Annotated in this window: 63 protein-coding genes and 2 pseudogenes (1 of these 65 running past the window's edge); 40 read left to right on the top strand and 25 right to left on the bottom strand. The window is 62.7% G+C overall.

The window, feature by feature from the left end; translation table 11 throughout:
* From CQ12_RS15875 to CQ12_RS15865, 3 genes are all read right to left on the bottom strand, one after another.
* Positions 1-240, bottom strand: partial view of a VOC family protein gene (locus tag CQ12_RS15875; protein WP_057836232.1) — the 5' portion only. The gene continues 234 nt to the left of window position 1, outside the view; only the first 240 of its 474 coding nucleotides appear in the window; it begins with the start codon at positions 238-240; its stop codon lies off the left edge, out of view.
* Positions 241-391: 151 nt separating this feature from the next.
* Positions 392-1093, bottom strand: coding sequence for a class I SAM-dependent methyltransferase (locus tag CQ12_RS15870; protein ID WP_057836231.1), 702 nt, complete (start codon positions 1091-1093; stop codon positions 392-394).
* Positions 1083-1547, bottom strand: coding sequence for an Rrf2 family transcriptional regulator (locus CQ12_RS15865; RefSeq protein ID WP_057836230.1), 465 nt, complete (start codon positions 1545-1547; stop codon positions 1083-1085). The genes CQ12_RS15870 and CQ12_RS15865 overlap by 11 nt, the downstream gene beginning before the upstream one ends.
* Positions 1548-1726: 179 nt before the next feature.
* Between CQ12_RS15865 and CQ12_RS15860 the strand changes: the two genes are divergently transcribed.
* The 3 genes and pseudogenes from CQ12_RS15860 to CQ12_RS46340 all read left to right on the top strand — a co-directional run.
* Positions 1727-2374: a glutathione S-transferase family protein gene (locus CQ12_RS15860; RefSeq protein ID WP_057836241.1), complete on the top strand. Its 648-nt coding sequence runs from the start codon at positions 1727-1729 to the stop codon at positions 2372-2374.
* 641 nt (positions 2375-3015) lie between these two features.
* Positions 3016-3651 carry a class I SAM-dependent methyltransferase gene (locus CQ12_RS15855; protein ID WP_057836240.1) on the top strand — a complete coding sequence of 212 codons (636 nt, stop codon included), beginning with the start codon at positions 3016-3018 and terminating at the stop codon, positions 3649-3651.
* Between the two features lie 121 nt (positions 3652-3772).
* A pseudogene (locus CQ12_RS46340) lies at positions 3773-3886 on the top strand (methyltransferase); the annotation flags it as partial.
* A 51-nt stretch (positions 3887-3937) separates the two neighbouring features.
* On the opposite strand, the gene CQ12_RS15850 reads toward CQ12_RS46340, so the two are convergent.
* Positions 3938-6937, bottom strand: a complete 3000-nt coding sequence (locus CQ12_RS15850; RefSeq protein WP_057836229.1) for an autotransporter outer membrane beta-barrel domain-containing protein — start codon at positions 6935-6937, stop codon at positions 3938-3940.
* A gap of 182 nt (positions 6938-7119) precedes the next feature.
* Entirely contained in the window at positions 7120-7470 is a 351-nt protein-coding gene (locus tag CQ12_RS15845) for a helix-turn-helix domain-containing protein (protein ID WP_057836228.1), read from the bottom strand.
* A 149-nt stretch (positions 7471-7619) separates the two neighbouring features.
* Here CQ12_RS15845 and CQ12_RS15840 point away from each other — a divergent pair, with 149 nt between their 5' ends.
* A complete protein-coding gene (locus CQ12_RS15840) occupies positions 7620-8492 on the top strand; it encodes an MBL fold metallo-hydrolase (protein WP_083519306.1) in 873 nt (290 codons plus the stop codon).
* Positions 8493-8775: 283 nt separating this feature from the next.
* On the opposite strand, the gene CQ12_RS15835 is transcribed toward CQ12_RS15840, so the two are convergent.
* Positions 8776-9126, bottom strand: coding sequence for a hypothetical protein (locus CQ12_RS15835; protein ID WP_057836227.1), 351 nt, complete (start codon positions 9124-9126; stop codon positions 8776-8778).
* Between the two features lie 170 nt (positions 9127-9296).
* Here CQ12_RS15835 and CQ12_RS15830 point away from each other — a divergent pair, with 170 nt between their 5' ends.
* From CQ12_RS15830 to CQ12_RS15820, 3 genes are read left to right on the top strand one after another with little or no spacing between them, the layout of a single operon-like run.
* Positions 9297-9836: a DUF1993 domain-containing protein gene (locus tag CQ12_RS15830; RefSeq protein ID WP_057836226.1), complete on the top strand. Its 540-nt coding sequence runs from the start codon at positions 9297-9299 to the stop codon at positions 9834-9836.
* A gap of 29 nt (positions 9837-9865) precedes the next feature.
* Positions 9866-10609 (top strand): class I SAM-dependent methyltransferase, encoded by a 744-nt coding sequence (locus CQ12_RS15825; RefSeq protein ID WP_057836225.1) that lies wholly within the window; start codon positions 9866-9868, stop codon positions 10607-10609.
* Positions 10610-10618: 9 nt separating this feature from the next.
* On the top strand, positions 10619-11116 hold the full coding sequence (locus CQ12_RS15820) for a GNAT family N-acetyltransferase (RefSeq protein ID WP_245309936.1): 498 nt from the start codon (positions 10619-10621) through the stop codon (positions 11114-11116).
* Between the two features lie 28 nt (positions 11117-11144).
* On the opposite strand, the gene CQ12_RS15815 is transcribed toward CQ12_RS15820, so the two are convergent.
* Positions 11145-11645, bottom strand: a complete 501-nt coding sequence (locus tag CQ12_RS15815) for a peptide deformylase (protein WP_057836238.1) — start codon at positions 11643-11645, stop codon at positions 11145-11147.
* Between the two features lie 193 nt (positions 11646-11838).
* Here CQ12_RS15815 and CQ12_RS15810 point away from each other — a divergent pair, with 193 nt between their 5' ends.
* Entirely contained in the window at positions 11839-13050 is a 1212-nt protein-coding gene (locus tag CQ12_RS15810) for an MFS transporter (protein ID WP_057836224.1), read from the top strand.
* Between the two features lie 44 nt (positions 13051-13094).
* Here the strand turns inward: CQ12_RS15810 and CQ12_RS15805 are convergent, their stop codons facing one another.
* The 4 genes from CQ12_RS15805 to CQ12_RS15790 form a co-directional block, all read right to left on the bottom strand.
* On the bottom strand, positions 13095-14075 hold the full coding sequence (locus CQ12_RS15805; RefSeq protein ID WP_198164165.1) for a thioredoxin family protein: 981 nt from the start codon (positions 14073-14075) through the stop codon (positions 13095-13097).
* Positions 14076-14077: 2 nt separating this feature from the next.
* Positions 14078-14779, bottom strand: coding sequence for a cytochrome c biogenesis CcdA family protein (locus tag CQ12_RS15800; RefSeq protein WP_057836222.1), 702 nt, complete (start codon positions 14777-14779; stop codon positions 14078-14080).
* Between the two features lie 26 nt (positions 14780-14805).
* Positions 14806-15207 carry a cupin domain-containing protein gene (locus tag CQ12_RS15795; RefSeq protein WP_057836237.1) on the bottom strand — a complete coding sequence of 134 codons (402 nt, stop codon included), beginning with the start codon at positions 15205-15207 and terminating at the stop codon, positions 14806-14808.
* Positions 15208-15285: 78 nt separating this feature from the next.
* Positions 15286-15960: a VOC family protein gene (locus CQ12_RS15790; RefSeq protein WP_057836221.1), complete on the bottom strand. Its 675-nt coding sequence runs from the start codon at positions 15958-15960 to the stop codon at positions 15286-15288.
* 149 nt (positions 15961-16109) lie between these two features.
* On the opposite strand from CQ12_RS15790, the gene CQ12_RS15785 reads away from it, so the two are divergent.
* The 3 genes from CQ12_RS15785 (at position 16110) to CQ12_RS15775 (ending at position 18418) form a co-directional block, all read left to right on the top strand.
* Positions 16110-16637 carry a MarR family winged helix-turn-helix transcriptional regulator gene (locus CQ12_RS15785; protein WP_083519305.1) on the top strand — a complete coding sequence of 176 codons (528 nt, stop codon included), beginning with the start codon at positions 16110-16112 and terminating at the stop codon, positions 16635-16637.
* 68 nt (positions 16638-16705) lie between these two features.
* Entirely contained in the window at positions 16706-17683 is a 978-nt protein-coding gene (locus CQ12_RS15780) for an SDR family oxidoreductase (RefSeq protein ID WP_057836220.1), read from the top strand.
* 33 nt (positions 17684-17716) lie between these two features.
* Positions 17717-18418, top strand: coding sequence for a GNAT family N-acetyltransferase (locus CQ12_RS15775; protein WP_057836219.1), 702 nt, complete (start codon positions 17717-17719; stop codon positions 18416-18418).
* Positions 18419-18441: 23 nt separating this feature from the next.
* Here the strand turns inward: CQ12_RS15775 and CQ12_RS15770 are convergent, their stop codons facing one another.
* Positions 18442-18891: an SRPBCC family protein gene (locus CQ12_RS15770; protein WP_057836218.1), complete on the bottom strand. Its 450-nt coding sequence runs from the start codon at positions 18889-18891 to the stop codon at positions 18442-18444.
* Positions 18892-19024: 133 nt separating this feature from the next.
* Between CQ12_RS15770 and CQ12_RS15765 the strand changes: the two genes are divergently transcribed.
* From CQ12_RS15765 to CQ12_RS15740, 6 genes are all read left to right on the top strand, one after another.
* The gene (locus CQ12_RS15765) at positions 19025-20110 is read left to right on the top strand and encodes an adenylate/guanylate cyclase domain-containing protein (protein WP_057836217.1); all 1086 of its coding nucleotides are present in this window, start codon (positions 19025-19027) and stop codon (positions 20108-20110) included.
* A gap of 26 nt (positions 20111-20136) precedes the next feature.
* Positions 20137-20514, top strand: a complete 378-nt coding sequence (locus CQ12_RS15760; RefSeq protein WP_245309935.1) for an ArsR/SmtB family transcription factor — start codon at positions 20137-20139, stop codon at positions 20512-20514.
* A gap of 14 nt (positions 20515-20528) precedes the next feature.
* Positions 20529-21065, top strand: a complete 537-nt coding sequence (locus CQ12_RS15755) for an SRPBCC family protein (protein WP_057836215.1) — start codon at positions 20529-20531, stop codon at positions 21063-21065.
* 55 nt (positions 21066-21120) lie between these two features.
* On the top strand, positions 21121-21870 hold the full coding sequence (locus CQ12_RS15750) for a DUF899 domain-containing protein (RefSeq protein WP_057836214.1): 750 nt from the start codon (positions 21121-21123) through the stop codon (positions 21868-21870).
* Entirely contained in the window at positions 21867-22133 is a 267-nt protein-coding gene (locus CQ12_RS15745) for a hypothetical protein (protein WP_057836213.1), read from the top strand. The genes CQ12_RS15750 and CQ12_RS15745 overlap by 4 nt, the downstream gene beginning before the upstream one ends.
* 153 nt (positions 22134-22286) lie before the next feature.
* The gene (locus CQ12_RS15740) at positions 22287-23213 is read left to right on the top strand and encodes a DUF2167 domain-containing protein (protein ID WP_057836212.1); all 927 of its coding nucleotides are present in this window, start codon (positions 22287-22289) and stop codon (positions 23211-23213) included.
* 87 nt (positions 23214-23300) lie between these two features.
* On the opposite strand, the gene CQ12_RS15735 is transcribed toward CQ12_RS15740, so the two are convergent.
* A complete protein-coding gene (locus CQ12_RS15735) occupies positions 23301-24626 on the bottom strand; it encodes a TROVE domain-containing protein (protein ID WP_057836211.1) in 1326 nt (441 codons plus the stop codon).
* A gap of 1373 nt (positions 24627-25999) precedes the next feature.
* Here CQ12_RS15735 and CQ12_RS15730 point away from each other — a divergent pair.
* Positions 26000-27178, top strand: coding sequence for an alpha-hydroxy acid oxidase (locus CQ12_RS15730; protein WP_057836210.1), 1179 nt, complete (start codon positions 26000-26002; stop codon positions 27176-27178).
* A 36-nt stretch (positions 27179-27214) separates the two neighbouring features.
* Here the strand turns inward: CQ12_RS15730 and CQ12_RS15725 are convergent, their stop codons facing one another.
* Positions 27215-27781, bottom strand: coding sequence for a putative glycolipid-binding domain-containing protein (locus CQ12_RS15725; RefSeq protein ID WP_057836209.1), 567 nt, complete (start codon positions 27779-27781; stop codon positions 27215-27217).
* A gap of 171 nt (positions 27782-27952) precedes the next feature.
* On the opposite strand from CQ12_RS15725, the gene CQ12_RS15720 reads away from it, so the two are divergent.
* From CQ12_RS15720 to CQ12_RS47695, 3 genes are all read left to right on the top strand, one after another.
* On the top strand, positions 27953-28303 hold the full coding sequence (locus CQ12_RS15720; protein WP_057836208.1) for a Lin0512 family protein: 351 nt from the start codon (positions 27953-27955) through the stop codon (positions 28301-28303).
* Positions 28304-28366: 63 nt separating this feature from the next.
* On the top strand, positions 28367-29947 hold the full coding sequence (locus CQ12_RS15715) for a dihydroxy-acid dehydratase domain-containing protein (protein ID WP_057836207.1): 1581 nt from the start codon (positions 28367-28369) through the stop codon (positions 29945-29947).
* The gene (locus CQ12_RS47695) at positions 29844-30089 is read left to right on the top strand and encodes a dihydroxy-acid dehydratase domain-containing protein (protein WP_430642215.1); all 246 of its coding nucleotides are present in this window, start codon (positions 29844-29846) and stop codon (positions 30087-30089) included. The genes CQ12_RS15715 and CQ12_RS47695 overlap by 104 nt, the downstream gene beginning before the upstream one ends.
* Positions 30090-30119: 30 nt before the next feature.
* Here CQ12_RS47695 and CQ12_RS15705 read toward each other — a convergent pair whose 3' ends face one another.
* Positions 30120-30626 carry a GNAT family N-acetyltransferase gene (locus tag CQ12_RS15705; RefSeq protein WP_057836205.1) on the bottom strand — a complete coding sequence of 169 codons (507 nt, stop codon included), beginning with the start codon at positions 30624-30626 and terminating at the stop codon, positions 30120-30122.
* 3 nt (positions 30627-30629) lie between these two features.
* Positions 30630-30893 carry a type II toxin-antitoxin system TacA family antitoxin gene (locus CQ12_RS15700; protein ID WP_430642213.1) on the bottom strand — a complete coding sequence of 88 codons (264 nt, stop codon included), beginning with the start codon at positions 30891-30893 and terminating at the stop codon, positions 30630-30632.
* A gap of 139 nt (positions 30894-31032) precedes the next feature.
* On the opposite strand from CQ12_RS15700, the gene CQ12_RS15695 reads away from it, so the two are divergent.
* On the top strand, positions 31033-31578 hold the full coding sequence (locus tag CQ12_RS15695) for a 2'-5' RNA ligase family protein (protein WP_057836203.1): 546 nt from the start codon (positions 31033-31035) through the stop codon (positions 31576-31578).
* Between the two features lie 60 nt (positions 31579-31638).
* Here the strand turns inward: CQ12_RS15695 and CQ12_RS15690 are convergent, their stop codons facing one another.
* On the bottom strand, positions 31639-32274 hold the full coding sequence (locus CQ12_RS15690) for an HAD-IA family hydrolase (protein WP_057836202.1): 636 nt from the start codon (positions 32272-32274) through the stop codon (positions 31639-31641).
* Between the two features lie 21 nt (positions 32275-32295).
* Positions 32296-33165 carry an SDR family oxidoreductase gene (locus CQ12_RS15685; RefSeq protein WP_057836201.1) on the bottom strand — a complete coding sequence of 290 codons (870 nt, stop codon included), beginning with the start codon at positions 33163-33165 and terminating at the stop codon, positions 32296-32298.
* A 79-nt stretch (positions 33166-33244) separates the two neighbouring features.
* Between CQ12_RS15685 and CQ12_RS15680 the strand changes: the two genes are divergently transcribed.
* Positions 33245-33952: a glutathione S-transferase family protein gene (locus tag CQ12_RS15680; protein WP_057836235.1), complete on the top strand. Its 708-nt coding sequence runs from the start codon at positions 33245-33247 to the stop codon at positions 33950-33952.
* On the opposite strand, the gene CQ12_RS15675 is transcribed toward CQ12_RS15680, so the two are convergent.
* Positions 33945-34493: a disulfide bond formation protein B gene (locus CQ12_RS15675; RefSeq protein WP_057836200.1), complete on the bottom strand. Its 549-nt coding sequence runs from the start codon at positions 34491-34493 to the stop codon at positions 33945-33947. The genes CQ12_RS15680 and CQ12_RS15675 overlap by 8 nt on opposite strands.
* Before the next feature lie 7 nt (positions 34494-34500).
* The gene (locus CQ12_RS45050; protein ID WP_198164164.1) at positions 34501-34659 is read right to left on the bottom strand and encodes a DUF5993 family protein; all 159 of its coding nucleotides are present in this window, start codon (positions 34657-34659) and stop codon (positions 34501-34503) included.
* Positions 34660-34764: 105 nt separating this feature from the next.
* On the opposite strand from CQ12_RS45050, the gene CQ12_RS15670 reads away from it, so the two are divergent.
* Positions 34765-35136, top strand: coding sequence for an ArsC family reductase (locus CQ12_RS15670; RefSeq protein ID WP_057836199.1), 372 nt, complete (start codon positions 34765-34767; stop codon positions 35134-35136).
* Here the strand turns inward: CQ12_RS15670 and CQ12_RS15665 are convergent.
* A complete protein-coding gene (locus CQ12_RS15665; RefSeq protein WP_057836198.1) occupies positions 35133-35735 on the bottom strand; it encodes a PAS domain-containing protein in 603 nt (200 codons plus the stop codon). The genes CQ12_RS15670 and CQ12_RS15665 overlap by 4 nt on opposite strands.
* A gap of 375 nt (positions 35736-36110) precedes the next feature.
* Here CQ12_RS15665 and CQ12_RS15660 point away from each other — a divergent pair, with 375 nt between their 5' ends.
* The 7 genes from CQ12_RS15660 to CQ12_RS15630 all read left to right on the top strand — a co-directional run bounded on the left by CQ12_RS15660 (position 36111) and on the right by CQ12_RS15630 (position 42695).
* Positions 36111-36866 (top strand): ABC transporter ATP-binding protein, encoded by a 756-nt coding sequence (locus CQ12_RS15660; RefSeq protein ID WP_057836197.1) that lies wholly within the window; start codon positions 36111-36113, stop codon positions 36864-36866.
* A gap of 7 nt (positions 36867-36873) precedes the next feature.
* A complete protein-coding gene (locus CQ12_RS15655; RefSeq protein ID WP_430642214.1) occupies positions 36874-37602 on the top strand; it encodes an ABC transporter ATP-binding protein in 729 nt (242 codons plus the stop codon).
* A gap of 38 nt (positions 37603-37640) precedes the next feature.
* Entirely contained in the window at positions 37641-38861 is a 1221-nt protein-coding gene (locus CQ12_RS15650; RefSeq protein WP_057836195.1) for an ABC transporter substrate-binding protein, read from the top strand.
* Between the two features lie 72 nt (positions 38862-38933).
* Entirely contained in the window at positions 38934-39821 is an 888-nt protein-coding gene (locus tag CQ12_RS15645; protein WP_057836194.1) for a branched-chain amino acid ABC transporter permease, read from the top strand.
* Position 39822: 1 nt separating this feature from the next.
* The gene (locus CQ12_RS15640; protein ID WP_057836193.1) at positions 39823-40791 is read left to right on the top strand and encodes a branched-chain amino acid ABC transporter permease; all 969 of its coding nucleotides are present in this window, start codon (positions 39823-39825) and stop codon (positions 40789-40791) included.
* Positions 40792-40941: 150 nt separating this feature from the next.
* Positions 40942-41586: a DUF47 domain-containing protein gene (locus CQ12_RS15635; RefSeq protein WP_057836192.1), complete on the top strand. Its 645-nt coding sequence runs from the start codon at positions 40942-40944 to the stop codon at positions 41584-41586.
* A gap of 104 nt (positions 41587-41690) precedes the next feature.
* Positions 41691-42695, top strand: a complete 1005-nt coding sequence (locus tag CQ12_RS15630; protein ID WP_057836191.1) for an inorganic phosphate transporter — start codon at positions 41691-41693, stop codon at positions 42693-42695.
* Here the strand turns inward: CQ12_RS15630 and sugE are convergent.
* Entirely contained in the window at positions 42687-43010 is a 324-nt protein-coding gene (sugE, locus tag CQ12_RS15625) for a quaternary ammonium compound efflux SMR transporter SugE (protein ID WP_057836190.1), read from the bottom strand. The genes CQ12_RS15630 and sugE overlap by 9 nt on opposite strands.
* A gap of 154 nt (positions 43011-43164) precedes the next feature.
* Here sugE and CQ12_RS15620 point away from each other — a divergent pair, with 154 nt between their 5' ends.
* The 7 genes from CQ12_RS15620 (at position 43165) to CQ12_RS15590 (ending at position 50253) form a co-directional block, all read left to right on the top strand.
* On the top strand, positions 43165-44784 hold the full coding sequence (locus tag CQ12_RS15620; RefSeq protein WP_057836189.1) for a peptide chain release factor 3: 1620 nt from the start codon (positions 43165-43167) through the stop codon (positions 44782-44784).
* 302 nt (positions 44785-45086) lie between these two features.
* The gene (locus CQ12_RS15615; protein WP_057836188.1) at positions 45087-45812 is read left to right on the top strand and encodes a crotonase/enoyl-CoA hydratase family protein; all 726 of its coding nucleotides are present in this window, start codon (positions 45087-45089) and stop codon (positions 45810-45812) included.
* Positions 45813-45870: 58 nt separating this feature from the next.
* Positions 45871-46428 carry a TetR/AcrR family transcriptional regulator gene (locus CQ12_RS15610; RefSeq protein WP_057836187.1) on the top strand — a complete coding sequence of 186 codons (558 nt, stop codon included), beginning with the start codon at positions 45871-45873 and terminating at the stop codon, positions 46426-46428.
* A gap of 67 nt (positions 46429-46495) precedes the next feature.
* Complete coding sequence (locus CQ12_RS15605) at positions 46496-47098, top strand: hypothetical protein (RefSeq protein ID WP_057836186.1); 603 nt, start codon at positions 46496-46498, stop codon at positions 47096-47098.
* Positions 47099-47187: 89 nt separating this feature from the next.
* Positions 47188-47772, top strand: a complete 585-nt coding sequence (locus CQ12_RS15600; RefSeq protein ID WP_057836185.1) for an NnrU family protein — start codon at positions 47188-47190, stop codon at positions 47770-47772.
* A 1-nt stretch (position 47773) separates the two neighbouring features.
* Positions 47774-48595, top strand: a complete 822-nt coding sequence (gene panB / locus CQ12_RS15595) for a 3-methyl-2-oxobutanoate hydroxymethyltransferase (RefSeq protein ID WP_057836184.1) — start codon at positions 47774-47776, stop codon at positions 48593-48595.
* A gap of 14 nt (positions 48596-48609) precedes the next feature.
* Positions 48610-50253, top strand: a complete 1644-nt coding sequence (locus tag CQ12_RS15590) for a class I adenylate-forming enzyme family protein (protein WP_057836183.1) — start codon at positions 48610-48612, stop codon at positions 50251-50253.
* Here the strand turns inward: CQ12_RS15590 and CQ12_RS15585 are convergent.
* The 3 genes from CQ12_RS15585 to CQ12_RS15575 form a co-directional block, all read right to left on the bottom strand.
* Positions 50217-50519 (bottom strand): hypothetical protein, encoded by a 303-nt coding sequence (locus tag CQ12_RS15585; RefSeq protein ID WP_057836182.1) that lies wholly within the window; start codon positions 50517-50519, stop codon positions 50217-50219. The genes CQ12_RS15590 and CQ12_RS15585 overlap by 37 nt on opposite strands.
* Before the next feature lie 212 nt (positions 50520-50731).
* The gene (locus CQ12_RS15580; protein WP_057836181.1) at positions 50732-51022 is read right to left on the bottom strand and encodes a DUF1330 domain-containing protein; all 291 of its coding nucleotides are present in this window, start codon (positions 51020-51022) and stop codon (positions 50732-50734) included.
* Between the two features lie 55 nt (positions 51023-51077).
* On the bottom strand, positions 51078-51965 hold the full coding sequence (locus tag CQ12_RS15575; RefSeq protein ID WP_057836180.1) for a hypothetical protein: 888 nt from the start codon (positions 51963-51965) through the stop codon (positions 51078-51080).
* 243 nt (positions 51966-52208) lie between these two features.
* Here CQ12_RS15575 and CQ12_RS15570 point away from each other — a divergent pair, with 243 nt between their 5' ends.
* Positions 52209-52862: a tetratricopeptide repeat protein gene (locus CQ12_RS15570; protein WP_057836179.1), complete on the top strand. Its 654-nt coding sequence runs from the start codon at positions 52209-52211 to the stop codon at positions 52860-52862.
* Positions 52863-52904: 42 nt separating this feature from the next.
* Positions 52905-53252: pseudogene (locus CQ12_RS15565) on the top strand (hypothetical protein); the annotation flags it as partial.

Raw genomic sequence — 53252 nt, 5'->3', positions numbered from 1 at the left:
CGCGATCTGAAACGAGAAGGCCTCGCTGTGCTTGAACATGTCACCGCCGTTGAGGCCGATGCACGGCACGCCGCACACGGTGAACTGCACCGTCAGCACCTGGCCAGCCTTGCCGCCGGGAAAGTTGGATGGTGCTTTATGAATAGCGTCGACGCTGCTGTTCGGGAACGTCTTTGCGTAAAACTGCGCGGCTTCTTCGGCGTCGTGATTGTACCAAAGGCAGATCATGTTCTTGCTCATCGGACCTCTCCTTGAATGGCCGCACAAGGCGGCGATGACGGCTGGTTCTCGGCAAAGGACGTTCGAACAACCGGCGTCCCGACATCGCCACCGAATTTTTTTGCAGGCAGCCGAGGGCAGAAAGATCAGAGGGTTACCTGGGTTCCGCTCTTCAGGCGTAGCCAACCCAGCCGCGCCAGGTGAACGCGGCGTAGAACAGTTCGACATCGCGAAAGCCGGCCTCGCTCAGAACGCGCGCGTCCTGTTCCGGGCTGAGCAAGCTCAGGCTGGCATCGACGGCGGCGCGGGCATTGTTGGCCTGGTCCGGATCGGCGCCGGATGCGATCGCATAGGCGGCGTAGCGCGATAGCCATCGCGTGCGCTCGTCCTCGGTTTGTGGAAAACTGGAATGGGCGACCACGAAGGGCGCGCCGGGTCGAAGGCGGCGGTGGATTTCCCTTGCGGTCCGCCGCCGTTCGTCGAGGTCGAGGAAATGCAGCGTCAGCAGGCATGTGGCGGCATCGAACGGCCCATCGGGCGCATCGTCGATAAGGCCCTGATGCAGTTGCACGCGCGTACCGAACGGCCCGAGCGTTTGCTCGGCCAGCTTCAGCATCGCCGCGGCGGGATCGACGCCAATGAAGCGCCAGTGCGGCTCTGCCTCTGCCAGCGCCTTCAGTTCCAGGCCGCCACCGGCGCCCAACACCAGCACTTGCGCATCCGGCGCCGCGCGTTCCGCGAGCAGGATGCGGGTCATGCGGTGAAGGTCCGCAAAGCCGGGCACGAAGCGCGGCGGCCCTTCGGCATAGCGCGCCACGGCCACGGGATCGGAGAAGTGCGTCTGCCATACCTGTGTTGCCGCATCATGATGCATGAACGATCTCCAGACGATGACGGTTGCGCCGGTCACCCAGGCGTTTCTGAAAGTCGGCGCTCAGCATCGCGAGCGTCACGTTGCCGAGGCGCGACAGCAGCAGCGCCTCCGCATCGTCGAACGCCTGGTCGAGCGCGGCATTCACGGCCTGCTCGACGAGACATTTGGGTGATTGCGCTCTGTTTCCTATGGCGAACAGCGACGGTCGGCCGAGCGCCTCGTAGATGTCCCGCAGCGATATTTTCGCGAGGTCCCGGACGAGGCACCATCCGCCGCCATGGCCTTTCTCCGATCGCACAAAGCCGTGATCCCGCAGCCCGGACATCATCCGCCGTATCACCACCGCATTGGTGTCCATGGCCTTCGCCAGTGCCTCTGACGTCACCGGCTCTTTCTGCTCGGCCATGTGGAGCAGGACGTGCAACACGCCTGACAATCGAGTGTCTCTTCTCATGTAACTAACGATATTACATGATTGGCCGGTTGGTCAAGCCGCGGCGAATGATCTGAAGGTCGCCTGAGCGACCTTCGCGCCCTGCGCCTCGACCTGTAGAAAAATTGCAGCACGATGTCGGTTTCCGAAAACCCTGTTCGTCGTTCCGACGCCAGCCGATGACCACGAGGAGCCTCACGATGACCATCACCATTACCGCCTTTGAACGGTCACCCGATGGCGGCAGGGGATTGGCGCGCGATACGCGCGTTCGCTGGGCGCTTGAGGAAGCTGGCCAACCCTATGAGGTTCGCCTCGTTTCGTTCGGTGCGATGAAGGAACGGGCGCATTTGGCGCTTCATCCGTTCGGCCAGATACCGACTTATGAGGAAGGCGATCTCGCTTTGTTCGAGACAGGGGCGATCGTCTTCCATATCGCCCAGCGCCATGCGGGCCTTCTGCCTGACGATGCCAATGCCCGGGCGCGCGCGATTACCTGGATGTTTGCCGCGGTCAACACGGTGGAGCCGCCGATCCTTGAACTTGTAACCGCCAAGATCCTGGAGGCTGACAAGCCCTGGCATGAGGAGCGCCTGCCGCTGGTCGAGGATCGCATTCGCGACCGGCTGAAACAACTCTCCACACGCCTCGGCGATGCCGACTGGCTCGATGGTGCGTTCAGCGCGGGCGACCTGATGATGGTGTCGGTGCTGCTCAGGCTGAAATCATCAGGCATTCTGGACGAATACCCAAAGCTAGCCGCCTATCTCGCCCGCGGTGAAGCACGACCTGCCTACCAACGGGCTTTCGCCGCTCAATTGGCGGTTAATACCGCCCGCGCATCCTGAGAGCTGATACCGGATTGCCGCGCGAAATCGGTCAACTCGGCAGCGCATATATGCTGCCGATTGTGAAATGGCACACAGACAGGTGCTGTCCCGTCTGGTTGGATAGGGGGAATGACGGCCCGTCGGTGCAGTTCTGCTACGGGCCGTTCGTTTTCGTTTTCGGAGGGTCGTTATGCGCGGTTCCAATCGCACGGCACTTACGATGTGTGCCTCTCTCATTCTTGAGTCCACCTTGAGCGGGTGAACCAAAGAGGTTTCGCGTGCGCTGAACCGCGTACAGAGATTTTCTGGGCCCCGCCGGCAACGGACGGGGCTTTTTCTATTTCTTTATTCTGCCCACTGCTGCCCGGCGGTGCCCCTGTGAAGAAGGACGCAGGGGTCATGTGGTACTTTTGGCCCGAATTGGCATTCGATGTTGTCAAAGGGTTGGTAGCCGGAGGTGCTTCGCTAGCGCTTCAAGCGGTTGCCCCCATGACACTGCGCGCCTTGAAGCGATTTCGAGCGCGTTGGTCGGCTCGAAAAGCGGCAAGAAAAGCATCGCGCAAGGCGGAATAGCGTCGCGCATTCCGCCTTCGCCCAGCCTGTCATCTGCCGTTTTCAATTCCCGCGCATATGCTAGAAGCCGCCGCGGAGGACACACCATGTTTCGTCTCGTAAGCGATGCGCAGTTCTGGGATCGTGCTGCGCGCAAATATGCCAGCGATCCGATCGCCGACATGGCGGGCTATGAGCGCACGCTCGAGCGGACCCGACATTATCTAAAGGGGGTGGAGGCGGCGTTCGAGTTCGGATGCGGAACGGGAACGACGGCGCTGAAGCTTGCGCCGTCGGTCGGGCGCATCGTGGCGACCGACGTATCCGGCGAAATGATCGCGATCGCGCGCGAAAAGGCGAAAGCTGAAGGCTGCAGCAATGCCACGTTCGAGGTGGCGCGGCCCGAGAGGGCGCCGTGGCCGGACGGGAGCTTCGACGTCGCTTTCGGCTTCAACGTTCTGCATCTGGTGGCGGAGCGCGAAGCGGCGTTGCGGGGCGTCCATCGCCTGCTGCGGCCCGGCGGGCTCTTCATCTCCAAGACGCCGTGCCTGAAGGAAATGAATTCGCTGCTGCGCCTCGCGCTGCCCCTGATGCAGCTCGTCGGCAAGGCGCCTTATGTGGCGTTCCTGTCCGCGGAGGATCTGGAACGCGAGATGTCGGCGGCCGGATTTGAAATCGTCGAACGCGCCCGCCATGCCTCCCGCGGCAAGGACGCGCGGCCGTTCGTCGTGGCGAGGAAGTAATCGTCGAACGCCTTGGTGTCCCATCGTGACGAACTGGCGTGGCGGCGGGTTACGCGTTCGCTAATCCTCCCCATACAGCTTCGGTCGATCTCAACCGCAGGCGGCTGCGATCGATTCGCACCTGACCATCCTCTCACCCGAGCAGGACGAAGCGATCCTGCGGGAAGCCGGCTTCCCGAACGTCAGCCTATTCTATGCTGGCTTTACATTTCGCGGCAGGGTGGGCTGCGCCTGATCCGGTCTGACGATCAGTCTGTGTCGTCGACGCTGGCCTGCATCATCCTGTTCAGAACGCCGCACGCAATTCGAGTGCGCCGCCATTATTGGTGGTGTGACTTCCGAAACGGCCGTCATAGCTGAGGCGCAGACTGAAATTGTTGCCTTGCCAGACGTCGAAGCCGGCGGAGACTTCGGCCAAGGTCTGATCAAGCGGCGAGGTGACCCTGAAGGGCGCAATGCCTGCCGGCGATCCCGCGAAGCTTGCCGTCGCTCCGAAACTATCCTTGCTCAGGAAGCGAGCGCCGGCCCGCACATAAGGCCGCCACGTGTAGCCGCCCTGCTGCCACTGCGTCCCGATCTCCACCGCCGGCGCTGCCGACGCCAGCCAATCATTTTGGCCTTGCACGTGCAGGTTAAGCGCGCCGGCCCCACTCTCGTTGATCGCCCCGCGCCACAGGCCCACCGCATCGAAATCAACGAGCGGCTTGACGTAGAATGCCGATGTCCCGAAGGCATAGGCGAAACGCAGCCGCAGATCGAGCGTGCCTGTATCGGATTGCGCGGTTGCGGTGCCGGCGGTGGGAATACCGTAATGGCTTGCGTTGTAGCGGGCGAGGTTGCCGCTCACACTGCCGGCGACCAGCCAGTTGTCGCGGATGTATTTGAGCGCAGCGCCGCCGCGGAACACGTCGCCTTCGGCGGAAGACGTGTCGGTGCCGATACGCGAGCGCGTGTAGCCGGCGCCGACGTCGAGATACCAATAGGGGGCCAGTTGGCCTTGCACGCCTCCGGTGAGGCCGGATGCCCTCTCGGTGAAACCCATGTAGCCATCGTGCCCGCCGAGCGAGGCCACATGCCCGTTGGGACGCAGCCAATAGCAGTTTTCCTCGCCCATCAGCGAGGCTCCGCTGCCCGGAACCGGGCAGCTGAACAGCGAATTGGCGAAGTCGAAGCCGGACCAGAGCACGGCCTGCGACTGCGCGAGATAGGGCTCGGGGGTCAGGCGGTTGAGGCTCGCCGCGAATGGCGCAAAATCGAGCGTTGTGAGGTGGGTCAAGAGATGGCTGAGACCACCGCCGCCGGCGAGGTAAGCCAACTGCAAGTCCTTCGCCACCGCTTCCGCGTTTGGCGTCAATCCCGACGGCGCGAAGTTGACGGCAACGGTCAGATTGACATCGTTCAGGTTCGGATATGACAGCGCGTAGGTCACCACCGCCGTGCTCTGCACGGAGAGATCGAGCCCGGCGCCGCTGGTTCCGCCGGCAGCGGAAAGGATAGTGAAGGTCTGCGGTCCCCCAAAGAGGTTCGTCAGATGCGGCGTCAGTGTGCCGGCGAGGCCGGCCGTGCCGCTGACGTTGAGGCGGTCGGCGGCACGGTTGGCGAGATCGACGTCCACGGCGAATTTGCCGCCCGCGGTCTGAACGAAATTACCGGTGAGCGTCGTGGTGCCGACAGTGCCGGCGCCGAGCGGCGCCAGCGTGCCGCTGTTGCTCAGCATGTTGCCGGCGCCGAGGTTGGTCGTCGCGCCGCTGTTGAACACGCTGCCCGAAAAATTATTGAAGGCGTTCGCTCCGCCGCCGAGGTCGACATTGCCGGCGACCATGCCCGAGTTGTTCACGGTGTCGTTGCCGCCGCCGGCTACGACCGCGTAAAGACCTCCGGTGACCGCCGCCGTCGCGCCAACAGTCAGGGTATTGATCCCGCCGCCATCCATATAAATGCCCGCATGAGCGCCGGATAGGACACCACCATTGACCGTAACGTCGACATTGAGGGGCGAACTTGCGTAGATGGCGTCGCCGCTCATCGACATGACGTTGCCGGTGCTGTTCACCGTGGCGCTCCCCGCGGCAAAAACGTGGATGCCATCGTCATGCGCGCGGATGTTTCCCCGGCTGGTGACCGAGATGCCCCGCTGCGAAGCGAGATAAATGCCGGAAGCGTTACCCGCGGTAATGTTGCCGGTGCTGTTCACCACGACCTCGAGCAACCCGCTTGCGAGAATGCCGTAGTCATGCGCGATAAGATCGCCACGGCTGGTAATGTTGATATGGTCCATGGCCTCCGCAAAGATGGCGGTGCTGTTGGATGAGACAATATTGCCAGACCGGTTGATCGTTGCGGACTTCCAGGCGAACGCTTGAATGCCGCCCTGAACGGCCGTGATGCTTCCGCTTTGCGAGATCGTTACATCGTCCGACACTGAGACGGCATCGATGCCAACGCTTGCAGCAATGTTTCCAATGCTGTCGATCGCGACGCGAAAGTTACCGTCCGCGATAATGCCGAAACTGGCCGCATTGATATTCCCGGCGTTCGCGATAGAGATGCCGTACATGTACGAATAGGCATGTATGCCATTACCATTGCTGGAGCTGATGTCGCCGCTGTGCATGATGGCGACCTCGCCGGAATGACCGGCATTGGCGTAACCGTAAATGCCATCACGATATGCCGAGATTGTGCCGCTGCTTGTGATGTTGACGCCGATGGGCCCGAAAAGGCCAGTTGCGGATGCATAGATGCCGTAGCCGCCGGCCGAGCTGATGTCGCCGGTATGGTTGATCGTCAACACCCCAGTTTCCCACGCTCCCGTCGCGTTGGACGAGGCACGAATGCCGTCGGCGGCTCCGGTCACGGTGATGGAGTGGGGTCCCATGTCGCTGTTGATGGTGACCGATCCGGTCGGGCGCACGAAGTCAATGGCCGACATGCCGGCGGCCGGCGCGATATTGCTGGTCAGCGAATTGACGTTGAGCGTATCGACGGCGGTGTGATCGAATTCAGCCCAGATCCCCCCCGATTGATCGCCGGTGCAACTCGCGGTCGTTCCGACCGTCGTGCAGCCGCCGGGTGCGGCTTGCGCCGGCCGCGGCTCTATCAGCCACAGCGCGCTGATTGCGGCCGTGCCAGCCATCGCCACGCGCCAGCCGCGGCTCGCGCTCAGCGCCTGATAGCTGTAAAGACCCGTTTCGGTAAGCTGCCCGCGCCGACGAAAACTCGCCCCGTCCTCTCGCCGCCTTCCCGCAGTCGCGCCGGAGCGCAACGACGCCTTCCCCTTCCGCATCACGTCCACTCAATTGCCCCTTGCGTCATAGGGGCGACCTTAACGGACTCTGACACCGCGCAATGTGCAGCGCGTCCCAAATGGGTAATATTAACGCGTGAACGGTCGTGTTTTTTGCAGGCCGCGCGCGGTGAATTCGGAATCGGTTCGCCGTACGATTTTCGGGAACCGCCTTCGGACTGCTATCTCACCGTAAGCTGCCGCAGGGCGGCGGCCGGGTCGAAGCCGAGCGCCGCGCCGGCGCGGCCGTTGTCGTCTTGCGCGCGCGCTATCGCCAGTTCGCGCACCTCGCCAGGCGTGATGCCGAAGCGGTGACGGAAGGCGCGGATGAAGGTGTTGTCGCTGCTGAAACACGATTCGAATGCAAGATCGATCAGGCGCGCCCCGTTGCCTGCAGGCGACATCAACCGGCGGAAAGCGCGGTCGAGCCGGCGCTCCCGGATGTAGCGGTAGAGCCCGCCGTCGGGCTCCAATAGCCGGTAGAGCTGGGTGCGCGAAACGCCGAATCGCTTGCAGAGCGTCTCGGTGGTCAACGACGGCGCCTCGATCTCGGCCTCGATGTGGCGCTTGATCGCGGCGACGAGCGCACCGCTAGCGGCACTAGCGATGGCGACTTCGGCGCTGCCTTCTTTTCGCAGCCGTCAATGCGCAGACCAGGGCTGACAGCGATTTCAAGGTCACATTGCTCGGCACCGGTACGCCAATTCCTGATCCGGATCGGTTCGGCCCTAGCACGCTCGTAGAGGCAGGAAATCAGAAACTGCTGTTTGACGCTGGGCGGGGCGCTACTATCCGTTTGCGGCAAATCAACATGACGAAGGGCACGATCATGAGCAAGGTCGATGCTCTTTTCCTTACCCACTATCATTCGGACCACACGTTGGGCATCCCTGACCTATGGCTCACGGGGTGGCTGAATAATAGCCGGAAGGAGCCATTTCGGTTGATTGGCCCGGTTGGCGCGAAGTCACTGATGACCAGCCTCGAAGCTGCTTACGCTCTCGACATCAAAATCCGGCTAGAGGACGAAAAGCTGTCGCCTGAGGGTATCGCAACGGTCGTGGAGGAGTTCGAGAAGGACGGCGTCGTCTATGACAGGGACGACGTCAAGGTGATCGCTTTCACGGTCGATCACGGGGCGGCCATCAAGCCCGCCGTGGGTTATCGTATTGAATACAAAGGTCGCGCGGTGGTGATTTCGGGCGACACCCGCTACGACCAAAACGTTATAAAATATAGTGCTGGTGTTGATCTGCTCATTCACGAGGTTTGTGTCGCTCGAACTGAACTGCTGTCCTCAAATCCGTACATGCGGCGCGTCATGGACCACCACACTAGTCCCCGAGAAGCCGGGCAGGTGTTTTCTTTGGCCAAGCCGAAACTGGCGGTTTATTCCCATCTAGTCTTTCTCGGCAGCGACAAAATTCCTCGGGCAACCGTTGAAGATATCGTGGCAGGAACGCGCGAAACCTATGACGGCCCGCTCCAGGTCGGTGCGGACCTGATGTCCTTTGAAATTGGCCATACTGTTATCGTGCGTCAACGCAATCCGTAGAAGAAGATGCAAACCTCGGGCGCAAATGCGCCGCGAGATCGCGAAGTCATACTCCGCTGTCATCCCCCGCGAAGGCGGGGGACCAAGTATTCCAGAGACGTCCATGATTGAATCGATAGGCCGCGGCGTACTGGATCCCCGCATGCGCGGGGATGACACTGGTATGTTGCGTCGCAATCTCGACGTCATTGCGAGCGCAGCGACTTGTCCGCCGTAGCTCGAAGAGCGAAGGCGGAAGCGATCCATGGCGCGGCGTAGCGGATGGATTGCGCCAACCGTAAAACTAATACCGCGGCGTATTGTACTGCGGACAGCGATGCACGTAGTCCCAGGGGATGTCATAGACGCAGGTGTAACGTAGGTCGTCCGACTGCTTGATTGGCGGCGGGGCCTCCACGATCACCGGTCGGTCGATATCGCTCGGCAGACCGTAGACGATGCCGCCAGGCCAGAAGCCGCTTACGCCCCGGTGATGGTGATGATGGTGCCCCGAGTTGGGGAATGCCGGGAAAGCCGGACGCGTTAGAGCGGCGCCCGCGCCGCGTGCCGCGGCCGGATCGGCCGATGCTTCGCCCGCGGCAAGGACAAGCGCGACGGCGCTGAGGGATGCAATAAATGTCGTTCGATAGGTCATGGCACTCACCCATTGAGAGGTTACTGGGCAGCATTCCCAAAACGCTAAGCCGGGCCTTTCGTGCCCGCAAAGACATAATTAATTATTGGTTAAGGCGTAATCTTAATGGTGCGGCGAACGACGTGAAAGTCCGCCCGGGGGCGGCTGAGTGAAGCAGGAGTTGCCAGGGGATGTCCGATCCAGTGCTGAAACGAACGACCGAAATCTTTACGACGCGATTGCAGGTGCTTGCCGGTCTGCTTGACGCCGCCGAGACACAATGGCGCGAGAAGGCGGAGAGCCCTGAAACGCTGCTGGCAGCCCGGCTGTCCCATGACATGTTTCCATTCCCGCACCAGATCGTCTTCACCTGCAACCAGCCCAATCAGTTCGCCGCCTGGTGTAGCGATGCGGCGGCGCCCGAGGCCGATCCGGCGAAGCTGGATTTTGCCGGGCTGAAGCGGCATGTGCAGGACACGATCGCCTATCTGTCGGAACGGACCGCAGGGATCGATGACCGCGTGCTCGATCGCGACAAGCGGATCGCTCTGCCGGGCGGCAGGTTCATTTCATTCACCGGCCATCTCTATGTCGACGAATGGCTGCTGCCCAATTTCTACTTCCATCTCGTCACCGCCTACGACATCCTGAGGCATCAGGGCGTGCGGATCGGCAAGGCCAACTACATGGCGCATCTGGCCGGGCGGGTGCGCACCGCGAAGGCGGGGTAGCGGCGGGAGCAGGGGTATAAGCAATCGCAATGGGTGACATCTACGACCCCCAGTTCGTGAAGGCCGTCTTCGACCGCTGCTCGGACCGCTACATCACCTTCAGCCTGATCTGCTCGTTCGGCTTCACCGAGCGCTGGCGCAAGCAATGCGTGGCGGCGATGCCGGCGCTGCCCGGTGGCGGTGCGCGCGGCTACGATCTGATGGCGGGGACCGGCGAGGTATGGCCGCATCTGTTGAAGCGGTTCGACGATGTCGGCGCGATCACCGCGGTCGATATCTCCTCCGGCATGCATCGCCGCGCCATGGAGCGGCTGCACGCCCATCGCGCCCACCGGATCGAGTTCATCGAGGACGACGTGCTGGCGAGCGATCTGCCGCCGGAGAGCGCGGATTTCGTCATCTCCACATTCGGCTTGAAGACGTTCAACCCGGAACAGCATGCCCGCCTGGCCGCCTTGCTCGCGCGCGTGCTGAAGCCCGGCGGCGTCTTCTCCATGATCGAGGCGTCGGATCCGAAAGGGTGGTGGCTCCGGCCGCTGTACCTGCTTCACCTCAAGGTGGTTCTACCGCTGATCGAGCGCACGCTCCTGCGCGGCGCGCAGGATTTTGCGATGATCGGCACCTACAGCACCAATTTCGGCAATGCGGCCGAGATCGCGGCCATGCTGCGCGCCCACGGCCTGGAGGTAAAGTTCACGAAGTATTTTTTCGGCTGCGCCACCGGCGTCGCCGGCCGCAAGATCGCGCCGATGGTCGAACCATCGGCCAAATGAAGGTGAACGATGGCGGATGATGCTGCGATGACGGCGCGGCCGCCTGATCCGTCCGAAACCACCGTACTTGCGCGCCTGTGGTACGACGGCTGGCAGGATGCCCACGCCGCGATCCTGCCGGCAGAATTGGCACAGGCGCGCACGCTCGAAAGCTTTGCCGAGCGGATGATCGCCGCGCTCGCCGACGTGCGGGTGATCGGGCCGCGAGGCGCACCGCTGGGCTTCGCGATGCTGAAGGGCGATGAGCTCTACCAGTTCTATGTGGCCGCGGAAGCGCGCGGCGCCGGTACGGCCGCCGCGCTGATGACAGATGCGGAAGCGCGGTTGTCGGAGCGGGGTGTCGAAACGGCGTGGCTCGCCTGCGCGATCGGCAACGCGCGCGCCGCCAGATTCTATGAGAAGTGCGGATGGTATCTCGCCAGAACGATGATCAGTCGCCTCGACACGGCCGATGGCCCGTTCGACCTGGAAGTCTGGCGCTACGAGAAGCGGCTGGCGCGTCGGTAAAGTCGATCATCCGTTCGGGTCAGGCGCTCTAGGCGTTGCGCGACATCTTGTCGAACCGCTTGATCAGCCGCTCGCGCTTGAGGCGGGACAGCCGTCTGATCCAGAACACGCCGTCGAGCTGGTCGATCTCATGCTGATGGCAGACCGCGCGCAGGCCTTCCGATTCCTCGGTCTGCGGGTTGCCGTCGAGGTCGTGATAGCCGATCCGGACCCGCGCATGGCGGCTCACCTCGTCGTTGACGCCGGGCATCGAGACGCTGCCTTCCCGGTGCAGGATCGTCTCTGATGATGCCCAGATGATCTCCGGATTGACATAGGTCCGCGCGCCCTCGACCGGGTCGAGTTCGAGCACCACGACCCGCAACAGGATGCCGATATGCGGCGCGGTGATCCCGATCCCTGGCGCGGCATGCATGGTCTCGAGCAGGTCGGTGGCGAGGTCGCGCAGCGCGCCGTCAAATGTGGTTACGGGCTCGGCCGGGAGCGCAAGCTGCGGGTCGGGATAACGGAGGATGGGACGGATGGTCATGATCCTGATGGCATAATACCGTTGGCGCCTTGCGCCAAGACCGGCGAGGCGCACGCTCATCGAGGGGAGGGCAAGGCCCTTGCTGCGCCGCCTGCTGCTCGCAAAAAAGTGAGGCGGCGTGCCCGGCGACCTGTAGCTTTCGACCGATCCCATTCGTCTTCCACCCAGAGAAAGCAAAAAGTGGAGAGATGGAATGGAAAACGCGCGCTATCGCTGGGTCATCGTCGCGGCCGGCGGCTTGCTAGGCTGTGTCGCGATCGGCGGCATGTTTTCACTGCCGGTGTTTTTGCAGCCGATCGCGCGAGATACCGGCTGGTCGGTGACCGGCATATCCAGCGCCATGACCGTCGGCTTCCTCGCGATGGCCTTCACCAGCATGGCCTGGGGTACCTTGTCCGACCGGCTGGGACCGCGGCCGGTGGTGCTGACCGGCTCGGTCGTGCTGGCGGCGAGCCTTGGACTCGCCAGCGTCGCGACGTCGTTGGTCGTATTTCAATTCGTGTTTGGGCTGATGGTTGGCGGTGCCGCGGCTGCAATCTTGCCGCCGATGATGGCGACCGTCACCGGCTGGTTCGATACCCATCGCAGCCTTGCGGTGTCGCTGGTCTCCGCCGGCATGGGCATGGCGCCTATGACCATGTCGCCGCTCGCCGCCTGGCTGGTCTCGAACCATGACTGGCGCACCTCGATGCAGATCGTCGCGCTCGTCTGCGCCGCGATCATGATTCCGGTGTCGCTGCTGGTGCGCCGCGCGCCCGCGCTCGAAAGCAAGGCGGCCGCGCCGTCCACCGCTTCGGCGGAACCGGAGATGTCGCTCGCGCAGGCGCTGCGCTCGCCGCAATTCATCATCCTGCTGCTGACGAATTTTTTCTGCTGCGCGACCCACTCCGGCCCGATCATCCACACCGTGAGCTACGCCATCAGTTGCGGCATACCCATGATTGCCGCCGTCACCATCTACAGCATCGAGGGCCTGGCCGGGATGGGCGGCCGCATCGCCTTCGGCCTGCTCGGCGATCGTTTCGGCGCCAAGCGCATACTTGTCTTCGGCCTGCTGGCGCAGGCGTTCGGCGCGCTCGGCTACGTCTTCGTGCGCGAGCTTGCCGCGTTCTATGCCGTCGCCGCATTGTTCGGCTTCCTCTATGCCGGCACCATGCCGCTCTACGCCGTTCTCGTGCGCGAAAACTTTCCGCTGCGGATGATGGGCACCGTGATCGGCGGCACGGCGATGGCCGGCAGCCTCGGCATGGCGACGGGGCCGCTCGCCGGTGGCCTGATCTACGACACCTTTGCGAGCTACGCTTGGCTCTATATCGGCTCGTGGATCATGGGGCTCGGCGCGTTCCTGATCATGATGACGTTCAGGCCGATGATGGCGGCGCGGCCCGCGCCGGTGCCGGCGTAGAGGCAGGAGAGGGCGGAATAGCAGCGCGCATTCCGCCCGATCGCTCAGCCGAACGTAAAGCTGTAGGCGCTGAGGCCGGCCTTGGGTGCTTTCAGCCGCAACACGTGCTTGCCACCCGGGCCGCTGTAGAGGGAATAAAGCCTGCTTACATCGACGGTGATCGGCGGTTGCTGTATGCCGTCGACGATCACGGACAATGTTTGTGGGGAAGCGCTGCCGGCCACGATGTTGACCTTGGGCGCATCGAAGTGAAGCAGGATTTCGTCGCCGTCTGCCGATGAGGTGGCGCGGTCGCCCGTCACGTTCCAGCGGCCGGCGAGCGCGAACCTGTTCTGCGGCACGCTGTCCGGCAGCACGTAAGGCCGATCGCGCGATGCGGCGATTTGCTGATCCACGATGGCGCCGTCGTTCTTTTCCGAACCAAGATACATCTCGGGCGTTGCGACGGCGCTCAAGTCCGGATCGCTCGTTTGCGTGGTGGGCGTGCGCTCGCCGACAAGATGCGCGATGGCGTTTTCCATCTGCTGGTAACCGCCTTCGCCGAACTGCGTCGCGACGATCGTGCCGGATCTGTCGATCAGATATGCAGCCGGCCAATACTGATTTCCGAAGGCGCGCCAGGTGCGGTACTGATTGTCCTGCGCGACCGGATAATGGATGCCCAGGCGCTTGATCGCGGTCTCGACATTGACGCGCTCCTTCTCGAAGGCGAATTCGGGCGTGTGCACGCCGACCACGACAAGACCCTTGTCCTTGTATTGCTCATGCCATTTGGTGACGTAAGGCAGCGTGCGCAGGCAGTTGATGCAGGAGTAGGTCCAGAACTGAACCAGCACGACCTTGCCGCGGAGGCTTTCCGTCGCCAGCGGCGGCGAGTTCAGCCAGGCGGAAATCCCGGAGAACTCCGGCGCGGGCCGGAAGTCCTGCCGCGTCGTTTCTTCGCCTGGCAGCGCGGATGGGCCAAGCTGCGCGATGGCAAGAATGGCAACGATAACGAGGACGATCAGGCTGAGAAGCTTGCGCATGGTCATAGTCCCAGTTGAAGGTTCGGATAAAGCTCCGAAAGCCAGACGGCGAGGATGCTGTCGTATTGCGTGTAGAAGGCCCACGCGACGAGAAGCACCGCCACACCAAATGTTCGCTGCAACGCGACGGTATAGGGCGCAAGTTTCCGCACTTGCGTGGTCGCGTATTGTCCGCCATAGGCGATCAGCAGGATCGGAATGCCGGCGCCGATCGCATATGCGACGAGCAGCAGGGCTGCGCGTGTCAGGTTTTCGGACGTTGCGATCAGCGTGAGAATGGAGCCGAGCACCGGCCCGGCGCACGGTGTCCAGAGCACGCCGAGCGCCAGCCCGACAACGAGGCCGCCTGCATTGCCTGATCCGGCGCTCGTGACGACGCTGTCGGCGAACGAGAGCAGGCCGTTCGACCTCGCGATCAGCCACTCGTACGGCTGCGGCCACAGCAGCAGAACGCCAAAGCTGCCGAGCAGGATGACGGAGACCTTCCGCAAGGTGTCGTGCGACAGGCCAAGGACGGTCGAGAACGAGCCGAACAGGATCGCAAAGCCGGAAAAGGCTGTGATGAAACCGGCCACGAGGAAGAGCGGTCGCCATCCGTCTTGTTTGCCGATGGAGGCGCCCAGCAGGACCGGTAGCAACGGGAGGATGCAGGGCGCTGCCGCCGTCAGCGAGCCGGCTGCCAATGCCAACGCAATCTCGATCATCTCGGACTCTCCTCTGGGCCGCGCTATCACTTCACCAGCGTGAGGAGAGGTTTGCCTTTCTCGACGATGTAGGTGGCGAGTTCGCTGCCGGTGACGCCGCCGGGATTGCGGGCCGAATGAACCACGCCGGCTGGAATGAAGAGCACGTCGCCGGCCTTCAGCGTGACCGGCGGCTTGTCTTCGATCTGATATTCGAGCTGGCCTTCGAGCACATAAATCACCTCTTCGCCGGGATGCGTGTGCTTGCCAAACGCCACGCCGGGCGCGAGGTCGACGCGGACCTGGATGGCCTCGCGTCCGGGCGCGCTGAGATCGTGCCGCTGCAGATCGGTTCGCGTGACGCCGCTCTGCTGCGCCTGCGCGCCAAGCGGCGCCAGAACGGCGCCGGCGACAAGCGCCGCCATTGCCATGATTTGCATCGTCTTCAGCTTGGTCATGTTGAGCTCCTTGGTTTGAGATCCGTCATCGGCGGGTTCGCCGCCGAAGACGATGATCGCTTCGCCTGGTCATGCGGCCTGCTGCTGGCCGTGCTGTTCATTGACGATGTAGTCGGCGTACCAGTCCGGCCAGTTTTCGTCGTGCTTGCCGCCGTTCTGCTTCTCGTATTCGCCATGAGCGGCGGCCGCCCGGCGGAACGCAGCGGCGAGATCGGCCGACGAGTTGAACGAGGTGGCGTTGCCGTCGATGCGTCCGGGCAGTCGCGCAGTGACTTCCTGCAGCAGCCAGCCATTGCCGTCGGGATCGCTGAACGAGGCGTAGGAGCGATAGCTGCCGCGCTCGGGATGCGGACCGCTCAGACGATTGCGTCCGAACAGATAGGGCTCGTCCGTGCCGACGTGCACATCGCCATTTGCGTGAAACACGTCACTGATCGCGACGCCGCGGTCGAGCAGCTCCTTACGGGCGGCTTCGATGTCGGAGACGACCAGATAGAGGCCCTGCGCGGAGCCGGGCGCGGCCGGGGTCACGTTCTTGCCGAAGATGACCGAGGCGCTGGAGCCAGGCGGGGTGAACTGGATCACGCGGTAATCGTCGGGGCCGGCGAAATCGGCGTCGAGCCGCCAGCCAAGGTTTGTGTAGAATTGCTTGGTGCGTTCGACGTCCGCAACCGGGATGACGACGATTTCGAGCTTCAGGTCGACGGCCGGCGTGGCGGGGGTACGGGGGGCTGTAGCGTTCATGTCTCTCTCCTGTTGTTAGATCGTATGCGATATATTCGGATGCGCGCTATAAAGCGCTGCTGATACATGAAGTCAAGCCTTCCGATTTAATCGGATGCGATATATATGGATGCGAGACTTCACATGTTCGTGTCGGAAAGGACGACCCCATGAGACCGAATGACGGTTCCAGGTCCGGTTCAAGCGCCGGAGCCAGGGACAATTCCAAAGACAGTTCAAAGGCTAACCCGAAGCCCAAGCCGTCGCCTGGCGAACGGCGCCTCGGCGACTTCCTGTGCTTCGCGGTCTATTCGGCGAATCTGGCCTTCGGGCGGGCCTACAAGAAGGGCCTGGACGAACTCGGCCTGACCTACCCGCAATGGATCGCGATCGTCGCACTGTGGGAGCAGGATGGCCAGACGGTCAGCGAACTCGGCGAGAAGATGTTTCTGGAATCCAACACGCTGACGCCGATCCTGAAAAAGCTGGAGGCTATGGGCTATCTGCGCCGCCAGCGCGATCCCGCAGACGAACGGCAGGTGCGCATCAGCCTCACCGAGGCCGGTCGGCGATTGCGCGAAAAGGGCATGCACATGAATCTGGTGACCGCGACCGGATTGAAGCCCGACGAGTTTGCGCGGTTGCAGGAAAACGTCGTTACACTTCGCGACAATCTGATCAAGGCGACGGCAGAGTAGGCATGACAATGCGCTCGAGCGGCGCTTTGATGCGATCGGATTGCGGCGGCGCGTGAAGGAGCGGCAGGATGAGCGTGGTGTCACATGGGGCATCGCTTCGCGGACGGATCGCCGTCGTGGCAGGCGCGACGCGCGGCGCCGGCCGTGGCATTGCGGCTGCGCTCGGCGAGGCCGGCGCGACGGTCATCTGTACGGGGCGCAGCAGCGCTCGCGCCGATGCTCCAACGCGATCCGATTATGACCGGCCGGAGACGATCGAGGAGACCGCCGAGCTCGTGACCAGCCTTGGCGGCAAAGGCGTCGCTATTCCCGTCGACCATCTCGAACCGGCGCAGGTCGCGGCGCTGGCGGAGCGTATCCGCGCCGAGCATGGCCGCGTCGACGTGCTCGTCAACGACATCTGGGGCGCCGAAGTGCTGAAAGGCGGGCCGCCGCAGTGGAATACGCCGATCTGGAAACTCGACCTGCAGAAAGGCTTGCGGATTCTGCGGCTCGGCATCGAGACGCATCTGGTGACCTCGCATTACCTGCTGCCGCTGCTGGTCGCGCAGCCCGGCGGCCTGCTGGTGGAAGTCACCGACGGCACGGCCGATTACAACGCAACGCATTACCGCATCTCGGTGTTTTATGATCTCGTCAAGCAGAGCGTGAACCGTCTCGCTTATTCGCAGGGCCACGAACTCGCAGCCCACGACGCCACGGCGGTGGCGATTACGCCGGGTTGGCTGCGCTCGGAAATGATGCTGCAGAATTTCGGCGTCACTGAAACGAACTGGCGCGAGGCGCTGACGGAGCGGGGAGGCGGCAAGCACCAGGCGCCGCCGGATTTCGCGCTGTCGGAATCGCCGCGCTATGTCGGTCGCGCCGTCGCGGCGCTGGCCGCCGATTCCGATCGGTCGAAGTGGAATCAGAAGTCGGTCAGCTCCGGTGAACTCGCGCGCCACTATGGCTTTACGGATATCGACGGCTCGCGGCCCGACATCTGGCGCTACACCGCCGAGGTGCGCGAAGGCGGCAAGATGGCGGACCCAGGTGATTATCGCTAGTTCTGACGTGCATGTGAGAATGAAAGTAGCCCGATGTCCGTTCACAACAACTCCACCCATCCACTCGACCATCCGGTCTGGACCGCGCTCACCACCACGCAACAGTCGCTGGCGGAAGGCGACGCCCGCGCGCGGCGGTATCCGACGGCGATCACGCCATTCGCCGATATGCCCGACATGTCCGCTGAGAGTTTTGCCGCGCTTGGCGCGTTGATGTCGCCGGAGGATATCGCCGTGCTGTTCACGCCCGATCCGGTAACGCCGCCTGCCGATTTCAAGATCGTTCTCGCTGATACCGGCGAGCAGATGATCGGGACGATCCTTGAAACGCCGGCCAATGGCGTCGACATCGTCACCCTTGGTATCGACGACGTGCCGGCGATGATCGAATTGACCGAACTCACCAAGCCCGGCCCGTTCAGCACGCGGACCCATGAGCTCGGCACCTTCCTCGGCATCCGTGTCGATGGACAACTCGTGGCGATGATCGGTGAGCGCATGAAGCCGGCGCACTATACCGAGATCACGGCGGTCTGCGTGCATCCGTCCCATCGCGGTCGCGGCTACGGGCAGATGCTGCTATCGGCCATCTCCCGCCACATCGTGTCGCGTGGCGAAATTCCGTTCCTGCACGTGTTCACCCATAATCATTCGGCTATCGCGCTCTACCGGCGGCAGGGGATGGAAGTCCGCCGCCGCCTCCATGTGACGGTGTTGAAGAAAGCGGATGGATAGTCCGGCGATGAAGGCCTCGACCGCTACCGCGTACCGTTCGGACCACGATCGGGGCCAGGATCCAGGCCGGCGGCCGCCAGCGTCAGCCTGCCGATATAATGCGCCCATCCCTTGGCGTGGCTTGCCTGATGTGTTGCGCTGGGAAGACCGCTATGGGTCATGCGCAGCAACGTGCCGCCATCGTGCTCGATCAGGTCGATCTCGATCAGGCCTGATCCCGGCGGCACCTCGTCATTGCCTTCCCAACCAAAGCTGTAGGCGAGGCGATGCACCGGCACCACCTCGCGGAACGTGCCGCGCGCCGTTGCGCTGCCCACGCCCTTCAGGAGATACAATCCACCGGGATGCATCTCTGTGGTGGCCTCGCTGCCCATCCATTGCACGATCTTCTCGGGGTCCGTCAGGAAGGCGAATACGCTGGCGCGCGGCGCGGCGATCTGGGTCTCGCGCTGGACCACAAATGATTCTGGCATCGAAAACCTCGTTGCTCTCTGGCATGACGGATCGTGCAACCCGCACGAGAACATATGCCGGCGCTTTGATTTACCAAGTGGCGACGATGACAATCAACGATCCTTGCAATTGCTCCCGCCGGATGGCCGGCCCATGCAACTGAACTCGACGCTGACATGGTTGGTCGATGCGGCCAGCACTTCGCCGGGCGCGGACCGGTTCCTCGCCGAACTCGGCACGCGCCTGATCGCGGACGGCGTGCCGCTCGCCGGCGGGGCGCTGACGCTCGCCGTGCCGCATCCAATCATCGCCCGCCGCACCTGGCTGTGGCGAGCCGGGAACGGAGAGGTGATCGAGGCGGTGGGATTTGCGCCGGCGGGATTCGCAAGCGCGGGGCCTTCATCCGGCGATGCGGGGCGGAGCTGGTTGGCAGGGCTCGCCGGTGGCGCGGTGCATGAAGACAGCGTCGGCACAGGCGAGGGCGGGCCGCTGCTCGGCTGGATCGGACCGCGCCGTTTCACCGAAGCGGAAGCCAAACGATTGCGCGAGGCCGCCCGCTTTGCCGCGGCACCGCTCGCCGCCCTCTCGGCGCGTGCGACGCTGTCGGCCGCGCTCGAGGCTTATCTCGGCCGGCGCAGCGCCGCGCGCGTGCTGACGGGACCGCTGCGGCGCGAAGTCGGCGAAACCATTCGGGCGGTGTTGCTCTTTGCCGACCTGCGCAGTTTCACCGCGCTGTCCGAGGCGGAGCCCGCAGCTTCCGTTATCGAAGCGCTGGGCTCCTGGTTCGACTGCATCGCCGGTTCGGTTCACGCCTTCGGTGGCGAGGTGCTGAAATTCATCGGTGACGGCGTGCTCGCGATCTTCCCCGTCGGTGAGAAACCACGCGACGCCTGCGACGCGGCCGTACGCGCCGTTGCTTCCGCGAAGGCCGGCATGGCGCATCTCGACGTCGAGCGGAGAGGGCAAGGGTTGCCCTCGCTGTCGTTCGGCGTCGCGTTGCATCTTGGCGAAATTCTGTGGGGCAATGTCGGCGCGGCCGACCGATTGGATTTCACCGCGATCGGGCCCGCGGTGAATCTGGTCAGCCGGCTCGAAGGACTTTGCCGTCCACTCGGCCGCACAGTTCTGATCTCAGGCGCGGTAGCCGCTGAAACGACGGCGACCCTTGTTCCGCTGGGAACACATGATCTACGCGGCATTGAAGCGCCCTGCGCCGTTTACACCGTGCTGGATAACTAAGGCGGATCACGAAAACGTTAAACCGAATGGTTGACTATCCGTCTCGCACATCTATATTAAACCACATGGTTGAACAAAATCTCGATGCCGTTTTTCATGCCCTCGCGGATCCCACGCGACGGGCGATGCTTGGACAATTGGCCGAACGCGAAAGCACGATCGGGGAACTGGCGACGCCGTTCCACATGAGCTTCGCCGGCGCATCCAAGCACGTGCGGGTGCTGGAGAATGCCGGCCTCGTGAAACGCACAATCCGCGGCCGCACCCATCTGTGCCGCCTCGAAGCGGCCCGGCTCGCGGAAGCCGATGCGTGGCTCAGGCGTTACGAGCGTTTTTGGAGCGACAATCTCGATCGGCTGGAAGCGCTGTTGCGCGCGGAAGACGAGGCGAAGGCCAGGAAGTGAAGGAGTGTGGAGCGATGAATTCAACGACGAAGCCCGAAGCCTATGGCGAATTGCCCGAGCCAAGAACGCTGAAAATCCAGCGGCTGTTGCCGGGGCCGATCGAGCGCATCTGGGCCTATCTCACCGACAGCGAACTGCGCCGCAAATGGCTGGCCGCAGGCGAGATGGATGCGAAGGTCGGCGCGCCCCTCGAGCTCGTCTGGCGCAACGACGAATTGACCGACCCGCCCGGCGAGCGCCCGGCCGGCTTCGGCGGTGGCGAGCATCGTATGCAGAGCCGGATCACCGAATTCGATCCACCGCGAAAATTGTCGATCACCTGGAACGGCACCGGTGATGTCACGTTCGAACTGGAGCCGAAAGGCAAGGGCGTTCTGCTCACGATCGTGCATCGGCGCTTCCCCGACCGCGCCACGCTGCTCAAGCACATGGCCGGCTGGCACATGCATCTCGATGTCCTGGTGGCTCGTGCAAGCGGCGAAGAGCCTGCGCCGTTCTGGGATGGCTGGAGCAGACTCATGAAGGAATACGACGCCCGTCTGCCGGCCTGATGCTGCAAATCGATCGACTCAAGCAACAAGCATCACGACAAACAGGAGGTTAGCCATGCAGATTCACACCGTTTCGGCGCAGGAATGGGAAGCGGCACGCCAGCAATTGCTCGCGAAGGAAAAAGAAGTGACCCACGCCCGTGACGCGCTCGCCGCCGAGCGCCGGCGGATGCCGTGGCTGGCGGTCGAGAAGGAGTACAAGTTCGACGGCCCCAACGGCAAGGCGAGCTTGCGCGACCTGTTCGAAGGCCGGCATCAACTGATCGTCTATCGCGCCTTCTACGAACCCGGCGTGTTCGGCTGGCCGGACCATGCCTGTCGCGGCTGCTCGATGGTGGCCGACCAAGTCGCGCACCTCGCCCATCTCAACGCCCGCGATACGACGCTGGTGTTTGCCTCGCGCGCGCCGCAGGCGGACATCGCGCGGCTGAAGAAGCAAATGGGATGGGAGATGATTCCCTGGGTCACCGTTACCGACAGCTTCGATGCCGATTTCGGCGTAGACGAGTGGCACGGCACCAATGTGTTCTTCCGCAACGGCGGCAAGATCTACCGCACCTACTTCATCAACAACCGTGGCGACGAGCAGATGGGAGGCACCTGGAACTACCTCGACATCACGCCGCTCGGCCGCCAGGAGGTGTGGGAGGACTCGCCTGAGGGCTATCCGCAGACGCCGACCTACAAGTGGTGGAATTGGCACGACAGCTACGTCGAGGGCGCAGCGCCCGACAAGAGGTGGGTCGAGGTGTCGGACGCCGGCGAGGCCGCGTTCCGGAAGCAGAGCGCGAGCACAAAGAAATGAGCGAGTCCTGCTCCGGCGGGTCTGACGGCACTGTCGCTGGCTGGCTATCGCTGGCGGCAGCGCCGACATTTGCGATCATGGCGCTGCTTTCGGCCATGATCGGCAGCGGCGCGCCCGACTATCTATGTTCGGCCGCGCACGCATCCTTCATCGGCGGCATGGTGCCAATGTACATGCTGATGAGTGCCTTCCATTTGGCGCCCTGGCTGAAGCTGATCTCGAACCGCAGCCGACCATCTCGGCTCGGCAAAAGCCGGGCGTGAGACGCAGAGTTCGACGCTTTCGAACAATCCATTGACCAATTTTCGCCACTCAGTCGTCAAGCGACTGAGTGATATGTCGTTTCAGTGTCTTGCTATTTATAGTTGTTGATGTGATTCCAATTCATATCAAGGGCGATATTTCGGGAGAGTTCGGTGCATAAGGTGATTTCAGCCGTCGTAGCGTTGTTTGTCGTGTTTGGGGCACCGGCGGCATTTGCCCAGGCGTCGCCACCGAGCGAAGCGTCGCGAAAGGCGGAATTGGCTGCTGCCTGGAAAGCCGCCAGCACGGTAGCCGTCGGCGGGCCCAAGGATGTTTCCCTGATCGATCAGGCGTCGCTGAAGCTTCCGTCCGGGCGTTTCTTCGTGCCGAAGGCCGAAGCCGCCCGCATCTTGCGGGCGCTCGGCAACGTCGTCAACGATGCAAGCCTGATCGGCCTTGTCGTCGGTAACGGGGCGAACGACGGGTGGATCGTGGTGATCCGCTACATCAAGGAAGGCTATATCAAGGATGATGACGCCAAGAACTGGAGTGCCGACGACCTCCTGAAGAATCTGAAGGATGGGGTGGATGAGTCGAACAAGGACCGCATCGCCCGCGGATTTCCCGAGATGCAGGTGATCGGGTGGGTGCAGGCGCCGAGTTACGATGCCGCCACCCATCGTCTGGTCTGGTCGCTGCTCGCCAAGGACAAGGGTGAGCCTGATTACGCGACGAAGAGCATCAATTACAATACTTACGCGCTGGGGCGGGATGGCTACTTCAGCCTCAATCTGCTGTCGACCTCGGAAGGCATCGCCGGCGACAAGTCGGTGGCCCATGAACTGCTCGGCAATCTCGCCTACAACACCGGCAAGCGCTACGAGGACTTCAGCGCCTCTACCGATCGTATCGCGGAGTATGGTCTGATGGCGCTGGTCGGTGGCGCTGCAGCCAAGAAGCTCGGTCTGTTTGCGCTTGTGAGCGCGTTTGTGCTCAAATTCGCCAAGGTCATTCTCATCGGCCTGGCGGTGGTGGGCGCGGGCGTGTTGAATTTCTTCCGTCGCAAGCCGCGCAGCGATTCGGCCGACGGCCAGGCATGAAGAACAGGGCAAGCTTGCCAGATACCCGGGCGCGTGTTGGCGCGCCCGGGGCACTTGTTGTCACGGATCTTGTTGTCACGATGCAGATCAATGCTTCGTCTGTTCCGAAGCCGCGATCCACGCGATGACGGCTTCCGAGAAGCCGTGCACGCGCGTCCACGCATCGTACCCGACACCGTGCTGGTACGAGGCTACATTCACCATATAGCCGCGCCCCTTGGGGTCGGGGACGGTGTCGTGGCTCTGCTCGTCGGTGAAGACGATCAGGCGATCGCCCTTGCGGTCGATCTCGCTGGTGGCCTTTCCGAGATAGGTCCCGTTATGCGGCTGCGAGCCGACGATCTTGTCGCGCAGCGCGAAGCCGCGGCGCGGCGGGATCTTCACGACCTCATTGCTGAACGTGAAGATCTCCACCTCGTCGCAGACCTCGCGGGCGAGGATCGCCAGACCGCAGGCCGCCTCGGCGCGGGTCATCTCGGACTGCGCCGACAGCGGATAGAACATCGACCCTGACACGTCGATCAGAAGCCGCGCGCGGCCCGGAAGCCGTGCATAGCCCTTGATCGACTTCAGCATCGCGGATTCGAGCTCGGGCTCGAAATCCGGCGCATAGCGCGCCGCCGTGATGAAGCGATAGGGAAGGATGCGGTCCGTCCGCATCGCCTCGATCGCGCCTGCGATGGTCCCGTGCGGCACCTCCGCCTTCTGCATCAGGCGCAGGTTACGCAGCAGCGCGAGGCCACCCAGCCGGTTCTCGCCGATCAGCCGCTCGAAGGTTGCGCGCTTGTCCTTGCCGGACGAGAGCGAAACCTCCCAGGTGTCGGGAGAAGCCAGCTCGCCGTCGACGAGCTGCTTCCACACCTTCTCCTGGTCCGCGTCCTTTGGCTTGGCGTGGACCAGGAACAGGACGTCCCTGATACGCACCGCGCCGTCGCGGTCGTACTTCGCGAGCTGATAGGCGTCGAACTTGGTCACCGCGCGCGCAAGGCCCTTCTTGACCTGCGCCGAGACGGGCTGACGCTTGCGCTGCTGCATCGGTCCGAGCGCATCCGCCCAGTAGATTGCAAGCAGCTCCGTCATCCCGTCCGGACGCTGGATCACGCGGGCCAGCGTATCGGCGACCAGCACGCGATGCTTCTCGTGCCGCGCCATCTCGCGCGCCACCAGCAACGGCGCATGCCGAAGCTTCATCGCCTCGCGCGCCTCGATGGCGAGCGCAGCGACCCGCGACGGTTCGACCTGCGGCACCAGAAGCTTGATGCGCTCGGCGATCGCAACGCCGTCCTCGTAGAACTGGTTCTCCCACAAGAGGCAGTTCATCAGCGCGCGCTTCAGCGCCATTTCGGGCGTGAAGCGCTTGGCCTTCGCGCCCTCGAAGGTGAGAGCGCGAACGATCTTGTTCAGTCTGACCATGAAGGCCTCCTCTTGGGGTTGATGATTGATCGGAAAAGGGCGCCGGGGAACAGGCGAGTCTGGACTGCCCTTGCGGGCGTTGTCACACGCTCTATCCTCTGAGCTACGGACTTTGGGTCCGGAAGGAATCGAACCTTCGACCTTGTGAGTGCGAAGTAACAGAACTCTTCACCACCGGCGTTTTTTTGGAAACCACGATCCGGGAACAGGCGATGCTGAGACCCCGGCCCGCAGCTTACCCTGCAGGCCAGGTAGCGCTCTGGCCACTGAGCTACCGGCGCACATGACGCCGGGCGGGATTCGAACCCGCGACCTCTCGATTATCAGTCGAAGTAACAGCGATCTTCACCACGGATCGTGGAGAGGGTTGGCGGGGAACAGACGATGCTGTTGCCGCTCCGAAGAGCATACTCAGCCACGGCATTGCTGCCGGCGGGACTCGAACCCGCGACTCCGGACCGCGATAACGGTACGGCGCTTCTACCGAAGTAACAGACATCTTCACCACCGCCCTGCCGACGCTTGCGCATCGGCAGTTGAAGGGTACGCTGGGGAACAGTCGATATCGGTGTCAATGACAGCAACACAGCTTCTCTCCTTGCTGAGAGAATCTGCGCCGGGCCGCGTGCAAGCCCTCGCGGGGCCGCATCCCGGTGCGTGCGTCAAAGGCGGGAATCGAACCCGCTCTTTCCATGGCGCGAAGTATCCGAAATCTTCACCACCAGCGTCGGTTTAGCCGCGCGTGGCGGCAAACCGGATTTTAAACAAATTTCATGCGCGGCGCTCTGAACTGCGCCGCTACCGCGAACCCCTCAGGGCTCGCTCTGCCATCGGTATCCGGCTTGCGCCTCGTTCCCTCCGACAGGCCCCGCGCTTTCGGGCACACGCCTGCCGGCGTGAGCCCCGGGATCCGGGTCTCCCGTTCCGGCTTGCGCCGGGATGTTTCGAATGAGCCTGCTTCGGACAACAAAAAACCCTCCGGAGCGGCTGGCTCGGGAGGGTCCGTTAGAGCGGACTGTCGATCTCGTTTACGCGAGATCGCTCCCATGAGCCGGGCGTGCGTCATCGATGGACCTGAGGCCATTCGATCCTCTGACGAGCTTTTCGCAACCTTGGTTCATCACTCGGCTCATGTTTGATCGCGAACCCAATGCTCGCGAAGGGCGCGGGAAATACGCCTGTAATTCTGGATTGTCAACCCGAAGAATGGACAAAGTTACACGCACGACGCGACACCGCCGGTGGCTCAAGCGATCAAAGCCGATGTTTCGCTATCGGCACAGCCTGAGGAATCGCTATTCTTGCAGCGACTTATCGCGAAACGGAGCGCGCGGGCGTAAGGTGCTCCTAATTCGTATCAGTTGAGAAATGAGATGCGTCTGAAAAACTGCCACAACTTCCACGATTTTCGCCGAATGGCCAAGCAGCGCCTTCCCGGGCCGATCTTCAACTATATCGACGGTGCGGCCGACGACGAAGTCACGTATCGCCGCAATACGCGAGCCTTCGAAGATTGCGACCTGGTGCCGAACGTGCTGCGCGGCGTGAGCGATGTGAACATGTCGGTCACGATCATGGGGCAGAAGCTGGCCATGCCGGTCTATTGCTCACCGACGGCACTGCAGCGGTTATTCCATCCGCAAGGCGAGCGCGCGGTGGCGGCGGCCGCCGGCAAATACGGCACCATGTTCGGTGTTTCCTCGCTCGGCACCGTGAGCCTCGAAGAAGCGCGCAAGATCAGCGGAGCTCCGCAGGTCTATCAGTTCTATTTCCACAGGGATCGCGGCTTGAACCGCGAGATGATGAATCGCGCCAAGCAGGCCGGCGTGGAGGTCATGATGCTGACCGTCGACAGCATCACCGGCGGCAACCGGGAGCGCGACAAGCGAACCGGCTTCGCCATCCCGTTCAAGCTCACCCTGGCCGGCATGGCGCAGTTCGCGATCAAGCCGGCCTGGGCGATCAACTATTTCATGCATGAAAGCTTCAAGCTGCCGCAGCTGGACACCCATGTCGACATGGGGAGCGGCACCATGTCGATCAGCCGCTATTTCACCGAGATGCTTGACCCCGCGATGAATTGGGACGACGTGGCCGAGATGGTGCAGCATTGGGGCGGGCAATTTTGCCTCAAGGGCGTGATGTCGGCAGCAGACGCCAGACGCGCGGTTGAAATCGGCTGCACAGGGATCGTTCTTTCCAACCACGGCGGTCGGCAGCTTGACGGTTCGCGCAGCGCCTTTGACCAACTGGCCGAGATTGTCGATGCCGTGGGCGACAAGATCGACGTCATCATGGATGGCGGCGTGCAGCGCGGCACGCACGTGCTCAAGGCGCTGTCGCTGGGAGCCAAGGCTGTAGGCCTCGGCCGCTATTATCTCTTCCCGCTGGCTGCTGCCGGGCAGGCTGGCGTGGAGCGTGCGCTCGAGCAGATGCGGGTCGAGATCGAACGCGGCATGAAGCTGATGGGTGTTACATCCGTCGATCAGCTGTCGCGCGAGAACCTGCGCTTCCATGCTGCCAGCTTCACTTCTTCGCGCCACTCCTCGTAGTATCGATGATCCGGGGCCGGCGCCGCAACGCCTTCGTCAGACAGGTGCCACCCGTTCGAAAAGATGCTGATAGCGAAGCACCAGTCCGCGGTTATCCACTTCGAGCTCCGCCTCAAAACCTGCCGAGACCCCGAGATCCACGTAACGTACCCGATCCGGGCCGAGACGGTCGTAGCGTTGACGGGAGCGCTGGATCGTCATGGCTGCTCCATCCACGAAGCAGGTATCGAGTGTGCGACTCTGTCCGGCAGCGGCAGGTGTTCGGCGGATCGGGAAAGTGTTGCAGAACGGGGTGACCGACAGGTCGGGCTCCTCCGCACCGTCGAGATCGGGACGTCGTTGGCCATTAACGCGCCACCCGCTATCCGTCCGCTCAAGGGTGAGGTGAGCGTGCCCGACCGGGCCCCATCGCTCCACGTCCAACGATTGAGCCCGCCAGTCAGGCGTCAGTCTCCAGCGATGGTCGAGGCGAAAGCCGCCGTCCTCCGCGCAGATCACGGTCGATTCCGCCAACACGGCATCCGCGGAAATATGGAGCATCAGCCGCTCCAGGCCGGTGACGTCCGTTCGGCGCCAGAATAGAATCTCGGATTCGCCCTGCAAGATTGGTCCTCGGATTGCACCCAGACCGAGAACGGTTTTGGGCGATATCGGTTCCCGCACGCACCTATCGGTCCGGGTTGTATTCGGACTAATCTTACCTCGTCTGTTGCTCGCGTGAATCGTGAACGCCTGATAGGTGTGTCACCCGAACGGAAACAAATAGGAAAAGCCATGGCACGTGTGCGCTGTATTACCGAGATGGGCATGGGCGTCGACGTTCATGGACGCGACGCCACCAAAGCCGCCAAACGCGCCGTCTCGGACGCGATCCGCCATTCCAGCCTCGGCTTCTTCCGGATGCTGGGCAAGACCGCCAACGACATGTTCGTCGACGTCATGATCGCCGTGCCGAATCCGGAGGGGGTTGATACCGCGGCCGTGGCAAAAGAGTTGCCGTACGGCACCGTGAAAGTGACAGCGGTCGCTGGTGGGCTGGAAATTCCGTCCGAGAGCGGTAACGACCCCATCCTGATAGCCAACGCCGCCGTGATCGTCAGTTTCGACGACGGAAAGACGGCTTGACCTCACTCCTAAACAGGCCGGACGCTGGCATCGGCGATCCAATCAGAAGACCTGGAGCATCTCATGACGACACAGGACAGCAGCACCTACTGGAAGCGATCGCGGGTCGAACTGCGCGCCGCCGGTTTCGATCCGGATCGCGCCGCGGAGACCAGCGCGGTGGTGACCATCGCCAGCGCCTGGACCAATGCCCATCGCTGCAACAACCGCGTTCGCACCATCGCCGATTTCCTGGTGGAGATTCTCGCCGAGCGCGGCGGGCAGGGGCTGGTCGTCGGCGCGCCGGCGGTGTCTGACGCGTTGACGCAGGGCACGCCGACCGCAGGCTACAGCCTCGCATCGCGTGACGTCGTCGCCGACTGCTTCGAGATCGGCCACTACGCCCATCATGGCGACGCCATGATCGTGATCTCCGGCTGCGACAAGACCGGCGCTGCCGCGCTGATGCCGCTGGCGCGCACCAATGCCTTCGGGCTCGTGCTCTATCCCGGCACCAGCACGCCCGGCCGCGTGTCGTTCGGGGCGTGGGCAAGCAAGGGCAACAATCTGACCATCATGGATTACGCCGAGGCGCGCGCCGCGAATGAATCGGGCCGCCTCTCCGGCGAGGAGCTATTGGAAGTCGAGCGCAATGTGATGCCTGGCAGCGGCACCTGCGGCGCAATGTTCACGGCCAATACCATGAGCACGATTGCGGAATCGATCGGCATGATGCTGCCGCGCGGCGCCTCGCATCCCGCCGACTATGACGCCGGCAGCGACATCCACGCCGATGTCCGCGCCCAGGCGCGCGCTTCGGTCGATGCCCTCTACCGGCTGATGGCGGCCGGCATCCGGCCGCGCGACATCATGACCGAGCGCGCGTTCGAGAACGCGATTACGACCATCTATGCGATGGGCGGTTCGACCAACATGTATTTGCATCTGCTGGCGGTGGCGCGTGAAGCCCAGGTGCCGATCACGATCGAGCGCATCCAGGCAGTCGGCGAGCGCGTCCCGCTATTGGCCAATCTGCAGCCGCACGGTCCATTCGCGATGGGCAGCCTGCATGCGATCGGCGGCGTGCCTGTGGTCATGAAGGAATTGCTGCGCGCCGGCTTCCTGCATGGCGATGTGATGACGGTGACCGGAAAGACGCTTGCCGAAAATCTCGCCGATGTTCCGACACTGGAGCAGCTACCGCCGCAGGAGATCGTGTCCCCGGTATCGAAACCGGTTGCGCCGGCCAACAATCACATCAGCGTCCTCAAGGGCAATCTGGCGCCGGAGAGCTGCCTGCTGAAACTGTCGGGCAAGACCCTTGAGAAGGGGCAGTTTCGCGGCACCGCGCGCGTATTCGAGTCCGAAGCCGATACGATGGCCGCGATCCGTGCCGGCGAGATTGTCGCTGGCAACGTCATCGTGGTGCGCAATGTCGGCCCGGTCGGCGGGCCCGGCATGCCCGAGATGGTGATGCTGACCATCCAGTTGCAGGGGGCGGGGGCTCGGCGAGGACGTGGCGCTGATCACCGATGGCCGTTTTTCCGGCGTCTCGCATGGCATCCTGATCGGTCACATCTCGCCAGAAGCCGCGCGCGGCGGCCCGATTGCCGCGGTGCGCGATGGCGACACCATCGTGATCGATCCGGGCGCACGTACCCTTAGTCTCGAGGTGCCGGCGGAAGAGATCGCCCGCCGCATGGCCGGCTGGCGCGCGCCGGCATCGGTGGCGCAGGTGCGGCCGGGATCGGTGCACGACAAATATATCCGCTTGGTTTCGTCGGCCCATTATGGATGCGTGTTGTAAGTACGGGCTATGCGTTTGCGGCATCTGCGTTCAGTCGCGCGACATGATCGATGCAGCAATATCGGTGATAGACCTGAGGAGGATCAGCGGATCATCTTTCGAAGGAATAAAGCCGCGTCGCCTCCAAAAAGCCGCCGCCTCGATATCGACGGCATTGACGATGAGTGCGCGGCCGCCAATCAGGCTGGCCGCAGTTACACAGCGTTGCAGCGCGTGCTTAAGCAGTCCTGTGCCAATTCCCATTCCGCTATGGTTCTGATCTGCGGCAAGCTGCCCCAACAACAGGCAAGGAACTGGATCTGGCGGCTGGCCTGTACGAATCGATCGCGGCAACGTTGCGGGAAGAATCGCCGTAGGCGCGAGGCCGTAATATCCAAGGATACGGTTGGCCTCATGAACGACCATGACGGCCGTAAAGCCCTTCTCTTGATTGGACAGCGCCCGCGTTTTCAGCCATCGGTCCAGCGACGGCTTCCCGCAGGAAAACTCGGAAACGTCGTGAACAGCCGTCAATGGTTCCGGCTCGGAAATGGCCACCCGTCACTTCTCGGCTTTTGCGTTCCTGGATTCCCACGGAGCGGCCCGTTGAAATAGTTCGACCATTTCGGGCACCGGGCGCGCGGGTTTCGAAAGAACCTCGACAAAGGCCTTGAAGCCGGCCGGGCTCATCCGGATGGGCGCCGTTTCCATCAGAACATCTTCCGCCGCTCGCACCGCTGCATCACGTACGAAATCGGTACGCGAACGGCCGCGCAAGGTTGCCGCACGATCGATGATGGCTATGTCAGTTTCGGGCAGCCGCATCGATAGCGGGTGCTCTTTTCGCTTTATGACGCGTGGCATTTTGGAATCTCCAACAAAGCTTTCGTATCTGGATGTAGTGTATTTTACAATACAAAAATTTCGGTTGCGCGCCGGTTGTGTTCATGATCTGTTCTAGTCGATGGTGGACAAGTTTACAAGCCGTAGTAGTGCCCGCTTATTCCTCGCGGCCGTTCCCGACGCAGGGACGGCAGAGCGGATTCACCAATTGGCTTGCGTGCTCAAGCGCGCGCATCAGTTCGACGGCAAGCTCATTGTGCCCGGGCGGCTGCACATTTCGCTGTTCGCTCTCAGCGGGTTGCCTGAAGGCCAGCTTTGCGCCGCTTGGGAGGCTGCCATGGATGTGCGAACCCGGCCGTTCGAGGTCTCTTTCGATCGCACGGCAAGCTTTCGGGGGCGACCGGGCAATCGTCCGTTCGTCCTGATCGGAGAGAATGGATTGCGCCATTTGCACTCGTTTCGTCAAACGGTCGGCGCCGCGATGACGCGAAGAGGGTTGAGGCGGCTGGCCAATACGAATTTTACGCCACATGTCACGCTGCTGTATGACACGCGTAGCGCAGATGAATATCCAGTCGAACCGATTGGCTGGACGATTAGCGAGTTCGTACTCATCCGCAGCTTGAACGGGCACGAACACCTCGTACGATGGCCTTTGTGGGTGTGACAGATATTTGTGGGTGTGACAGATAACAGGCGGAGTTATCAAGCGGACATTCGCGAAGTGTTATTTCCTTGAAGTGAGCCGCTGCATCATCTCCTCGATCGAATTGAACAGATAGGTCGGCCCAACCGCCTGCAACGCGCTCGGTAGCGCATACCCCCAGGCCACCGCACCGGAATCCATCCCGGCGGCCTTCGCGGCTTCGATGTCACGGATCTCGTCGCCGATGCAGATCGTCTCCGACGGCTTGCCCCCGAGCTTGCGTGCGACACGCCGAAATTTCCAGTGTTTGCCGAAGATTGCGGCGCCACAATCGAAGCGCGTGATCAGGGCGGAAACGGGTCCGAGCACTTGCCGGACTGACGCCTCGCTGTCGGAACTGACGATCGCAGTCTTGATACCAAGACGCTGAAGCTCGGTCAGCATCTCCGGAATGCCGGCAAACAGCGATGTCTCGCTCGCCGCGGCGAGCTTGCGTTTTCGCATGTCGTTGACGATGGCCGGAAGCTGCCACGTGGACACGCCAAGGTGCGCCATGATTTCGCGCGCGGACATTCCGCGCAGTCCTTCCAGTTCCTCTGGTGTGACCGGCTTGAGATCGAAACGTGCGATTACATCGTGAAACGATGCGCGAAACCAGGGAAGCGAGTCGGCAAGCGTGCCGTCAAAGTCGAAGATGGCGAGGCGATAGCGTGTCATGGGCGATCGGCTTTCGGCGCGTCACTTGTCGTCGCCGCCGAAATAGGCCGGCTTGCCGGTGGTCCAGGTCTCGCCCCAGAGCTGGCCGCCGCCATCGACGGTCAGCGTTTCGCCGGTAACGAATTTGGCCGAAGGTCCCGCGAGGAAGGCGGTGGCTTCGGCGACCTCCCAGGGCGAGCCGACCCGCATCATCGGATTCGAACGTGGGTAGGCGGCGCGGGCTTCCGGCGTGTAGACGTTCCATCCCTCGGTCTCGATCGCGCCGGGCGCCACGCAGTTGACGCGGATGTTCAGCGGTGCCCATTCGACCGCGACAGCGCGCGACAGCCCGATCACGCCGCTTCGTGCCGCAATGGTGTGGGCGATGCCGTAGAGGCCATGCGTCGTCACTACCACGATGTTGACGATGCTGCCGGGATGCTTGTGGTCGCGCCAGCGCTGCGCTGCCGCCTGCATCATGTACCAGGTGCCGTTCAGATTGGTGTTGATGACGGCATTCCAGCCCTTCACGGAAAAATCGATCGCAGCCTGCGGAAATTGTCCGCCGGCGCTGTTGACGAGGCTGTCGATGCGGCCTTGTGCGGCCCAGATCGTGTCGAAGAGGGCGCCGACCGCATCGGGCTCCCGGATGTCGGCAACATGTGCCGACGCCTCGAGGCCGTGGCCCCCCAACTGGGCCACGAGCGCATCGAGCTTGTCGCCGTCGCGCCCGACCACAGCGACGTGCGCGCCGAGCCGTGCAAACAGCCAGGTGATCGCGCGGCCGATGCCGCCGGCGCCGCCTGTCACGATCACGACCTGATCCTTCAAAGCGTCGCTTGCGAAGACGGTCGGACGAACCGCGAGCTCCGCGTCGGTCAGGCCAAGCTTTGGTGATGGATGGTCAGTCATGGATCGGCGCGGGCCTTGTTATATGCGACATCAGCCGTACATTAACCCCGCACCGGAAACCAAGCAAAAGAACCAGTTGATGCCCGATCTTTCCGCTTTCCCAATCACCAAACGCTGGCCTGCCAAACACCTCGACCGTCTTCAGCTCTACTCGCTGCCGACGCCGAATGGCGTCAAGGTCTCGATCATGCTCGAAGAGATCGGCTTGCCCTATGAGGTGCATCTGGTCGATTTCGGCAAGGATGACCAGAAGACGCCGGAATTTTTGTCGCTGAATCCGAACGGCAAGATCCCGGCGATCCTCGATCCCGATGGCCCCGGTGGCAAGCCGTTGCCGCTATTCGAGTCCGGCGCGATCCTGCAATATCTTGCTGACAAGACCGGCAGGCTGCTGCCTGATGATCCGGCGCGGCGATACCAGGCCATCCAGTGGTTGCACTTCCAGATGGGCGGCATCGGACCGATGTTCGGGCAGGTCGGTTTCTTCCACAAATTCGCCGGCAAGGAATATGCGGACAAGCGGCCGCTCGAACGCTATGTGGCCGAGTCGAAGCGCCTGCTCGATGTGGTGGAGACGCGGCTTGCCGGGCGGCAATGGATCATGGACGACGAATACACCATTGCCGATATTTCCATGCTCGGCTGGGTGCGCAACCTGATCGGCTTTTACGGGGCGCGCGATCTCGTCGCCTTCGATACGCTGAAGCAGGTGCCGGCATGGCTGGAGCGCGGGCTGGCCCGGCCGGCGGTGCAGCGTGGGCTCGAGATACCGAAGCGGCCTACTTGAGCAGTTCGTAAACGACGGGGTTGTCGGCGCACGCGCCGAAGCCGCATTCCAGCAGCGTCGTTGCCACGTTCGCGGCCGTCAGCGCGATCACGAGCCACACCGCGATTTGCGCGAAGGCGCCACCGGTGGGCGGCAGCACGGCGCCGTCGTCCTTGAACTGGCGGTCGAATAGCATGACGACGGCAATCAGGATAATCGCGGCAATGAAGCCGATCAGCGCCCAGGTGTAATAATGATAACCCAGCAATGCCGAGCCATAGCCGGCGTCGCCGGGCAGGATGTGGAGCAGCACCTGCCGGGTCGACGCAACGGCGCCTGCAACCGCCGCCAGCAGCGACATCGCATAATGGCTGGGGCGCGGGCCGAAACGGATATTGAGGATCGGACCGACGGCGAGCGCGGCAAACAGGATTCGCTGCAGCAGGCAGAGCGGGCAGGGCAGTTCATTCAGGATGAACTGCGCCGCAAAGGCGGCCGCCAGCACCAGCGCGACCCCGTAGAGGCCGAGGGCATTCAGCGTGATGGCGCGCGTCTGGGTCATGCATCCCTCAGAACGACAGTTTCAGCGTATCGGTCGCGTGGTGCAGATAGGTCGCGACGCACGCTATAAGGACGGCTGCGAACAGGCCAAACGCCAGCGGACGCGGACCGCGCCAGGCGACCAGCATCACGACGGCCGTGGCCAGAAACAATATGGTGAATTCCATCGGCGGGTCCCGGCAGAGATGCGTCAGTCTATGATAGATTCGCCGATCTGCTCACCTCTAATCGGTCCGACAGGACCCATAACGCCATTCCGGAATGCAACGAAAATGCCCATCACCATCTACGGCATCAAGAACTGCGACACCATGAAGAAGGCGCGCGCCTGGCTCGACGACCAGGGCGTGGCTTACGACTTTCACGATTACAAGCTTGCCGGCATCGCCAAGGACAAGCTCAAGCAATGGTCTGACGAACTCGGCTGGGAAACGCTGCTCAACCGCGCCGGGACGACGTTCAAGAAATTGCCCGACAGCGACAAGGAAGGCCTGAACGAGCGCAAGGCGCTGGCGCTGATGCTGGCGCAGCCTTCGATGATCAAGCGCCCGGTGCTCGATCTCGGCGGCAAATTGCTGGTCGGATTCAAGCCGGACATCTACGCCAAGGAAGTGGCGGCGAAGTCGCGCGGACGGAAGGCCTAATCGAATTCGAGCACGTCGCCGGACGGAATGCGGCCGGGCGCGCGGTGGAACAGATCGCGGTCGATGATGGTGCGCAGCGTCGGCACCGGCAGCTTGTCATTTCCGCGAATGAGGTTCTTGATCTCGAAGCCGCCGTCCTCGCTGATGGTCTTCAGTGAAGCGATGATATGGGTGACGCTATCCTTGTCGGCGAATGGCAGCAGCAGCCGCTCATAGGCGACGACACGCCCATAGATATCGTTCATTTCAGCGATGGTGTAGGCGGGGAGGCGGCGGGCGATGCATTGATAATAAACCGGCATCACGATCGGAGCGAGCCTTGCGCCGAGATACTCGTCGAGATTGCGCCCCTTGCCGGTATTTCCATAGGCCGTCGACATCCGCGTGCCGTCGCTCTGGATCGTCAGGCGCGGCGGCTCTACCTGGGCATCGACAGTATAGAATACCAGGTCCGGAAGTTCGTCCTCGATGCGCGCCGGCTGGTATTCGGTCATGCGCGGTATCGACTGATCGCGAGCGTACAGCCGCAGCCAGGTATTGAGCAGGTCGCGCTGTTTGATCGATTTGACGACAGACGGTTGGGCGCTCTCAAATTCCAAGGCGGCAATTCCTTGCTGTCTAGATCGCGTGATGCTGCGATTGCGGCGGAAATATTCTGTGAAAGCGGCTGATTGCAGCAGAACACCGTTAATGATGGCTTGCCGGGACGAAGATTACGCTCGAACGCCGCTGGTGCGCGGGCCGGGCTCGGCGGATGGCGCATTCGACTTATGGCGCATCCGGAACCATGCCCCCCGGCTTTTCCCCGTGACAGCTTTCCACCTTGCCTAATCCATCGCGTTGACGGCATATTCCGGCCCGGAGGCGGCGGGCTCGGTACGTTTTTCCAAGGACGTCCAGGAGAGCCCGCCCGAACAGGGAAAAAATGGCCGCGCGCGAGAGACCTCGCGGAGACGGCTTACGGGGGAATTTGTTTGGCTGATGAGTTTATTCTCGAAACCCACGGATTGACCAAGGAATTCGCGGGTTTCTTCGCCGTTCGCGATGTCGCCCTCAAGGTGCGTCGCGGCAGCATTCATGCGCTGATCGGGCCGAATGGCGCCGGCAAGACGACGTGCTTCAACCTGCTGACCAAATTCTTGAAGCCGTCGGCAGGCCAGATCCTGTACAAGGGACAGGACATCACCGCGATGGCGCCGGCCGACGTGGCCCGCCTCGGGCTCGTGCGTTCGTTCCAGATTTCAGCCGTGTTCCCGCACCTGACGGCGCTGGAGAACGTCCGCGTCGCGCTCCAGCGCCAGCATGGATCTTCGTTCGATTTCTGGCGCTCCAAGAGCGTGCTGGATCGCTTCAACGGCCGCGCGATCGAGCTGTTGAACGACGTGGGCCTGAGCGAGTTCGCCAATACGCCGGCGGTCGAGATGCCCTATGGACGCAAGCGTGCGCTCGAGATCGCAACGACGCTGGCGCTCGATCCGGAAATGATGCTGCTGGACGAGCCGATGGCCGGCATGGGTCACGAAGACATCGACAAGATCGCGTCGCTGATCAAGCGCATCTCGGCAAGGCACACCATCCTGATGGTCGAACATAATCTCTCCGTGGTCGCGAATCTGTCCGACATCATCACGGTGCTGACGCGCGGGCAGGTGCTGGCGCAAGGCAATTATGCCGAGCTCTCAAAGGACGAGCGGGTCAAGGAAGCCTATCTGGGGGCCGGTCATGCCTGATTTGAAAATGGCTGAAGCCACCGCCAAATCGGCGGGCGCGGAGGTGCTTTCCGTTTCCGAACTGCAGGCCTGGTACGGCGAATCCCACATCCTTCACGGCGTCAACTTCAATGTGAAGGCGGGCGAGGTGGTCACGCTGCTCGGCCGCAACGGCGCCGGCAAGACCACGACGCTGAAGTCCGTTATGGGAATTATCGGCAAGCGTACCGGTTCGATCCGTTTCAACGGTCAGGACATCACGCGCGCCTCGTCCGACAGGATCGCGCGACAGGGCATCGCGTTCTGCCCCGAGGAGCGGGGCATTTTCGCGAGCCTTGACGTGCGCGAGAACCTGCTGCTGCCGCCCGTCGTGCGCAGCGGGGGACTGTCGCTCGATCAGATCTTCGAATTGTTTCCGAACCTGAAGGAGCGCCTCAACAGCCAGGGCACCAAGCTCTCCGGCGGCGAGCAGCAGATGCTGGCGATCGCCAGAATCCTGCGCACTGGCGCGCGTTTTCTGATGCTGGACGAGCCGACCGAAGGTCTTGCGCCCGTCATCATCCAGCAGATCGGCCACACCATTGCGCGGCTGAAGTCGGAGGGCTTCACCATCCTGCTGGTCGAGCAGAATTTCCGCTTCGCCTCCACGGTGGCCGACCGCTACTACATTGTCGAACACGGCAAGGTCATCGACGGTTTTGCCAATTCGGAGCTGTCGGCCAATATGGACAAGCTCCACACCTATCTCGGCGTCTGATTGATACTGTGACTGCACTCTGGATTTATGGAGATACTATGAAACATCGGATTTCAGCTCTCTTCCTCGGCACCGCGCTTGCGCTTGCCGCAGGCAGTGGCGCCATGGCGCAGGACAAGACCGTCAAGATCGGCGTGCTTACCGATAATTCCGGGCTTTACTCCGACCTCGGTGGCGCGGGCTCGACGCTCGCCGCCCAGATGGCGATGGAGGATTCCGGTCTCGCGGCCAAAGGCTGGAAGATCGACATCGTCTCCGCCGACCACCAGAACAAACCCGACATCGCCACCACCATCGCGCGTCAATGGATCGACGTCGAGAAGGTCGACATCTTCATGGATGTGTTGAATTCCGGCGTTGCGCTGGCGGTCAACAATCTGGTGAAGGAAAAGAATGCCATCATGATCAATACCGGCGCGGCGACGTCGGATCTGACCAATGCCCAGTGCTCGCCGAACACGATTCACTGGGTCTACGACACCTACATGCTCGCCAACTCCACCGGCCAGGCGCTGGTGAAGGCCGGCGGCGATACCTGGTACTTCCTGACCGCAGACTATGCGTTCGGTCACGCGCTGGAGCGCGATACCACGGCGGTCGTCGTGAAGTCGGGCGGCAAGGTCATTGGCGGCGTCAAGCATCCGCTGAATTCGTCGGACTTCTCGTCCTTCCTGCTGCAGGCGCAGGCGTCCAAAGCCAAGATCATCGGCATGGCCAATGCCGGCGGCGACACCACCAACACTATCAAGCAGGCCGCGGAATTCGGCATTGTCGCCGGTGGCCAGAAGCTTGCCGGTCTTCTGCTGTTCATTACCGACGTGCATTCGCTCGGCCTGAAGGTGGCGCAGGGCCTGAACTTCACGGAAACCTTCTACTGGGATCTGAACGACGGCACCCGCGCGTTTTCGAAGCGCTTCTCGGAGCGCATGAAGAACAAGGCGATGCCTTCGATGGTGCAGGCCGGCGTCTATTCGGGCCTGGTCCACTATTTCAAGACGATCGATGCGATGGGCGGCAACCCGCATGATGGCGCCAAGGTGGTTGCCAAAATGAAGGAATTGCCGACGGATGACGCGCTGTTCGGCAAGGGCACGATTCGTGCCGACGGCCGCAAGATTCACCCGGCCTACCTGTTCGAGGTCAAGAAGCCCGCGGAATCCAAGGGGCCGTGGGACTATTACAAGCTGATCGGGACCACCCCGGGCGAACAGGCTTTCCGGCCGCTTTCGGAAAGCGCCTGTCCGCTGGTCAAGAAGTAACAACAACGGTTCGCGGGGCATTGCGCCCCGCGGGCCACTTTCCGCCCAACAACGAGATCGAGTGCCAAACCGATGCAAGCTCTCTACGCCCAGCTCCTGGTCGGACTGATCAACGGGTCGTTCTACGCGCTGCTCAGTCTCGGGCTGGCCGTGATCTTCGGCATGCTCAACATCATCAATTTCGCCCACGGCGCGCTCTACATGATGGGCGCGTTCTGCGCGTATTTCCTGCTGAATCTCGCGGGAATTGGATATTGGTGGGCCCTGATCATCGCGCCGATTGTCGTCGGCATCTTCGGCATGATCCTGGAGCGGACCATGCTGCAATGGCTGGCGGGTCTCGACCACCTCTACGGGCTGCTGCTGACGTTCGGCATCGCGCTGATCGTGCAGGGCGTGTTCCAGAATTATTTCGGCTCGTCCGGTCTGCCCTATGCGATTCCCGATTACCCGCAGATCGGCGACTGGCGCGGCCTGCAGGGCGGCATCAATCTCGGCTTCATGTTCCTGCCGATCTACCGCGGCTGGGTGGTGATCTTCTCGCTGGTGGTATGCCTTGCGACCTGGTTCCTGATCGAGAAGACGCAGCTCGGCGCTTATCTGCGCGCCGCGACTGAAAACCCCACCCTGGTGCGCGCCTTCGGCATCAACGTGCCGCGCATGATCACGCTGACCTACGGCCTCGGCGTCGGCCTGGCGGCGTTGGCCGGCGTGTTGTCGGCACCCATCAACCAGGTCCGCCCACTGATGGGCGCCGACCTGATCATCGTCGTGTTCGCGGTGGTGGTGATCGGCGGCATGGGATCGATCATGGGATCGATCATCACGGGCTTCGCGCTCGGCGTGATCGAGGGACTTACGAAGTATTTTTATCCCGAGGCTTCCAACACCGTGGTGTTCGTTCTGATGGTGCTGGTGTTGCTGGTGAAACCAACGGGACTGACGGGACGGGCGGCCTGACATGAGCGCATTGACTGACGACACACTGCCGGTAACACCGCGCGCGATGCGCGACGAGATGATCGTGTTCGCCTTGATGGCGGTGCTGCTGGGGCTCGTGCCCCTGACGGGCATCTATCCGTTCTTCGTGATGCAGGCGCTGTGCTTTGCGCTGCTTGCCTGCGCCTTCAACCTCCTGATCGGCTATGGCGGCCTGCTGTCGTTCGGCCACGCCATGTTCTTAGGCACTGCGGGCTACTGCACGGCGCATGCGCTCAAGGTCTGGGGTGTAACGCCGGAGGTCGGAATTCTGGTCGGCGTCGCCGGCGCCGCGGCGCTGTCCGTCGTCACCGGCTTCATCTCCATTCGCCGGCAGGGCATCTATTTTTCGATGATCACGCTGGCGCTTTCGCAGCTGCTGTTCTTCATCTACCTGCAGGCGCCATTCACCCATGGCGAAGACGGCATTCAGGGCATTCCACAGGGCTATCTGTTCGGGATATTCAACCTCGCCAAGCCCACCGTGCTCTATTACGTCGTGCTGGCGGGCTTCCTTGCCGGCTTCCTGCTGATCTACCGCACCATCAACTCGCCGTTCGGCGAGGTCTTGAAGTCGATCCGCGAGAACGAGCAGCGGGCGATTTCGCTGGGCTACAAGACCGACCAGTACAAACTGCTCGCCTTCATTCTGTCCGGCACGCTTGCGGGCTTTGCCGGCTCGCTGAAGGTGTTCGTAGCGCAGAACGCCTCGCTCACCGACGTGCACTGGACGATGTCGGGGGAAATCGTGCTGATGACGCTGGTCGGCGGGCTCGGGACCATCTTCGGCCCGGTCGTCGGCGCTTTCGTGATCATCGCCATGCAGCAGTATCTGGCCGGCTTCGGCCAGTGGGTGACGGTGATCCAGGGTGTGATCTTTGTGGCCTGCGTGCTGACCTTCCGCCGTGGTGTCGTCGGCGAAATCGCGCATTTTTTCCGCCGATCCCTGTAAAACGGCCGGTTTTGGCGCCGTTTTCGGCTTCACAAAGCGGTGGATGACCCGGTTCCCGGGTCCCGCTGTCGCGCGTTTTTCCTGCGAATGGTCTATGACAGTTTTGTGACAGGCCGCTCCCCGCGGCCGTGTGAACGACGGACAATACCCATGCTGCGCTGGTTTCGTGCCTTTTTGCCCAAGGAGGAGCGGTTTTTTGACCTGTTTGCCCGGCATGCCCAGACGGTGGTGCAGGGCGCACTGGCATTGCAGGACATGCTGCGCGGCGGCGAGGAGACGCCGGTATTCTGCCAGCGCGTCAATCAGTTCGAAAACGACGCCGATGGCATCACCCGCGAGGTGCTGACCGCGGTCCGCCGCACCTTCATTACCCCGTTCGACCGCGGCGACATCAAGAACCTGATCACAGCGATGGACGACGCCATCGACCAGATGCAGCAGACCGCAAAGGCGGTGGTGCTGTTCGAAGTCCGGACGTTCGAACCCCCGATGCGCGAGATAGCCACGCTGTTGGTCGAATGCGCCAATCTGGTCAGCCGCGCGCTGCCGCTGATGCAGTCGATCGGCAACAACGTCGCGATGCTGACCTCCATCACCGAGGAAATCGGAAAGCTGGAGGGCCGTATCGACGACCTCCACGACATCGGGTTGAAGGAGCTGTTTCTCAAGCACCGAAACGGCAATTCGATGGATTTCGTCGTCGGCGCCGAGATCTACAAGCATCTCGAAAAAGTGTCCGACCGCTTCGACGACGTCGCCAACGAAATCAATTCGATCGTGATCGAGCAGGTCTGAGCATGATCCGGAAAAGTGGATACCGGTTTTCCCTCGCGACAAACGCGGAACGCGTTTGCGCGGAGATCATGCTCAAGCAAGTAATATAGGGCAGGGCCTATTCAGTGGACGCCTCGCTTGGTCTTCCGATTCTGATCTTTCTGATTGCGGTCGCGCTGCTGTTCGACTTCCTCAACGGATTGCACGACGCCGCCAATTCGATCGCCACGATCGTATCGACCCGCGTGCTGCGGCCGCAATATGCGGTGCTCTGGGCGGCCTTCTTCAATTTCATCGCCTTCCTCTTCTTTGGGCTGCATGTCGCCAATACGATCGGCAAGGGGATCATCGAACCCAGTGTGGTTGATGCAGCCGTGATCTTCGCTGCGCTGATCGGCGCTATCGTCTGGAACCTGATTACCTGGGGGCTCGGCATTCCCTCTTCGAGTTCGCACGCCTTGATCGGAGGGCTGGTCGGTGCGGGCATGGCCAAGGCCGGGATATCAGCGGCGGTCTGGAGCGGCCTGTCGAAAACGCTGCTGGCGATCGTGCTGTCGCCGCTGGTCGGGTTCCTGCTGGCGCTGCTGCTGGTCGCGATCGTGTCCTGGCTGTCGGTGCGCTCGACGCCGTTTGCGGTCGACCGCGCCTTCCGTATCCTGCAATTCGTCTCGGCCTCGCTCTATTCGCTCGGCCATGGCGGCAACGATGCGCAAAAGACCATGGGCATCATCGCGGTGCTCCTGTATTCGCAGGGGCACTTGGGGGCGGATTTCGCGATTCCCTTCTGGGTCGTGATCTCCTGCCAGGCCGCCATGGGGCTTGGCACGCTGATGGGGGGCTGGCGGATCGTCCGCACCATGGGGCTGCGGATCACCAAGCTGACGCCGATGCAGGGCTTTTGCGCTGAAACCGGCGGGGCGGCGACCCTCTTCATGGCAACCTATCTCGGAGTTCCGGTTTCCACGACCCACACCATCACCGGCTCCATTGTCGGCGTCGGTGCGGCGCGGCGGGTCTCGGCGGTGCGCTGGAATGTGGCAAGTTCGATCGTCTACGCCTGGGTGATCACCATCCCGGCGTCCGCGATCGTGGCGGCGCTGACCTATTGGGCGGTGCTGTTGCTACGCTGATCCGGTGACCAGCTTGAGCCCGATGATGCCGGCCACAATCAGTCCGATGCAGGCGAGGCGGGCGGCGGTCGCGGGTTCGCCGAACAGGAAGATGCCCAGGATTGCCGTTCCGACCGCGCCGATTCCGGTCCAGACCGCGTAGGCGGTTCCAATCGGCAGCGCTTTCAGGGCAAGGCCCAGCAGCAGGATGCTGCCGGCCATGCAGGCGAGCGTCAGGACCGATGGAATGAGCCGGGTGAAACCTTCGGTATATTTGAGCCCGATCGCCCAGCCGATTTCCATGAGGCCGGCGACGAACAACACGATCCAGGCCATGACAACCCTCCTGATCAGGCAGGGTCGTCCCCGCGGATGAGCTGTGAGTTGGAAGGTCGTCCTTCCCAGGTCGATATGGGACTGGAGGACTGCCTCTGCAACCACCAAATGAGGCTTGATTAGCCCCCCTTTCCCTGCCAAACGCTCGAGCCTCATGTCTGACATTGCTGCCGCCGCCGAATCGCCGTCCCGCACGCCGCTCTCAGATGAAGTGGCCCGCCGGCGCACGTTTGCGATCATCTCCCACCCGGACGCCGGCAAGACCACGCTGACCGAAAAGCTGCTGCTGTTCGGCGGCGCCATCAATCTGGCAGGGCAGGTCAAGGCCAAGGGCGAGCGGCGCAACACCCGTTCGGACTGGATGAAGATCGAGCGCGAGCGCGGCATCTCGGTCGTGACCTCGGTCATGACGTTCGAGTTCCAGGATCTCGTCTTCAACCTCCTGGACACGCCGGGCCACGAGGACTTCTCCGAAGACACCTACCGCACGCTCACGGCCGTCGATTCCGCCGTCATGGTGATCGACGCCGCCAAGGGCATCGAGGCACGGACGCGAAAGCTGTTCGAGGTGTGCCGGCTGCGCGACATCCCGATCATCACCTTCATCAACAAGATGGACCGCGAGAGCCGCGATACGTTCGAACTGTTGGACGAGATCGAAAAGACGCTGGCGCTCGATACCACGCCGATGACCTGGCCGGTCGGCCGCGGCCGCGACTTCCTCGGCACCTACGACGTCGTCAATGGCGGCGTGCGCCTGCTCGAGGGCGGCGGCGCCAAGACCGGCGCGACCGAGCAGATCGACATCGCCGATCTCGCCGGCCGCAACGCCAATCTCGATGTCGCCGAGATCAAGGATGAGCTCGCGCTGGTGTCGGAAGCCTGCAAGCCGTTCGAGCTGGAGGCGTTTCGCGAGGGCCATCTGACGCCGGTCTATTTCGGCAGCGCGCTGCGCAATTTCGGCGTCGGCGACCTGCTGGAAGGTCTCGGCAAGTTCGCGCCCGCGCCGCGCGCGCAGGATTCGAACGTTCGTAAAGTCGAGGCCGCCGAGCCGCGCATGAGCGCCTTCGTGTTCAAGATCCAGGCCAATATGGATCCGAACCACCGCGATCGCATCGCCTTTGCGCGACTGTGTTCCGGCAAGCTCAGCCGCGGCATGAAAGCGAAACTGGTGCGGACCGGCAAGAATATGTCGCTGTCGTCGCCGCAATTCTTCTTCGCCCAGGACCGTTCGGTGGCGGACGAAGCCTTTGCCGGCGATGTCGTCGGCATTCCGAACCACGGCACCTTGCGGATCGGCGATACGCTGACGGAAGGCGAGGACATCACCTTCGTCGGCGTTCCCAGTTTCGCACCGGAAATCGTCCGCCGCGTTCGACTCACGGATGCCATGAAGGCAAAGAAGCTGAAAGAGGCCCTGCAGCAGATGTCGGAGGAGGGCGTCGTGCAGGTGTTCCGGCCGCGCGATGGCGCCCCGGCGCTGGTCGGTGTCGTCGGACCGCTGCAGCTCGACGTGCTGAAAGCCCGCCTCGATGCGGAATACTCGCTGCCGGTCGAATTCGAGGTCTCGGAATTCCAGCTGGCGCGCTGGGTCTCCTCCGACGACCGCAAGAAGCTCGATGCTTTCATCGCCGCCAACGGCTCCGGCATCGCCGATGACGTCGACGGCGATCCCGTGTTCATGGCCAAGAACGAGTTCTATCTCGGCTATACCCGCGAACGCGCCGAGGGCATCAATTTTTCCAACGTCAAGGACGTGAAGAAGAGGGCGTGAGGCGGCCGCTGTCGCGCCATCCCCGCTGTTGCCCCAGCCCCGGCTGTCGTCCTCCGCGAAAGCGGGGGACCCAGTACGCCGCGGCTTCCCCTTATATCGCTACCGCCTCTGGAATACTGGATCGCCCGCCCCAGTGCGCAATTGCGCACAAGGCGGGCGACGACAGCTGAGGCTGCGACTTGCCGCTTGCCCATGCATCCAGTGGATGCCTGCATGCATCACGAACCCAGTGAAATCCCTTGCGCTGCCGGACCGCCTTCTAAAGTATCCACTGGATGCTTTTGAAAACAGGGAGACCGCCTATGACCGACCTCGCGACCTATTCCCGTTCCGGCCCGGTCGGCACCATCGTGATCGACGACGGCAAGGCCAATGTGATGTCGCTTGCCATGCTAAACGCCCTGCATGCGGCGTTCGACCGGGCGGAAGAAGACAAGGCCGTCGTGCTCCTGAAGGCCCGCGGCAGGCATTTTTCCGGCGGCTTCGATCTCGGCGTCTTTGCCAAGGGCAGCGCCGAGGACCAGTATCTGATGCTGAAGGCCGGCGCTGAGCTGGCGCTGCGCATCCTTTCGTTCCCGACGCCGGTGGTGGCGGCCTGCCAGGGCAATGCCTATCCGATGGGGGCCTTTCTCATCATGTCCAGCGACCATCGTATTGCCGCCGAGGGCGACTACCGGATCGGCATGAACGAGGTCGCGATCGGGCTCACCGTGCCGCGTTTCGCCATCGAGATTGCCCGGCAGCGGCTGACGCCGGCCTATTTCAGCAGGGTGGTGATAACAGCGGAAATGTTCGGCCCCGCCGAGGCGGTCACCGCCGGCTTCTTTGACCGCGTCGTTCCGGCGGATGCGCTGGAGCGTAGCGCCGAGGAGACTGCGCAAAAGCTCGCCGCTCTCAATATGGCCGCCCACGCTGCCACCAAGGCGCGGGCGCGGGGCGCCGTCATCAAGTTGATCCGCAGTGTGATCGACGAGGACATTACCCCGCAATATGCCGAGGATCGCGTGGCCCGGCGGGCATCCGCCTGACAGGAAACGTCGGCGCCGGGCAGTGGCGTTGCATCCCGTGGCTTTGTATGAAGGGATCATGACCGCAACGCCGCGACGGGCGACCTATCGCCATGGCAATCTGAAATCCGCCGCGCTCAAGGCCGCCACCCGTCTGGTGGCCGCGTCCGGCCATGAGCAGTTGAGCCTGCGTGAGGTCGCGGACGCTGTCGGCGTCGCGCATCGCTCGCTGTATAATCATTTTGCCGACCGCGAGGCGCTGTTGGATGCCGTCGCGGCCGGGGCCTATACGCGGCTAGCCGCCATCCTCGTCAAGGCAGGGACGCCTGGGGATTACACCGCCAAATACGTCCGCTTCGCGCTGGCCAATCGCGCGCTCTACACCCTGATGACCAGCCGCCCGCACGCCACCATGAAGCACAATCCGCCGCTGCAGGCTGCGGTTCACAAGGTCATCGCCCAGGCCATGCGGATCTTCTGCCAGGATATCGAGAGCCCGGCCGAGCGTCGCCGTGCCGTGATGAAGGTCTATATCACGCTGTATGGCGGCATCTCGCTCTATGCGGCCGGCGTCCTCGACCAGCCCAGCGAGAGGGCCCTGATTGCGGAACTGTCCGCCATGAACGCGGGGATGTGAACGCGATCTGTCTTGATAGCGGCCTGGATGCGCATCAGTTTAGTCGGGTCGCCCCAGGACACCGCGCATGTTTCGACCTGCCATCGTCTGCCTGATCGGCCTGTTCGTCGGGATCGGCACCGCCGACGCCCAGCACCGTCGCCAGATCGACGCCACGCCGTTTTCGCATGCGCCCTGCAGCGTGCTCGACGGCCAGCCCTGCACGCCCTCGTTCTGCAGCGTGTTCAACGATGGCCCATGCATTCCCGAGATCGATTACCCGTACGGCCAGAACCTGCAACTCACGATCGAATCCGTCCCGCCCCAGGATCAGGCCGCGCAATACCGCAAGCCGGACCATGATCTGGATACGATCGGCGACCTGTTTGCGGCGTTGCGCTCCTGCTGGTCGCCGCCGCCGTCCGACATCGCGCGCGCGGGCATGCAGATGTCGGTTCGTTTCAGCTTCAAGCGCTCGGGCGAGATCATCGCGGCGCCGCGCGTGACCTATGCCACCTCAGGCGTGTCGGCGGATACCCGTTCCACCTATCTGAAAGCGATCAACGCCTCGCTTGCGGCCTGCACGCCGCTGAAGCTCACCAGCGGGCTTGGCGGCGCGCTTGCGGGGCGGCCGATCGCGATCCGCTACGTCGACAACCGCGATCTGGGCAAGCAGGCGGAGAAGCCGTAGGTGGTGGGTGCGTGGCGCATTGCGCACCACGCCACTAAAATGATACGCGGGATAATCCGGAAAACCAGCCGCGCGACGGGAGGGACATCATGGGACTGCTGGTGATGATCCTGGGCCTGATCCTGTTCTTCGGCGTCCATACCCTTACCATCCAGCGCAAGCTGCGCGCGCAGGTCATCGCCGCGACGGGCGAGGGCGGCTACAAGATCGGCTACACGCTGGCCTCCTTCGTCGGCCTTGCGCTGATCATCTGGGGCTTTGCCAAGTATCGTGCGACGGGCTGGATCGATGTCTGGTACCCGCCGGTGGCGCTCAAGCACGTCACGGTGGCGCTGATGCTGCCTGCGATTATCCTGGTGGTGGCGTCCTACATCCGCGGCCGGATCTATACGACCCTGAAACATCCGATGCTGACCGGCATCAAGCTGTGGGCGGCGGCGCATCTGCTCGCCAATGGCGATCTCGGCTCGATCATCCTGTTCGGCTCGTTCCTCGCCTGGGCGGTCTATGACCGCATTTCACTGAAATCCCGTTCCGACGCCGGCGCGCCGCCGATTCCCGTCGGAGGTCCCGGCAACGACCTGATCGCGATCGCGGTCGGTGTCGTCGCCTATCTGGCGCTCGCATTCGCGTTCCACCCGGTCGTGATCGGCGTCCCCGTGGTTGGAGCCTGACATGTCCGTTCAATCTGCCATCAAGCGCAAAACGGCGCCGGATATCCGCGCGCGCAAGAACGGTGAGCCGATCGTGATGCTGACGTCCTATCACGCGCACACCGCCGCGCTGGTGGATCGCCATTGCGACGTCATCCTGGTCGGTGACTCCCTCGGCAACGTCATGCACGGTTTAGAGACCACCGTGCCGGTGACCCTCGACATGATGATCCTGCAGGGGCGTGCGGTGATGCGAGGGTCGAAGCACGCTTTGGTCGTGGTGGATATGCCGTTCGGTTCTTATGAGGCCTCGAAAGAGCAGGCGTTTCATTCCGCGGTGCGGATATTGAAGGAGACCCATTGCGGCGCGGTCAAACTCGAAGGCGGCGTGCGGATGGCGGAGACGGTGGCCTTCCTCTCAGAGCGTGGCGTGCCGGTCATGGGCCACATCGGCTTGACGCCGCAATCGATCAATACGCTCGGCTCGTTCCGCGCCCAGGGCCGCGATGCGGGCAGCTGGGATCCGATCCTGAACGACGCCAAGGCCATTTCCGATGCCGGGGCGTTCTCGGTCGTGGTCGAAGCGGTCGCCGAGCCGCTGGCGCGAAAGATCACGGAGACCATCGCCATTCCGACCATCGGCATCGGCGCCAGCGCGGCCTGCGACGGGCAGGTGCTGGTGCTGGAGGATATGCTCGGCCTGTCGCCGCGGACGCCGAAATTCGTTCGCCGCTATGGTGAACTCGGTCCCGCGATCGAAGCAGCGGTCAAGGGATATGCCGACGACGTGCGCTCGCGCGCATTCCCCGGACCTGAACACGTCTACGATATGAAGAAGAGCTGACGGGGGCGCGCGTCATGGACTGGTCGCAGCACTCCATTCCGGCGATGCGGCTCGAACCGCGCTTCGGTGATCGTATCGTCCCGGTATTTTGTGAGCGGCCCAGGAGTATTCCGGCCATGGTCGCCGAAGCCGTGGCGCGAAACGGCGATGGCGAGGCGCTGGTCTGCGGCGCTACGCGAATGACATGGCGCGAAGTCGCGCAGCGATCGGCGCAAATCGCAGCAGGATTCCAGAAACTCGGCCTGCAGCGCGGCGACCGTGTTGCGGTGCTGCTCGGCAACAGAACGGAATTCGTGCTGACGATGCTGGGTGCCGCCCATGCCGGGCTGGTGACGGTGCTGCTTTCGACCCGCCAGCAAAAACCCGAAATCGCCTATGTTCTCACCGATTGCGGTGCAAAGCTCCTGATCCACGAGGCCGCGCTGGCCGACCGCGTGCCTGATACGAGCGATATTCCGGACGTCGTGCACCGCATCGCCGTCGACGACGACCCGCGGCTCTCGCACTTTTCCGAACTGGCCGACCACGCGCCGCTGACAGGGCCGGTCGAGGTCGATGAAGAGGACACCGCGATGATCCTCTACACCTCAGGCACCACGGGGCGGCCGAAGGGCGCGATGCTGGCCCATTGCACCATCATTCATTCGTCGATGGTGTTCGTGTCGTCCCTGAAACTGACCGCGGCGGACCGCTCGATCGCCGCCGTACCGCTCGGCCACGTCACCGGTGTGGTCGCCAACATCATGACCATGGTGCGCTCAGCCGGCGCGCTGATCATCATGCCGGAATTCAAGGCGGCGGAATATCTGAAGATGGCAGCGCGCGAGCGCGTCACCTACACCGTGATGGTGCCGGCGATGTACAATCTCTGCCTGCTGCAGCCGGATTTCGACAGCTACGACCTGTCGAGCTGGCGGATCGGCGGCTTTGGCGGCGCGCCGATGCCGATTGCCACGATTGAAAAACTCGCGGCGAAAATCCCCGGCCTGCAACTCGCCAATTGCTATGGCGCGACCGAGACGACCTCGCCCTCGACCATGATGCCCGGCGCATTCGTCGTGAGCCACATCGACAGCGTCGGGCTGCCGTGCCCGGGCGCCACCATCATCGCCGTCGACGCCGAGGGCCGCGAACTGCCGCGCGGCGCGATCGGCGAAATCTGGATACACGGCGGGTCGGTCATCAAAGGTTACTGGAATAATCCGAAGGCGACGGCGGAGAGTTTTACCGCCGGCTTCTGGCATTCCGGCGATCTAGGCTCGATCGACGAAGAAAACTTCGTTCGCGTGTTCGATCGGCAGAAGGACATGATCAACCGCGGAGGCTTGAAGATCTATTCCGCGGAGGTCGAATCGGTGCTGGCCGGCCACCCCGATGTGGTCGAGAGCGCGATCATCGCCAAGCCGTGCCCGGTGCTGGGCGAGCGCGTGCACGCCGTCGTGGTTATCAGCAATGCGGTCGGGGCAGAGGTTTTGCGTACGTGGTGCGCCGAGCGGCTGTCCGACTACAAGGTGCCAGAAACCATGGACTTGCGCACGGACCCGTTGCCGCGCAACGCCAATGGCAAGGTGATGAAACGGCAGCTCCGCGAGACCCTCACGGCGGCCTGTGGCGCCGCCGATCAAGTCGACGTCCTGCCGACGAATTCCTCGAGGTAGACCGGCACCTCACGCCCATCGATGTCGCAACGACAGCGGATTTCTCTCGCTACGTCCCTGGAAAGATCGTCGGTCCAGTGCTCCAGCGTGTTGAAGGCGACGACCTCGATCGGGTCATTGAATTGTCCCGACAGGAGATCGGCAATAACTGTCTCGATGTCGGCGCGCTCGGTTTGCCGAGTGACGCCATGCTGCCCTGGACTTTCCACGACCAGATAGATCGTCTGATCGGCGCCATACGGCACAATCGGCGGAAATCCGCGCATTGCCCGATCTCCATGTAGCCTGAATTCAATTACAGGGCAGGGGAAAGGTTCCTATTGCGCGGCGACGATTAAAGCGCCGGTCATCCCTAATTACCGCGCGTCGGCAGAACTAGAGCTTGCGCGCTGCCTTTGGCAATAGAGCCTTCGCTCGCCTCGCCAGCTCCGCGACGCTTTCGTGGCGGCGCAGGCCTAGCCGGGCGGGAGCTGGGCGGTCACGTGCACCCATCAACGAGCACCAGTTTGCTCGTCGTCGTATTGTGGCGCACCTCGAACAGGTCTTGAATTTCAGGGTCACCGAGAAATTCTTCTGCCTTTGTGCGTTCTGGAAATTCGATGATGACCATGCGCTCGGGCTTCCAGTCACCCTCGATTGTCGTCGGCTGAACCCCTTGAACGATGTATTTTTCGGAATGTTTTGCGATGAATGCCGGGATTTCGGCGATGTATTTTCTGAAACCACCAAAGTCGTTCACCGACAAGTCCAGCACCAAATACGCCTTCATTCGTTGCCTCGCGAACCCATGGCTCAGGTTCTGATTCGATCAGAACCTCATTGCCCTACAACTTGGGCGTACTGCCGGTCGGCATTGATGGCTGATCGGTCGCAACAGCGGCGCTGTCGATCGCGGCCGCGCTGATGAGCTGCTTGACGTCCAGCAGGGTGAATTGCGCGATGCCGACACGGTCGGCCGGCGTGCCCGGAACGAGTTGCACGCTCAACACGCCGTCGCAGTTCGCGCCCTTGGCCTCGGCCAGCATGGCGCTCGGATCCTTGGCTTTGGTCTGCGCGCGCTTGACCACCGCCACGCAACTGCCGCGCACGGTGTCGCCGTTGAGCTTGACGGCGGCCCTCGGGTCGAGCGGCTTGTCGATCGCTTCCAGCGCGGTCGCCTCCTTGTACTTGCCGCCGACCGACATGATCGAGCCCTTGCGGTAGATATAGTACAGGTGCTGATCGCCGACGATGGTGGGAACGCCGTACTTGCCCATGATCTCCTTGATCATGTTCGCCTTCGTCGGCTGCTGGTCCTGCGCGAAGGTCAGATTGCGCGCGAGGAAATAGGCGCGATTGGCGCTCGCGGGCGAGGAGAAGCTGGCCGAGAGCATTTCGCCGTTCTGCTTCGGACCGGCGGGAAGGCTGAAATTCAAGGCGGCGACGTAGCCGGTGCCGCCATTGCCGAATTTCTGCTGCTGGATATCGGTCTTGGTGTCGGTCCGGCCCTTGAACAGGGAATCAAAGACGACACGCGCCGATTCGGCGTTCGATTCGGTCGACATGCCCAAAATGTCGGGACGCAACTTGCCCGAGAACGCCGTCTCGGGCGCCTTGGGCTTGACGTCATCGGCCAGTGACGCTCCGGCCAGGGATACCAGGCCCAAGGCAAGCGTCATCAAGGCAAGCGTCATCGAGGCAAGCGTCATCGAAACCAGCGCATGGCGAGGCATGAAACACCTGAAAAATCGGATAGAGTCGAGCGTTGCAGCGGCCGGGATTACGCCAAGCTTTGAACTGCGAAGTCAACATTGGCGGCCGGTTTCGGAGGTGCCTGGGAGGCGCTGTTAACGCTTTGATCCGCCTCGCTTTGCCTTGCCACCGCCATATCGATAGGCTACGCCCCGGCCATGCGGGGATCGGGCGCGCGATACGGCCGCCCAAGTCGCGGTTCCTCGGGGATGGGATATCTTTAAGTGTCTGAATTATTTGATGAAGTAGACGAGGAGGTCCGTCGCGAACAGCTCAAAAAGCTGTGGGACAAATACTCGATTCTGATCATTGCCGGCTTGATTTTGATCATCGCTGCCGTGGGCGGCTGGCGCGGCTACCAGTATCTGGAGGCCAAGAAGGCGGCGGAGGCGGGTGCTGCGTTCGACAAGGCGGTCGAGCTTTCGGAAGCCAACAAGCATGCGGAGGCTGAAGCAGCCTTTGCCGATCTGGCTGCGAAGGCGCCGTTCGGATATCGCGTGCTGGCACGGCTGCGGATGGCTGCGGAAGTCGCCGAGCGCGATCGACCGGCCGCAGCAAAGTTGTTCGACGAGATCGCAGCCGACCGCAGCGTCGGCGTGGCAGAACAGGATCTGGCGCGGATTCGCGCCGCCCAGCTGCTGCTGGAAACCGCCACCTATCCCAACATGAAAGAGCGCCTCGAAGCCGCTGCTGCGCCGGGCGCTACCTTCCGCCATACCGCGCGCGAATTGCTGGCGCTGTCGGCCTGGCGTGCCAACGATACCGCGGCAACGCGGCAATGGCTGGACATGATCGCGAACGACGGCGAGACGCCGCCGAGCCTGCGCTCGCGTGCCGAAGCGCTGCAGGCGCTGCTGCCGCCGGTCGCCAAGAGCTGATACCCAAGAGCTGATACCAGCAAAACGAGTTGGGGACTTGATATGCGCCGCCCGCAACGTTTGATCGCAACGGTCGTCCTCATCGCGCTTTCGGGCGCGCTGGCAGGCTGCGGCAGTACGGCCAATTTCGACCCAAGCGATCTGCTCGACTTCCTCGATACCAAGAAGAAGCTGCCTGGCGAGCGCAAGGCGGTGTTCCCCGAAGGCGTGCCGGGCCTCGAGCAGGGCGTGCCGAAGGATCTCTACCGGGGTGCCCGTCAGCAGGACGACCCGAACGCGCAGGCGGCCGCTGCTCCTCCGCCGGCGGAAGAACCGAAATCCAAGCGTGGCGCCAAATCCAAGGGCAAGCAGGCTGCCGCCCCCGCCGCTGCGGACCCCGACGCCGCGCCC

The sequence above is a fragment of the Bradyrhizobium jicamae genome (genome assembly GCF_001440395.1).
GTDB lineage: Bacteria > Pseudomonadota > Alphaproteobacteria > Rhizobiales > Xanthobacteraceae > Bradyrhizobium > Bradyrhizobium jicamae.
Note: the sequence above shows the minus strand (reverse complement) of the source record. Positions and strands in the feature narration are given on the sequence as shown.

What these genes read in the sequence shown, in the direction of transcription:
- CQ12_RS15790 (WP_057836221.1), bottom strand. Translation starts at nt 15,960, where the DNA reads ATGAACGCTACAGCCCCCCGTACCCCCGCCACGCCGGCCGTCGACCTG.
- CQ12_RS15810 (WP_057836224.1), top strand. Translation starts at nt 11,839, where the DNA reads ATGGAAAACGCGCGCTATCGCTGGGTCATCGTCGCGGCCGGCGGCTTG.
- CQ12_RS15835 (WP_057836227.1), bottom strand. Translation starts at nt 9,126, where the DNA reads ATGACCTATCGAACGACATTTATTGCATCCCTCAGCGCCGTCGCGCTT.
- CQ12_RS15690 (WP_057836202.1), bottom strand. Translation starts at nt 32,274, where the DNA reads ATGACACGCTATCGCCTCGCCATCTTCGACTTTGACGGCACGCTTGCC.
- CQ12_RS15850 (WP_057836229.1), bottom strand. Translation starts at nt 6,937, where the DNA reads ATGCGGAAGGGGAAGGCGTCGTTGCGCTCCGGCGCGACTGCGGGAAGG.
- CQ12_RS15600 (WP_057836185.1), top strand. Translation starts at nt 47,188, where the DNA reads ATGGGACTGCTGGTGATGATCCTGGGCCTGATCCTGTTCTTCGGCGTC.
- CQ12_RS15590 (WP_057836183.1), top strand. Translation starts at nt 48,610, where the DNA reads ATGGACTGGTCGCAGCACTCCATTCCGGCGATGCGGCTCGAACCGCGC.
- CQ12_RS15800 (WP_057836222.1), bottom strand. Translation starts at nt 14,779, where the DNA reads ATGATCGAGATTGCGTTGGCATTGGCAGCCGGCTCGCTGACGGCGGCA.
- CQ12_RS15805 (WP_198164165.1), bottom strand. Translation starts at nt 14,075, where the DNA reads ATGCGCAAGCTTCTCAGCCTGATCGTCCTCGTTATCGTTGCCATTCTT.
- CQ12_RS15680 (WP_057836235.1), top strand. Translation starts at nt 33,245, where the DNA reads ATGCCCGATCTTTCCGCTTTCCCAATCACCAAACGCTGGCCTGCCAAA.
- panB (WP_057836184.1), top strand. Translation starts at nt 47,774, where the DNA reads ATGTCCGTTCAATCTGCCATCAAGCGCAAAACGGCGCCGGATATCCGC.
- CQ12_RS15650 (WP_057836195.1), top strand. Translation starts at nt 37,641, where the DNA reads ATGAAACATCGGATTTCAGCTCTCTTCCTCGGCACCGCGCTTGCGCTT.
- CQ12_RS15860 (WP_057836241.1), top strand. Translation starts at nt 1,727, where the DNA reads ATGACCATCACCATTACCGCCTTTGAACGGTCACCCGATGGCGGCAGG.
- CQ12_RS15620 (WP_057836189.1), top strand. Translation starts at nt 43,165, where the DNA reads ATGTCTGACATTGCTGCCGCCGCCGAATCGCCGTCCCGCACGCCGCTC.
- CQ12_RS15815 (WP_057836238.1), bottom strand. Translation starts at nt 11,645, where the DNA reads ATGACCATCCGTCCCATCCTCCGTTATCCCGACCCGCAGCTTGCGCTC.
- CQ12_RS15870 (WP_057836231.1), bottom strand. Translation starts at nt 1,093, where the DNA reads ATGCATCATGATGCGGCAACACAGGTATGGCAGACGCACTTCTCCGAT.
- CQ12_RS15675 (WP_057836200.1), bottom strand. Translation starts at nt 34,493, where the DNA reads ATGACCCAGACGCGCGCCATCACGCTGAATGCCCTCGGCCTCTACGGG.
- CQ12_RS15585 (WP_057836182.1), bottom strand. Translation starts at nt 50,519, where the DNA reads ATGCGCGGATTTCCGCCGATTGTGCCGTATGGCGCCGATCAGACGATC.
- CQ12_RS15580 (WP_057836181.1), bottom strand. Translation starts at nt 51,022, where the DNA reads ATGAAGGCGTATTTGGTGCTGGACTTGTCGGTGAACGACTTTGGTGGT.
- CQ12_RS15720 (WP_057836208.1), top strand. Translation starts at nt 27,953, where the DNA reads ATGGCACGTGTGCGCTGTATTACCGAGATGGGCATGGGCGTCGACGTT.
- CQ12_RS15745 (WP_057836213.1), top strand. Translation starts at nt 21,867, where the DNA reads ATGAGCGAGTCCTGCTCCGGCGGGTCTGACGGCACTGTCGCTGGCTGG.
- CQ12_RS15830 (WP_057836226.1), top strand. Translation starts at nt 9,297, where the DNA reads ATGTCCGATCCAGTGCTGAAACGAACGACCGAAATCTTTACGACGCGA.
- CQ12_RS15575 (WP_057836180.1), bottom strand. Translation starts at nt 51,965, where the DNA reads ATGCCTCGCCATGCGCTGGTTTCGATGACGCTTGCCTCGATGACGCTT.
- CQ12_RS15700 (WP_430642213.1), bottom strand. Translation starts at nt 30,893, where the DNA reads ATGCGGCTGCCCGAAACTGACATAGCCATCATCGATCGTGCGGCAACC.
- CQ12_RS15715 (WP_057836207.1), top strand. Translation starts at nt 28,367, where the DNA reads ATGACGACACAGGACAGCAGCACCTACTGGAAGCGATCGCGGGTCGAA.
- CQ12_RS15605 (WP_057836186.1), top strand. Translation starts at nt 46,496, where the DNA reads ATGTTTCGACCTGCCATCGTCTGCCTGATCGGCCTGTTCGTCGGGATC.
- CQ12_RS45050 (WP_198164164.1), bottom strand. Translation starts at nt 34,659, where the DNA reads ATGGAATTCACCATATTGTTTCTGGCCACGGCCGTCGTGATGCTGGTC.
- CQ12_RS15760 (WP_245309935.1), top strand. Translation starts at nt 20,137, where the DNA reads ATGGTTGACTATCCGTCTCGCACATCTATATTAAACCACATGGTTGAA.
- CQ12_RS15865 (WP_057836230.1), bottom strand. Translation starts at nt 1,547, where the DNA reads ATGAGAAGAGACACTCGATTGTCAGGCGTGTTGCACGTCCTGCTCCAC.
- CQ12_RS15730 (WP_057836210.1), top strand. Translation starts at nt 26,000, where the DNA reads ATGCGTCTGAAAAACTGCCACAACTTCCACGATTTTCGCCGAATGGCC.
- CQ12_RS15750 (WP_057836214.1), top strand. Translation starts at nt 21,121, where the DNA reads ATGCAGATTCACACCGTTTCGGCGCAGGAATGGGAAGCGGCACGCCAG.
- CQ12_RS15610 (WP_057836187.1), top strand. Translation starts at nt 45,871, where the DNA reads ATGACCGCAACGCCGCGACGGGCGACCTATCGCCATGGCAATCTGAAA.
- CQ12_RS15685 (WP_057836201.1), bottom strand. Translation starts at nt 33,165, where the DNA reads ATGACTGACCATCCATCACCAAAGCTTGGCCTGACCGACGCGGAGCTC.
- CQ12_RS15735 (WP_057836211.1), bottom strand. Translation starts at nt 24,626, where the DNA reads ATGGTCAGACTGAACAAGATCGTTCGCGCTCTCACCTTCGAGGGCGCG.
- CQ12_RS15615 (WP_057836188.1), top strand. Translation starts at nt 45,087, where the DNA reads ATGACCGACCTCGCGACCTATTCCCGTTCCGGCCCGGTCGGCACCATC.
- CQ12_RS15645 (WP_057836194.1), top strand. Translation starts at nt 38,934, where the DNA reads ATGCAAGCTCTCTACGCCCAGCTCCTGGTCGGACTGATCAACGGGTCG.
- CQ12_RS15765 (WP_057836217.1), top strand. Translation starts at nt 19,025, where the DNA reads ATGCAACTGAACTCGACGCTGACATGGTTGGTCGATGCGGCCAGCACT.
- CQ12_RS15780 (WP_057836220.1), top strand. Translation starts at nt 16,706, where the DNA reads ATGAGCGTGGTGTCACATGGGGCATCGCTTCGCGGACGGATCGCCGTC.
- CQ12_RS15775 (WP_057836219.1), top strand. Translation starts at nt 17,717, where the DNA reads ATGTCCGTTCACAACAACTCCACCCATCCACTCGACCATCCGGTCTGG.
- CQ12_RS15855 (WP_057836240.1), top strand. Translation starts at nt 3,016, where the DNA reads ATGTTTCGTCTCGTAAGCGATGCGCAGTTCTGGGATCGTGCTGCGCGC.
- CQ12_RS15695 (WP_057836203.1), top strand. Translation starts at nt 31,033, where the DNA reads ATGGTGGACAAGTTTACAAGCCGTAGTAGTGCCCGCTTATTCCTCGCG.
- CQ12_RS15640 (WP_057836193.1), top strand. Translation starts at nt 39,823, where the DNA reads ATGAGCGCATTGACTGACGACACACTGCCGGTAACACCGCGCGCGATG.
- CQ12_RS15825 (WP_057836225.1), top strand. Translation starts at nt 9,866, where the DNA reads ATGGGTGACATCTACGACCCCCAGTTCGTGAAGGCCGTCTTCGACCGC.
- CQ12_RS15785 (WP_083519305.1), top strand. Translation starts at nt 16,110, where the DNA reads ATGAGACCGAATGACGGTTCCAGGTCCGGTTCAAGCGCCGGAGCCAGG.
- CQ12_RS15755 (WP_057836215.1), top strand. Translation starts at nt 20,529, where the DNA reads ATGAATTCAACGACGAAGCCCGAAGCCTATGGCGAATTGCCCGAGCCA.
- CQ12_RS15820 (WP_245309936.1), top strand. Translation starts at nt 10,619, where the DNA reads ATGGCGGATGATGCTGCGATGACGGCGCGGCCGCCTGATCCGTCCGAA.
- CQ12_RS15655 (WP_430642214.1), top strand. Translation starts at nt 36,874, where the DNA reads ATGGCTGAAGCCACCGCCAAATCGGCGGGCGCGGAGGTGCTTTCCGTT.
- CQ12_RS15770 (WP_057836218.1), bottom strand. Translation starts at nt 18,891, where the DNA reads ATGCCAGAATCATTTGTGGTCCAGCGCGAGACCCAGATCGCCGCGCCG.
- CQ12_RS15670 (WP_057836199.1), top strand. Translation starts at nt 34,765, where the DNA reads ATGCCCATCACCATCTACGGCATCAAGAACTGCGACACCATGAAGAAG.
- sugE (WP_057836190.1), bottom strand. Translation starts at nt 43,010, where the DNA reads ATGGCCTGGATCGTGTTGTTCGTCGCCGGCCTCATGGAAATCGGCTGG.
- CQ12_RS15635 (WP_057836192.1), top strand. Translation starts at nt 40,942, where the DNA reads ATGCTGCGCTGGTTTCGTGCCTTTTTGCCCAAGGAGGAGCGGTTTTTT.